The 54973-nt window shown below is 71.8% G+C and carries 58 protein-coding genes and 2 pseudogenes (2 of these 60 only partly in view); 20 read left to right on the top strand and 40 right to left on the bottom strand.

Features of this window, described 5'->3' with window-relative positions:
* Both ABZU52_RS05380 and ABZU52_RS05375 read right to left on the bottom strand, forming a co-directional pair.
* A protein-coding gene (locus ABZU52_RS05380) for a hypothetical protein (protein WP_354969874.1) crosses the window boundary here: on the bottom strand, nt 1-310 show its 5' portion. The gene continues 140 nt to the left of window position 1, outside the view; 310 of the gene's 450 nt are visible here — the first part of the coding sequence; its start codon is at nt 308-310; its stop codon lies off the left edge, out of view.
* Between the two features lie 458 nt (nt 311-768).
* Nucleotides 769-1236, bottom strand: a pseudogene (locus ABZU52_RS05375) (hypothetical protein); the annotation flags it as partial.
* A gap of 439 nt (nt 1237-1675) precedes the next feature.
* On the opposite strand from ABZU52_RS05375, the gene ABZU52_RS05370 reads away from it, so the two are divergent.
* Together ABZU52_RS05370 and ABZU52_RS05365 are read left to right on the top strand one after the other, a co-directional pair.
* Nucleotides 1676-2680, top strand: coding sequence for an EamA family transporter (locus ABZU52_RS05370; protein WP_354969847.1), 1005 nt, complete (start codon nt 1676-1678; stop codon nt 2678-2680).
* Between the two features lie 10 nt (nt 2681-2690).
* A complete protein-coding gene (locus tag ABZU52_RS05365; protein ID WP_354969846.1) occupies nt 2691-3344 on the top strand; it encodes a prepilin peptidase in 654 nt (217 codons plus the stop codon).
* Between the two features lie 40 nt (nt 3345-3384).
* Here the strand turns inward: ABZU52_RS05365 and ABZU52_RS05360 are convergent, their stop codons facing one another.
* The 5 genes from ABZU52_RS05360 to ABZU52_RS05340 form a co-directional block, all read right to left on the bottom strand.
* On the bottom strand, nt 3385-6564 hold the full coding sequence (locus tag ABZU52_RS05360) for a UvrD-helicase domain-containing protein (protein WP_354969845.1): 3180 nt from the start codon (nt 6562-6564) through the stop codon (nt 3385-3387).
* Between the two features lie 61 nt (nt 6565-6625).
* On the bottom strand, nt 6626-7870 hold the full coding sequence (locus tag ABZU52_RS05355; RefSeq protein ID WP_354969844.1) for a metallophosphoesterase: 1245 nt from the start codon (nt 7868-7870) through the stop codon (nt 6626-6628).
* Between the two features lie 13 nt (nt 7871-7883).
* Nucleotides 7884-8138 carry a MoaD/ThiS family protein gene (locus tag ABZU52_RS05350; RefSeq protein WP_354969843.1) on the bottom strand — a complete coding sequence of 85 codons (255 nt, stop codon included), beginning with the start codon at nt 8136-8138 and terminating at the stop codon, nt 7884-7886.
* Nucleotides 8139-8140: 2 nt separating this feature from the next.
* The gene (gene moaA, locus ABZU52_RS05345) at nt 8141-9154 is read right to left on the bottom strand and encodes a GTP 3',8-cyclase MoaA (RefSeq protein WP_354969842.1); all 1014 of its coding nucleotides are present in this window, start codon (nt 9152-9154) and stop codon (nt 8141-8143) included.
* Nucleotides 9151-10065 (bottom strand): fructosamine kinase family protein, encoded by a 915-nt coding sequence (locus ABZU52_RS05340; RefSeq protein WP_354969841.1) that lies wholly within the window; start codon nt 10063-10065, stop codon nt 9151-9153. Before ABZU52_RS05340 ends, moaA begins: the two co-directional genes overlap by 4 nt.
* Nucleotides 10066-10238: 173 nt before the next feature.
* Between ABZU52_RS05340 and ABZU52_RS05335 the strand changes: the two genes are divergently transcribed.
* From ABZU52_RS05335 to ABZU52_RS05325, 3 genes are all read left to right on the top strand, one after another.
* Nucleotides 10239-11285 carry a DUF4192 domain-containing protein gene (locus ABZU52_RS05335; protein WP_354969840.1) on the top strand — a complete coding sequence of 349 codons (1047 nt, stop codon included), beginning with the start codon at nt 10239-10241 and terminating at the stop codon, nt 11283-11285.
* Nucleotides 11286-11346: 61 nt separating this feature from the next.
* Complete coding sequence (locus ABZU52_RS05330; protein WP_354969839.1) at nt 11347-11598, top strand: hypothetical protein; 252 nt, start codon at nt 11347-11349, stop codon at nt 11596-11598.
* The gene (locus ABZU52_RS05325) at nt 11595-11993 is read left to right on the top strand and encodes a hypothetical protein (RefSeq protein ID WP_354969838.1); all 399 of its coding nucleotides are present in this window, start codon (nt 11595-11597) and stop codon (nt 11991-11993) included. Before ABZU52_RS05330 ends, ABZU52_RS05325 begins: the two co-directional genes overlap by 4 nt.
* 23 nt (nt 11994-12016) lie before the next feature.
* Here the strand turns inward: ABZU52_RS05325 and ABZU52_RS05320 are convergent, their stop codons facing one another.
* Complete coding sequence (locus tag ABZU52_RS05320) at nt 12017-12220, bottom strand: DUF397 domain-containing protein (RefSeq protein ID WP_354969837.1); 204 nt, start codon at nt 12218-12220, stop codon at nt 12017-12019.
* A pseudogene (locus ABZU52_RS05315) lies at nt 12208-12336 on the bottom strand (XRE family transcriptional regulator); the annotation flags it as partial. The pseudogene ABZU52_RS05315 and the gene ABZU52_RS05320, both read right to left, overlap by 13 nt.
* A gap of 99 nt (nt 12337-12435) precedes the next feature.
* On the opposite strand from ABZU52_RS05315, the gene ABZU52_RS05310 reads away from it, so the two are divergent.
* Entirely contained in the window at nt 12436-13128 is a 693-nt protein-coding gene (locus tag ABZU52_RS05310) for a GAP family protein (protein WP_354969836.1), read from the top strand.
* A 24-nt stretch (nt 13129-13152) separates the two neighbouring features.
* On the opposite strand, the gene fdhD is transcribed toward ABZU52_RS05310, so the two are convergent.
* A complete protein-coding gene (gene fdhD / locus ABZU52_RS05305; protein ID WP_354969835.1) occupies nt 13153-14019 on the bottom strand; it encodes a formate dehydrogenase accessory sulfurtransferase FdhD in 867 nt (288 codons plus the stop codon).
* Between the two features lie 289 nt (nt 14020-14308).
* Between fdhD and ABZU52_RS05300 the strand changes: the two genes are divergently transcribed.
* The 3 genes from ABZU52_RS05300 (at nt 14309) to ABZU52_RS05290 (ending at nt 16425) form a co-directional block, all read left to right on the top strand.
* Nucleotides 14309-14974: an NTP transferase domain-containing protein gene (locus ABZU52_RS05300; protein WP_354969834.1), complete on the top strand. Its 666-nt coding sequence runs from the start codon at nt 14309-14311 to the stop codon at nt 14972-14974.
* Nucleotides 14971-15237 carry a DUF6457 domain-containing protein gene (locus ABZU52_RS05295; RefSeq protein WP_354969833.1) on the top strand — a complete coding sequence of 89 codons (267 nt, stop codon included), beginning with the start codon at nt 14971-14973 and terminating at the stop codon, nt 15235-15237. The genes ABZU52_RS05300 and ABZU52_RS05295 overlap by 4 nt, the downstream gene beginning before the upstream one ends.
* An 81-nt stretch (nt 15238-15318) precedes the next feature.
* On the top strand, nt 15319-16425 hold the full coding sequence (locus ABZU52_RS05290; RefSeq protein WP_354969832.1) for a hypothetical protein: 1107 nt from the start codon (nt 15319-15321) through the stop codon (nt 16423-16425).
* Between the two features lie 6 nt (nt 16426-16431).
* On the opposite strand, the gene ABZU52_RS05285 is transcribed toward ABZU52_RS05290, so the two are convergent.
* Together ABZU52_RS05285 and ABZU52_RS05280 are read right to left on the bottom strand one after the other, a co-directional pair.
* Entirely contained in the window at nt 16432-17406 is a 975-nt protein-coding gene (locus ABZU52_RS05285; protein WP_354969831.1) for a zinc-binding dehydrogenase, read from the bottom strand.
* A 56-nt stretch (nt 17407-17462) separates the two neighbouring features.
* Nucleotides 17463-17927, bottom strand: coding sequence for an Lrp/AsnC family transcriptional regulator (locus ABZU52_RS05280; RefSeq protein ID WP_354969830.1), 465 nt, complete (start codon nt 17925-17927; stop codon nt 17463-17465).
* Between the two features lie 59 nt (nt 17928-17986).
* Here ABZU52_RS05280 and ddaH point away from each other — a divergent pair, with 59 nt between their 5' ends.
* Entirely contained in the window at nt 17987-18820 is an 834-nt protein-coding gene (gene ddaH / locus ABZU52_RS05275) for a dimethylargininase (protein WP_354969829.1), read from the top strand.
* 67 nt (nt 18821-18887) lie between these two features.
* Here ddaH and ABZU52_RS05270 read toward each other — a convergent pair whose 3' ends face one another.
* Both ABZU52_RS05270 and ABZU52_RS05265 read right to left on the bottom strand, forming a co-directional pair.
* Nucleotides 18888-20075, bottom strand: a complete 1188-nt coding sequence (locus tag ABZU52_RS05270; protein WP_354969828.1) for an ABC transporter substrate-binding protein — start codon at nt 20073-20075, stop codon at nt 18888-18890.
* An 83-nt stretch (nt 20076-20158) separates the two neighbouring features.
* Nucleotides 20159-20956: an alpha/beta hydrolase gene (locus ABZU52_RS05265; RefSeq protein ID WP_354969827.1), complete on the bottom strand. Its 798-nt coding sequence runs from the start codon at nt 20954-20956 to the stop codon at nt 20159-20161.
* A gap of 84 nt (nt 20957-21040) precedes the next feature.
* On the opposite strand from ABZU52_RS05265, the gene ABZU52_RS05260 reads away from it, so the two are divergent.
* Nucleotides 21041-21643: a bacterial proteasome activator family protein gene (locus tag ABZU52_RS05260; RefSeq protein ID WP_354969826.1), complete on the top strand. Its 603-nt coding sequence runs from the start codon at nt 21041-21043 to the stop codon at nt 21641-21643.
* Nucleotides 21644-21645: 2 nt separating this feature from the next.
* Here the strand turns inward: ABZU52_RS05260 and ABZU52_RS05255 are convergent, their stop codons facing one another.
* The 3 genes from ABZU52_RS05255 to ABZU52_RS05245 all read right to left on the bottom strand — a co-directional run bounded on the left by ABZU52_RS05255 (nt 21646) and on the right by ABZU52_RS05245 (nt 24901).
* The gene (locus ABZU52_RS05255) at nt 21646-22458 is read right to left on the bottom strand and encodes an HAD family hydrolase (RefSeq protein ID WP_354969825.1); all 813 of its coding nucleotides are present in this window, start codon (nt 22456-22458) and stop codon (nt 21646-21648) included.
* Nucleotides 22458-23279 carry an HAD hydrolase family protein gene (locus tag ABZU52_RS05250; protein WP_354969824.1) on the bottom strand — a complete coding sequence of 274 codons (822 nt, stop codon included), beginning with the start codon at nt 23277-23279 and terminating at the stop codon, nt 22458-22460. The genes ABZU52_RS05255 and ABZU52_RS05250 overlap by 1 nt, the downstream gene beginning before the upstream one ends.
* An 881-nt stretch (nt 23280-24160) precedes the next feature.
* A complete protein-coding gene (locus ABZU52_RS05245; RefSeq protein ID WP_354969823.1) occupies nt 24161-24901 on the bottom strand; it encodes a hypothetical protein in 741 nt (246 codons plus the stop codon).
* A 131-nt stretch (nt 24902-25032) separates the two neighbouring features.
* Here ABZU52_RS05245 and ABZU52_RS05240 point away from each other — a divergent pair, with 131 nt between their 5' ends.
* From ABZU52_RS05240 to ABZU52_RS05230, 3 genes are all read left to right on the top strand, one after another.
* The gene (locus ABZU52_RS05240; RefSeq protein WP_354969822.1) at nt 25033-25464 is read left to right on the top strand and encodes an OsmC family protein; all 432 of its coding nucleotides are present in this window, start codon (nt 25033-25035) and stop codon (nt 25462-25464) included.
* A gap of 150 nt (nt 25465-25614) precedes the next feature.
* Nucleotides 25615-25962: a metallopeptidase family protein gene (locus tag ABZU52_RS05235; protein ID WP_354969873.1), complete on the top strand. Its 348-nt coding sequence runs from the start codon at nt 25615-25617 to the stop codon at nt 25960-25962.
* 128 nt (nt 25963-26090) lie between these two features.
* Complete coding sequence (locus ABZU52_RS05230; protein WP_354969821.1) at nt 26091-26813, top strand: AIM24 family protein; 723 nt, start codon at nt 26091-26093, stop codon at nt 26811-26813.
* 66 nt (nt 26814-26879) lie between these two features.
* Here ABZU52_RS05230 and pheA read toward each other — a convergent pair whose 3' ends face one another.
* From pheA to ABZU52_RS05205, 5 genes are all read right to left on the bottom strand, one after another.
* Entirely contained in the window at nt 26880-27836 is a 957-nt protein-coding gene (pheA, locus tag ABZU52_RS05225; RefSeq protein WP_354969820.1) for a prephenate dehydratase, read from the bottom strand.
* A 10-nt stretch (nt 27837-27846) separates the two neighbouring features.
* Nucleotides 27847-28476 (bottom strand): hypothetical protein, encoded by a 630-nt coding sequence (locus ABZU52_RS05220; RefSeq protein ID WP_354969819.1) that lies wholly within the window; start codon nt 28474-28476, stop codon nt 27847-27849.
* Nucleotides 28477-28558: 82 nt separating this feature from the next.
* Nucleotides 28559-28948: an ACT domain-containing protein gene (locus ABZU52_RS05215; protein WP_354969818.1), complete on the bottom strand. Its 390-nt coding sequence runs from the start codon at nt 28946-28948 to the stop codon at nt 28559-28561.
* Nucleotides 28949-29023: 75 nt separating this feature from the next.
* The gene (locus tag ABZU52_RS05210) at nt 29024-29482 is read right to left on the bottom strand and encodes a hypothetical protein (protein WP_354969817.1); all 459 of its coding nucleotides are present in this window, start codon (nt 29480-29482) and stop codon (nt 29024-29026) included.
* Between the two features lie 167 nt (nt 29483-29649).
* Nucleotides 29650-30387: a hypothetical protein gene (locus tag ABZU52_RS05205; protein WP_354969816.1), complete on the bottom strand. Its 738-nt coding sequence runs from the start codon at nt 30385-30387 to the stop codon at nt 29650-29652.
* Nucleotides 30388-30550: 163 nt separating this feature from the next.
* On the opposite strand from ABZU52_RS05205, the gene ABZU52_RS05200 reads away from it, so the two are divergent.
* Nucleotides 30551-31768, top strand: a complete 1218-nt coding sequence (locus ABZU52_RS05200; RefSeq protein WP_354969815.1) for an arginine deiminase — start codon at nt 30551-30553, stop codon at nt 31766-31768.
* Nucleotides 31769-31933: 165 nt separating this feature from the next.
* On the opposite strand, the gene ABZU52_RS05195 is transcribed toward ABZU52_RS05200, so the two are convergent.
* The 12 genes from ABZU52_RS05195 to ABZU52_RS05140 all read right to left on the bottom strand — a co-directional run bounded on the left by ABZU52_RS05195 (nt 31934) and on the right by ABZU52_RS05140 (nt 43958).
* Nucleotides 31934-32821 (bottom strand): DUF5926 family protein, encoded by an 888-nt coding sequence (locus ABZU52_RS05195; protein WP_354969814.1) that lies wholly within the window; start codon nt 32819-32821, stop codon nt 31934-31936.
* 58 nt (nt 32822-32879) lie between these two features.
* Complete coding sequence (locus tag ABZU52_RS05190) at nt 32880-33299, bottom strand: ATP-binding protein (protein ID WP_354969872.1); 420 nt, start codon at nt 33297-33299, stop codon at nt 32880-32882.
* 61 nt (nt 33300-33360) lie between these two features.
* Nucleotides 33361-34815 (bottom strand): PAS domain-containing sensor histidine kinase, encoded by a 1455-nt coding sequence (locus tag ABZU52_RS05185; RefSeq protein WP_354969813.1) that lies wholly within the window; start codon nt 34813-34815, stop codon nt 33361-33363.
* Between the two features lie 59 nt (nt 34816-34874).
* The gene (locus ABZU52_RS05180; RefSeq protein ID WP_354969812.1) at nt 34875-35663 is read right to left on the bottom strand and encodes a glycerophosphodiester phosphodiesterase family protein; all 789 of its coding nucleotides are present in this window, start codon (nt 35661-35663) and stop codon (nt 34875-34877) included.
* Between the two features lie 10 nt (nt 35664-35673).
* The gene (locus ABZU52_RS05175; RefSeq protein ID WP_354969811.1) at nt 35674-36009 is read right to left on the bottom strand and encodes a rhodanese-like domain-containing protein; all 336 of its coding nucleotides are present in this window, start codon (nt 36007-36009) and stop codon (nt 35674-35676) included.
* A gap of 58 nt (nt 36010-36067) precedes the next feature.
* Nucleotides 36068-37030 carry an LCP family protein gene (locus ABZU52_RS05170; protein ID WP_354969810.1) on the bottom strand — a complete coding sequence of 321 codons (963 nt, stop codon included), beginning with the start codon at nt 37028-37030 and terminating at the stop codon, nt 36068-36070.
* 175 nt (nt 37031-37205) lie between these two features.
* Nucleotides 37206-38474, bottom strand: a complete 1269-nt coding sequence (locus tag ABZU52_RS05165; protein WP_354969809.1) for an LCP family protein — start codon at nt 38472-38474, stop codon at nt 37206-37208.
* Nucleotides 38475-38633: 159 nt separating this feature from the next.
* Nucleotides 38634-39860, bottom strand: a complete 1227-nt coding sequence (locus ABZU52_RS05160) for an LCP family protein (protein ID WP_354969808.1) — start codon at nt 39858-39860, stop codon at nt 38634-38636.
* A gap of 76 nt (nt 39861-39936) precedes the next feature.
* Nucleotides 39937-40914 carry an NAD-dependent epimerase/dehydratase family protein gene (locus ABZU52_RS05155; RefSeq protein ID WP_354969807.1) on the bottom strand — a complete coding sequence of 326 codons (978 nt, stop codon included), beginning with the start codon at nt 40912-40914 and terminating at the stop codon, nt 39937-39939.
* Between the two features lie 81 nt (nt 40915-40995).
* The gene (locus ABZU52_RS05150; RefSeq protein ID WP_354969806.1) at nt 40996-42687 is read right to left on the bottom strand and encodes a cation acetate symporter; all 1692 of its coding nucleotides are present in this window, start codon (nt 42685-42687) and stop codon (nt 40996-40998) included.
* Entirely contained in the window at nt 42665-43030 is a 366-nt protein-coding gene (locus tag ABZU52_RS05145) for a DUF485 domain-containing protein (RefSeq protein WP_354969805.1), read from the bottom strand. The genes ABZU52_RS05150 and ABZU52_RS05145 overlap by 23 nt, the downstream gene beginning before the upstream one ends.
* Nucleotides 43031-43205: 175 nt before the next feature.
* Nucleotides 43206-43958, bottom strand: coding sequence for a flavin reductase family protein (locus ABZU52_RS05140; protein WP_354969871.1), 753 nt, complete (start codon nt 43956-43958; stop codon nt 43206-43208).
* A 513-nt stretch (nt 43959-44471) separates the two neighbouring features.
* On the opposite strand from ABZU52_RS05140, the gene ABZU52_RS05135 reads away from it, so the two are divergent.
* Nucleotides 44472-45257 (top strand): helix-turn-helix transcriptional regulator, encoded by a 786-nt coding sequence (locus ABZU52_RS05135; protein WP_354969804.1) that lies wholly within the window; start codon nt 44472-44474, stop codon nt 45255-45257.
* Complete coding sequence (locus ABZU52_RS05130; RefSeq protein ID WP_354969803.1) at nt 45254-45460, top strand: DUF397 domain-containing protein; 207 nt, start codon at nt 45254-45256, stop codon at nt 45458-45460. Before ABZU52_RS05135 ends, ABZU52_RS05130 begins: the two co-directional genes overlap by 4 nt.
* Here the strand turns inward: ABZU52_RS05130 and ABZU52_RS05125 are convergent.
* Both ABZU52_RS05125 and ABZU52_RS05120 read right to left on the bottom strand, forming a co-directional pair.
* Complete coding sequence (locus ABZU52_RS05125) at nt 45457-47160, bottom strand: ABC transporter permease (protein ID WP_354969802.1); 1704 nt, start codon at nt 47158-47160, stop codon at nt 45457-45459. The genes ABZU52_RS05130 and ABZU52_RS05125 overlap by 4 nt on opposite strands.
* A complete protein-coding gene (locus ABZU52_RS05120; RefSeq protein ID WP_354969801.1) occupies nt 47145-47909 on the bottom strand; it encodes an ABC transporter ATP-binding protein in 765 nt (254 codons plus the stop codon). Before ABZU52_RS05120 ends, ABZU52_RS05125 begins: the two co-directional genes overlap by 16 nt.
* Nucleotides 47910-48018: 109 nt before the next feature.
* Between ABZU52_RS05120 and ABZU52_RS05115 the strand changes: the two genes are divergently transcribed.
* From ABZU52_RS05115 to ABZU52_RS05105, 3 genes are all read left to right on the top strand, one after another.
* Entirely contained in the window at nt 48019-48486 is a 468-nt protein-coding gene (locus tag ABZU52_RS05115; protein ID WP_030487757.1) for a hypothetical protein, read from the top strand.
* A gap of 604 nt (nt 48487-49090) precedes the next feature.
* On the top strand, nt 49091-49591 hold the full coding sequence (locus tag ABZU52_RS05110; protein WP_354969800.1) for a SigE family RNA polymerase sigma factor: 501 nt from the start codon (nt 49091-49093) through the stop codon (nt 49589-49591).
* Nucleotides 49584-50426 (top strand): hypothetical protein, encoded by an 843-nt coding sequence (locus ABZU52_RS05105; RefSeq protein ID WP_354969799.1) that lies wholly within the window; start codon nt 49584-49586, stop codon nt 50424-50426. The genes ABZU52_RS05110 and ABZU52_RS05105 overlap by 8 nt, the downstream gene beginning before the upstream one ends.
* 16 nt (nt 50427-50442) lie before the next feature.
* Here the strand turns inward: ABZU52_RS05105 and ABZU52_RS05100 are convergent, their stop codons facing one another.
* The 4 genes in view from ABZU52_RS05100 to ABZU52_RS05085 are tightly spaced (at most 44 nt apart) and all read right to left on the bottom strand, a layout consistent with a single transcriptional unit that may run on beyond the window.
* Nucleotides 50443-52083 (bottom strand): cation acetate symporter, encoded by a 1641-nt coding sequence (locus ABZU52_RS05100; protein ID WP_354969798.1) that lies wholly within the window; start codon nt 52081-52083, stop codon nt 50443-50445.
* A 1-nt stretch (nt 52084) separates the two neighbouring features.
* Nucleotides 52085-52498, bottom strand: a complete 414-nt coding sequence (locus tag ABZU52_RS05095) for a hypothetical protein (RefSeq protein WP_354969797.1) — start codon at nt 52496-52498, stop codon at nt 52085-52087.
* 44 nt (nt 52499-52542) lie between these two features.
* Nucleotides 52543-54279 (bottom strand): DUF4173 domain-containing protein, encoded by a 1737-nt coding sequence (locus ABZU52_RS05090; protein ID WP_354969796.1) that lies wholly within the window; start codon nt 54277-54279, stop codon nt 52543-52545.
* Nucleotides 54276-54973: the 3' portion of a HAMP domain-containing sensor histidine kinase gene (locus tag ABZU52_RS05085; protein WP_354969870.1), read on the bottom strand. 304 nt of this gene lie beyond the right edge of the window; only the last 698 of its 1002 coding nucleotides appear in the window; its start codon lies beyond the right edge, outside the window — the gene reads right to left on this strand; its stop codon occupies nt 54276-54278. Before ABZU52_RS05085 ends, ABZU52_RS05090 begins: the two co-directional genes overlap by 4 nt.

The raw sequence follows: 54973 nt of genomic DNA, 5'->3' as shown, positions 1-54973 counted from the left end.
TGTTCGGGCCGCAGGGCACCTTGCGAAGCTCCGCGTCGTCCTCACTGCCGTCGTTCACCACGCAGTCGCCCCGTGCGAACTCCTCGTCCGGAGTCGGCGCGACCGACGGCGGCGCGTCGCTGGGCAGCGCGGGTGGCACGACCGGGGCGGTCGTCGACGGGGTACGTGCCGCCTCGCTGCCAGCGTCGGCGACCTTCCAGACCGCCCAACCGGCCAGGCCGAGGCACGGACAGAGCACGAGCAGCACCACCACCGTGATGATGAGAGCGACCTTGCGGCCGGTCTTCTTCGCCGGCGTGACGGGAGGCATGCCGTAGCCGCCGGGAGGCTGCTGACCCCACGTTGCGGGTGGCTGACCCGGTAGCGGCCCGACCGGCTGACCGGGCGTCGGCCCGGCCGGCGGGTACGGCCCGGGTGGTGGGTACTGCCCGGCCGGCGGGTACGGCCCGGGTGGTGGGTACTGCCCGGGTGGTGGGTATCCCGCGCCCGAGGTGGGCGGTGGTGCCCACGTCGGCGCGGTGGGCGGCTCCGGATTGGTGGGCGGCGGCGCCCACATGGGTGTCGTCGGTGGCTCCGCGGCGGTCGGCGGCGGACCCCACTGCTGTCGGGTCGGGTCCTCCGCGGCTGGCGGGGTGCTCCACTGGGGCAGCGTGGGGTCGACCGGTGGTGAGCTGTCCGGCCCGGCGGGCGGGCGCTGGTACGGGTCGTCCGGCTGATCGGAACCCGTAGGTCCGTAGGTCGTCATGTCATCCCCAGGGGTGGGTGGTCTCAGCGTTGCTTGAGGCAGAGGACGAAGTCGAGAGTGTCCAGCTCGCTGTCGAAGAAGTACCAGTTGGTGTAACCCTCGACCTTGCCGCACTTGGCCTCGGCGTCCCGCTCGCCGCTGGTCGGGCCGTCGATCCGGCTCAGCACCTCGTACGACTTCGCGATACAGCCGCTGATGAGCAGCTTGGGCTTGCCGCCGGCGGTGCCGTCGTTGCGGACGCACTGGCCGACCTTCGCGAACCGGGGATCGGCCGACGACTCCGGCGCGGCGGCGCTCGGCGTGGGCGCGACCGCGTCCGCGCTGGGCTCACCGGCAACGGCCGAGCTGCTCGGCGCGGCAACCGGGGCCGGGTCGCTCTGCCCACGGCGGAGCCAGAACACGCCGGCGACGGCCACCACCAGCAGCACGACGGCCAGTACCGCGATCAGCGGCCCCCGACCGCGCCGGCCCGGTGTCGGGTCCTCGCCGTACGGGTCGCCGGACCGGTACGGCTGCTCGCCGTACGTCGGCGTCGGCGGGGTCGGCTGGTACGGGCCGCCGTAGGGCGTGCGGGGCTCGTGGCCGTACGGCGTCCCCCTGCCGCCTCCGTAGGGCGCGTCGGGCGCCGCACCGTACGGCGTCCCCGTACCGCCTCCGTGGGACGCGGTGGGCGGGCCGCCGTACGGTCCGGGTCGTCCCTGCGCTGCGGGCGGGTACGACGGGACCGCCGGCGGGTAGGGCTCCGGCGCGGGCGGGTAGGGCTGCTGCACCGGGTGGCCCGGCGCCTCGTCGGGTCGCTGCCCACGCCACGGCTCCGGGTGGCCGCCCCCCGGTTGTCCGTAGTTCGTCATGCCGCCCTCCTGCACGAGTGGTGAGGCCGGCCACCAAAGCGCGACGCGGACTCCGAGGTCACCGTAGCGTGGTCCACTGATGAGCTCACCTTCACCGAGCGCCACGGCCGTCGCCGGTCGTCGCGCCAGCGCCACGCCGACCTTGATCTGGACCGCGTTGATCGTGGTCTACCTGCTCTGGGGGTCGACCTATCTGGCCATCCGGATCGCCGTGGAGACGCTGCCTCCGCTGCTGTCGGCCGCACTCCGGTTCGCCGTGGCCGGCCTGATCCTGGCGGTGGTGCTGCGACTGCGCAGAGGCCCCGGCGCGCTGCGGGTGGACCGACGGCAACTCGGCTCGGCCGCACTGGTCGGGGTGCTCCTGCTCGCCGGTGGCAACGGCCTGGTGGTGCTCGCCGAATCGGGGCCGCCGGGCGTGGCGTTGCCGTCCGGGATTGCCGCACTGCTGGTGGCCACGGTGCCGCTGCTGGTGGTGCTGTTGCGCTCGGCCACCGGGGACCGGCCGCCGATCTGGACGTTCGCCGGGGTCACAGTGGGCTTCGTCGGCCTCATCCTGCTGGTGTTGCCGAGCGGTGGTTCGGCCGCGGTGCCGCTGCTCGGGGCGTTGACAGTGGTGACGGGGGCCATCGCCTGGTCGGTCGGGTCGTTCCTGTCCGGACGGATCCGGATGCCCGGCGACCCCTTCGTGGCCACGGTGTACGAGATGGTGGCCGGTGCGCTGGTGCTGGCCGTCATCGCCGCCGGTCGGGGCGAACTGGCCGACTTCCACCCGGCGGCGGTCAGCACCCGGTCCTGGTTGGCGCTGGGCTACCTCATGGTGGCCGGCTCGCTGGTGGCCTTCACCGCGTACGTCTGGCTGCTGCACAACGCGCCCCTCTCGTTGGTGTCGACGTACGCCTACGTGAACCCGGCGGTCGCGGTGGCGCTCGGCGCGCTGCTGGTGGCCGAGCCGATCACCCCGCAGGTGCTGCTCGGCGGCGCGGTCATCGTCGCCGGGGTCGCCCTGGTGGTGACCACCGAACGGCCGCGTCGGGCCAGCACGGGATCACGATCGGGGGACACGCTGGTGCGCGACCGCCAGTAACGTCCGGCCCATGTCGGGCGTCGCGCTGGTGTCGATCGCGCTGCTCGGCGCGCTGGTCGGCCTCGTCGTACCCCTGATGTCGCGGCGCTTCGCCACGGCGGATGCCCGGTCCCGGGGTTTTCCAGGGCTGCAGCCGGTCCGACGGCCCTGGGTCGCGCCGATGGTGGCGGCCAGCGTCTTCGGCGGCCTTGCCGTCGCCGTGGGCGACGACCCGGCGTTGCCGGTCCTCCTCGCGGTCGCGGCGGTCGGTCTGGTGCTGGCGCGGGTCGACCTGGCCTGCCTGCGGCTGCCCGACCCGTTGGTCCTCATCGCCGGGATGCTGGCCTTCGGAGGTCTGACCGCCGCGGCGCTGCTGTCCGGCACTCCCGGCCGACTGCTCGGCGCGCTGGGAGGTGCCACGGTCGCGGGCGCGGCGCACGTGCTGCTGGCCCTGCTGCCCGGCTCACGACTGGGCTTCGGGGACGTGAAACTCGCCGCGGTCCTCGGCCTGCCGCTCGGCTGGTTGGGGCGGGACGCCCTGCTGGCCGGGCTGCTCCTGCCGCACGTGCTGCACGGCGGCCTGGTGCTCGGCTTGCTCGCCACTCGGCGGGTGCACCGGAGCACCCTGCTGCCCCTCGGCCCAGCACTGCTGACCGGCGCCTGGCTCGCTGTCCTCCTCGCCTGACGCCGCCGACCGCAAGATCGCTGGGGTGGAGCGGGCGGGGTCAGATCAGGCGGAGTTGGCGGTCCTTGGGGCGGCGGGGTTCGGTCTCGCCGAAGCGTTCGAAGAGGCCGGGGTCGATGGTGCCGAGGAACGGCGAGGGGGCGCAGTCGCGCTCGGAGCCGTGGCGGGTACGTCGGGCGGCGTGACTGACGTACAGCCGGTCCTGAGCCCGGGTCAGGCCGACGAAGAAGAGCCGGCGCTCCTCGGCGACGGCGTCCTCGTCGGGCGTCGAGCCCGGCCAGCGCAGCGGCAGCAGCCCATCCTCGACGCCGACCAGGAAGACCACCGGGAACTCCAGGCCCTTCGCGGCGTGCAGGGTGAGCAGCGTGACCGCCTCGGCGCGCGGGTCGAGCGCGTCCACCTCCGCGCCGGTGGCCAACTGGGACAGGAAGGTCTCCAGGTCGTCGCCGCAGCGTCGGGCCAGCGGGGTCAGCAGGTCCACCGCCGAGCGGACGTCCTCGGGACGGACCGCGCTGGCCGCGCCGTCCAGGGTGGGCACGGCGAACCGCTCCGCGACCACCTGACCGGCCAGCCGGACCCGGGCGGCCAGCGAACCGGCCAGGCCGTCGGCGTGCCGTAGCTCGCGGGCGATGGCCGCCACCCCCGGGCGGTCCCGCAGCCGGTCGTGGGAACGCTTCTGCACCGGGATGTTGGCCCGTGCCAGGGCATCCACGATCGGGGCGGCCTGCGCGTCGGTGCGGTACAGCACGGCGATGTCGGAGAACGACAGCGAGGTGGACCGGCCGTCGATCCGGCCCGAGTCCAGCGAGCGGTGCGACAGCCCGCCGACCAGATCGTCGACGGTCCGCACCACGAAGTCGGCCTCCTCGGCCACGGACGCCGCCGGGTAGCGCCCGACCAGCGGGGCCTCCGGGTCGAGCCGCGCCGGGTCTAGCCGTCGCCCCCGGACCAGCGAGGACGGTGCGATGGCCTGGACGGCGGCGGCCAGGATCGGTGCCGACGAGCGGTAGTTGCGGTTGAGCCGGACCAGTCGGGCGTCGGTGAAGTCCTCGGAGAAGCGCAGGAAGTAGCCGACGTCGGCACCCCGAAACGAGTAGATCGCCTGGTCCGGGTCGCCGATCGCGCAGAGGTTGCCGTCGGCGGGGCTGAGCAGCCGCAGCAGCTCGTACTGCACCTCGTCGACGTCCTGGTACTCGTCGACGAAGATCCACCGCCAGCGGTCCCGATACCGCTCGACCAACTTCCGGTCGGCCCGCAGCAGTTCCACCGGCAGGGTCACCAGCTCGTCCAGGTCGACCAGGTCCTGCTTACGCAGCAGCGACGTGTAGGCGGCGGTGTCGTCGCCGGCCTCGGTGCGGGCTGCCGCCCGCTCGGCGTCGTCGGCGATCCGGAAGCCGGCCGGGAGACCCGCCGCGTCGGCGTTTTCCCGGAGGATGGTCAGCCCCAGCGCGTGGAACGTGCCCACTGTGACGTCCTCGGCGACCGGGCCGAGCAGGCCGTCGAGGCGGTGCCGCAGCTCCTCGGCGGCCCGGCGGGTGAACGTGATCGCCAGGCAGTGCTCGGGAAAGACGTTCAGCTCCGCGCAGAGGTACGCGATCCGGTGGGTGAGCGTCCTGGTCTTGCCGGTGCCCGGACCAGCCACGATGAGCAGCGGGCCGCCGGGTGCGGAGGCGGCCACCCGCTGCATGGCGTCCAGTCGGTCCAGCAGGCCGGTGCCGACCTCCTCCATTCCGGAGAGCATCGGCTCGAACGGCTCGTGCGGAGACGGCGGCGACGCGATCGGCGGCGCGGGCGCCGGGACCGGCTTCCGCTTCGGCTCCACCTTCGCCGCCGCCGGGCGCTTGGCCGCGACCCGGGGAGCAGGCTCCGTGGGCCGTCGCTGCGCCGGCACGGGTACGTCGAACAGCGTCTCCTGCGCGCCCAGCTCGGCCGGGTCGAAGAGCGTGATCACGCCGTACTCGCCGTCGTAACCGGGCACCCGGCGGACGTCGCCGCGGCGCAGCCGCCCGATGCCCTCGGCGAGCAGCTCGCCACCGGCCTGCGCGATGTCGGTCAGCGGCGTCGTGGTCAGGATCTCCAGCTCGGGGCCGAGCGCGGCCAACAGCTCGTTGAACCGCCCCTCGACCTTCTTCGACCGGGCACCCACCTTGTTGATCTCGCCGAGGATCTCGGCCAGCGGCACCAGGTGGGTGACGTCCCGGGCGTGCGCCGGCCGGTGCCCGTCCGGGCGGTCGGCCAGCTCCTCGATCCGGCTGAGGACACCCACGGTGAGGGGTTTGCCGCACTCCGGGCAGCGCCCGTCAGCGGCCCGGGTGCGTTCCGGAGACCAGTTGACCCCACACAACCGGTGCCCGTCCGCGTGGTACTTGCCCTCCTCCGGGAAGAACTCGATCGTGCCGGCCAGCCCGTCACCGGTACGCAGCGCCTCCCGAACGGCGAAGTAGTCCCGCTCGGCGGTCAGTACGGTCGCCTCCCGGCCCAGCGCCGGCGGCGAGTGCGCGTCCGAGTTGGACACCAACTGGTAGCCGTCCAGGCTGCCGACCCGCCAGTTCATCGCCGGATCGGAGGAGAGGCCGGTCTCCACCGCGAAGATGTGCTCGGCCAGGTCGGCGTAGCAGTCCGCGATCGCGTCGAAGCCGGACTTCGAGCCCAGCGCGGAGAACCAGGGCGTCCAGATGTGCGCTGGCACCAGGTAGCCGTCCGGGCTGGCCTCCAGGGTGATCTCCAGCAGGTCGCGGGAGTCCAGTCCGAGGATCGGCCGGCCGTCGGAGCCGAGATTGCCGATCCGGCCCAGGGCCGTGTTGAACCGGGCCACCGCGTCCAGATCCGGTAGGTAGATCAGGTGGTGCACCTTGCGGGTCCGGTCGTCCCGCTTGTAGATGGTGGAGATCTCCACGCTCAGCATGAACCGGACCGGGTCCGCCTCCGCCGTTCCGGCGAGCCGGGGTGGCAGCCGACGGGCGACGTCCCGTTCCGCCTCCGGGTCGAGCCGGTAGAGCCCTGGCTCGGCCGGGCGCAGCGTCTCCCGCAGGTGGTCGTACCAGGCGGGGTGGGTGAAGTCGCCGGTGCCGAGCAGGCCGATGCCCTTACGCCGGGCCCACCACGCGAGGTTCGGCAGGGTGAGGTCGCGGCTGCACGCGCGCGAGTATTTCGAGTGGATGTGCAGGTCCGCGACGAATGGCGGGAGGCCACCGGGGGGTACGGCGCTGAACGGGGGCACGCCGCATCCTGTCACGCCCGCCGCGCCGGCCGCCCGCCGCCACGCGCGGACGTGACCTCCGCTATGCCGAGCGCAGCTCGACCAGACTGATCTGCGGCTCCGCGCCGACCCGGACCGGTGGCCCCCAGAAGCCGGCGCCGTTGGTCACGTAGACCTTGGTGCCGTCGACCTCGCCGAGCCCGCTGACCACCGGCTGCTCCAGCTTGACGGCCAGGTTGAACGGCACCATCTGCCCGCCGTGGGTGTGCCCGGACAGTTGCAGGTCGACGCCGTACCGGGCCGCCTCCTTGGCCGCCAGCGGCTGGTGCGCGAGCAGGACCACCGGGCGGCTCGGGTCGCGGTCGCCGAGGGCGGCGGCGAAGTCCGGCCCGGCGGCGAGGCCGGTACCCGCCCCGGTGAGGTCGTTCACGCCAGCCAGGTCGAGCACACCGCCGCGGGCCTGAATCTCCTGCCGCCGGTTCTGCAGCACCCGTAGGCCGAGCCGATCGACCTCCTGGACCCACTCCTCCACGCCGGAGTAGTACTCGTGGTTGCCGGTGACGAAGAAGCTGCCGTAGCGGGAGCGCAGGTCGCGCAGGGGTGCGGCGGCCGAGCCGAGCTCGGCCACCGAGCCGTCGACCAGGTCACCGACGACCGCGACGATGTCCGCGTCGAGCCGGTTGATCGCCGCGACGATCCGCTCGGTGTGTGCCCGGCCGCGCAGCGGGCCGAGGTGGATGTCGGAGACGGTGGCGATGCGCAGACCGTCCATGCTGCGGGGGAGTTTGGCGAGCGGGATCCGCACCCGGTCGAGCTGGGGCGGGCCGAGCGCCGTGCGGATGCCGTACCCCGTGACGCCGGTGGCGGTGAAGCCGGCGAAGATGGCCGCCCCACGGGCCAGCAGCAACCGGCGGGACGGGTCGTGGTCCGGTGCCGCGACGGCGCCGGCGGCCGGCGGGTCGGTCGGCCCGGCGGCACCGACCAGCACCGGCTCGGGCGCGGAGGTGGTCGGCTCCGCGGCAACCACCCGGCGGCGCAGCGCCAGCCGGGCGACCAGCATCGGAACTTCCAGTACGAGCAGGACGACCAGCAGGTAGAACATCAGCGCGAGCCACAGGTACCCCGGCCAGGCGAGCCAGTAGAGCCCAGCCTGCGTCCCGGCGAGGGTGACCGGCACGAGCAGGGCCAGCACCAGGGCGGCGATCCCGCCGACCCGTCGCCAGCGACCCGGCGTGGTGGTGTCCCGAACGAGCCGCTTCCACAGGTAGAGGTGGATGAGACCGGTGACCAGCGCCAGGACAGCCACGAACCCCAGAACCGCCATCATGTGTGCGCCTCCCTCAGCCGCCCGCGAACGGGGGCAGGACATCGATCGTGGCCCCGGCCGGTAGGGGTGCCTGACGATCATGACAGGCGACGCCGTTCACCAGGAAACTCGCCACCCGCAGCACCCCGGCGAGGCGGTCGCCGTGGCGCTGGGTCAGCTCGGCGGTGAGGTCGTCGAGTGACCGCCCTGCGGGGATGGCCTCCTCGGTGCGGCCGGCGGCGGCGCGGGCACCCGCGAAGTAGCGGACGGTCAGCGGTGTCTCCGCCATGCTCACCCTCCGATCGCGGACATCGGGCGGGTCGGCTGGAGGAAGGTCGGGTCGTCGATGCCGTGCCCGGCGCGCTTGCCCCACATCGCGGTACGCCAGCGCCGGGCCAACTCGTCGTCGTCCGCGCCGGTGCGGAGCGCGGCGCGCAGATCCGACTCCTCGGTGGCGAAGAGGCAGGCGCGGACCTGGCCATCGGCGGTCAGCCGGGTGCGGTCGCAGTCCCCGCAGAAGGGGCGGGTGACGCTGGCGATCACACCGACCCGGGCGGGGCCTCCGTCGACCAACCAGGTCTCCGCCGGTGCCGCGCCGCGTTCGGCCGGATCGGGGCTGAGATCGAACACGGTACGCAGAGACGCCAGGATCTCCTCGGCGGTGACCATGGTGTCGCGGGCCCACCCGTGCTGGGCGTCCAACGGCATCTGCTCGATGATCCGCAACTGGTAGTTGTGATCGAGGGCGAAGCGGAGCAGCGCTGGCGCCTCGTCCTCGTTGACACCACGCATGAGCACAGAATTGATCTTCACAGGGCTGAGCCCGGCGGCCGACGCCCCGGCCAGCCCGGCCAGCACCGCGTCGAGGCGGGGGCGGCGGGTGAGCTTGGTGAATCGGCCCGGGTCCAGGGTGTCCAGTGAGACGTTCACCCGATCGAGGCCAGCCGCCCGCAACGCCGGGGCCAGCCGGTCCAGGCCGATGCCGTTGGTGGTCAGCGAGACCCGGGGGCGGGGTTCGAGGGCGGCGACCGCCGCCACGATGTCGACCAGCCCGGGTCGGATCAGCGGCTCACCGCCGGTGAACCGCACCTCGGTCACGCCGAGCAGCTCGACAGCCACCCGGACCAGCCGGACGATCTCCTCGTCGGTCAGCAGCTCGGGGCCGGCCAACCAGGGCAGCCCCTCCGCCGGCATGCAGTAGGTGCAGCGCAGGTTGCACTTGTCGGTGAGGGACACGCGCAGGTCCCGGGCGACACGGCCGTACCGGTCGACGAGGACGCCGTCGGTCCCCGGGGCGGCGCTCACCAGTCGACCGTAGCGCGCGCGGCCCGGTTCAGGACGGCACGGGCGCTCTGGACGACCACATCTCGGAAGCTGGCACCGAAGAGTGCGGTGTGCACGAGCAACAGATGCAACTGGTGCACTGGCACCCGGTCACGCCAGCCGTCCGGTAGTGGCCAACTCTCCTGGTAGGAGGCCAGCACCCGATCCAGGTGGGGAATGCCGCCGAAGAGGGCGAGCTGGGCGAGATCCGTTTCCCGGTGCCCACCGTGCGCCGCCGGGTCGACCAGCCAGGCCCGGTCGTCGGCCCCCCACAGCACGTTGCCCGGCCACAGGTCGCCGTGGATGCGCGCGGGCGGCTCGTCGCCGCCGAGCTCGTCGAGGCGGCCGATCACCTGCTCGACCAGGGCGGCATCGGCGCTGGTCAGCGCGCCACCGTCGACCGAGCGTCGCAGGTAGGGGGCGAGGCGCCGCTCAGCGAACCACGTCGACCAGCGCCCGTCGGTGGGGGTGTTGTCCTGTGCAAGCGAGCCGATGAAACCGGGCCAGGTCGCACCGAACGCGGCTGCGCCCGCCCGGTGCAGCCCGGCCAACTCCCGGCCGAAGCGCTCCGCGGCCTCCGGCGTCGGCTCGCCGGGCTCCACCCAGTCGAGCGCCAGCAGCTCCGGCAACACCACGATCACCTCGGGTACGCCGACCGCGCCCGCCTCCCGCAGCCAGCGCAGGCCGGCGGCCTCGGCGGCGAAGAAGCCCTCCGGCGCCGGTCGGTCGGCGCCCTCCGGCCAGGACTTGGCAAAGACGGAGTGGCCGTCGTCGAGGGTGAGCCGGGCGGCGGCGCAGATGTTTCCACCGGCCACCGGCGTCTCCCGGAGCCGCTGATGGGTCCGGAAGGTCGGGAGGTGTGCCGGATGCGCGCGCAGGTACGCCAGGTCCATCAGCGCACGGTAACCGCTCCTTACGACAGGCAGGTGTCGCCCGACCACATCGGCGCTCTCCACGCACTCGCAGGTGTGGCGTGAGCAGCGAAAACACGCTGAGTAACTGTGGATAAGCCGCGTGTCGTCCACAGGGGTAGCAGGGCCCGGTGGCCCCGCCGCAGGCTTTCGACATGACCTCGACCGAACGCCCTCAGCTCGCCGTCCGCTCACCCGCCGACCTGATCGCCGCTGTGCCGTACCTGCTCGGGTTTCATCCCACCGACAGCGTGGTCGCCGTGGCGCTGGTCGGCCGACAGATCGTCTTCGCCGCCCGGGCGGACCTGCCCGACCCGACCGATCCTCCGGGCGGGCTGGCCGGGCACCTGGCCGGTGTGATCCGCCGGCAGGGCGCGGAGGCCGCCACCGTGGTGGGTTACGGGCAACCGGAGCGGGTCACTCCGGCGGTGGACGCGGTGCGCGACGCACTGAACGACAGCGGCCTGGACGTGCTCGACGCGCTGCGGGTGACCGACGGCCGCTGGTGGTCCTATCTCTGCACCGAGCCCGACTGCTGCCCGCCCGAGGGCCGCCGCTACGACCCGACCGTCAACCGGGTGACCGCCTCGGCCGTCTTCGCCGGTCAGGTCGCGCTCCCCGACCGGGCCGCCCTGGTGGCACAGGTGGCACCGGTGGACGGCCCGGCCCGGGACGCGGCCCGCGCGGCCACCGCCCGCGCCGAGCTGAGACTGGCCGAGCTGATCGAGCAGGCGCCCGAGAGCGACCTGCTCGGCGCTCGGGCGCTGCGCTCCGCCGGGGTGGCGGCGGTCCGCGAGGCCCAGCGCCGGCAGCGGCGGGGCGAGCGGCTCGACGACGACGAGGTGGCGTGGCTGAGCCTGCTGATGACCCACCTGCCGGTGCGCGACCACGCCTGGGAACGCACCGACGGCCGGGACCGGGACATCGCCCTCTGGACCGACGTGCTGCGCCGCGCCGAGCCGGAGGTGGCCGCCGCTCCGGGAGCGCTGCTGGCGTTCGCCGCCTGGCGTGCCGGGCAGGGCGCGTTGGCGGCGGTCGCGCTCGAACGCACGCTCGACCTGCACCCCGACTACTCGCTCGCCCTGCTGCTGGACGACCTGCTCCGGCGCGGCGTGCCCCCGGCCGAGCTGGATGGCTGGCCGTCGGTCGGGATGCCCGGGGTCATCCGCCCCCGCAAACGGAGCCGACGTGGCCGCCGCTGACCGATCTCGCCATCCGCGTGGTAATACCGCTGGTGCTACCGGAATTGATACGCTGGAGGACATGACAGTGAAGCGCTCCGTGAGCCTCCCCGACGACGTCGCGGAATGGCTCGACCAGCAGCCCAACGTCTCGGCCGCCATCACCGCGGCGGTGCGGGCCCAGATGGGCGGCACGCACCTCGGCGAGGTGCTGCGGCGGGCCGGCATCGAGGTGACCGAGGCGGGCAGGGCGCGGTGGCGGGAGCGGCTGGCGACACCCATTCCGGCGGACGCCCTGGCCGAGGGGCGCCGGATGCTGGGGCGCGCCGAATGACCGATCAGATCGCGGTCGTGTTCGACGCGTCGGCGTTGACGGCCTACCTCGAGGGCAACGTCTCGGTGGGGGAGTTGATGCTGGAGGTCGCCGACGAGGGCCGGCAGGTGGCCGTTCCGGCGACCTGTTTGGCGGTCGCCATCGCGGGCGCGGGCGACGAGGTGGGCACCGCGCTACTGGGTCTGATGATGAGCGCTCCGATGATCTGCCTGCTGCCGCTCGACGCCGAGGACGTGCGGGACACCGGCAGGCTGGCCCGCGCCGTGGACGGAGACATCTCGTTCGGCCATGCCGCCCTTGCGGCCCTCACTCACGAGGCGCACTACGCGACAGTGCAACCCAAGGCGGCGGCGAAGGTGCTCCCCACCAACTGGAGCATCCTGGAGCTGGCCTGACTGATGTCTGCTGGGACAACGCGTCAGCCGACGGGGCCGATCTTCTTCGCCAGCCCGACGAAGCCCGCCCAGGCAGCCGGCTCGACTGTCAACGTGCCGCCGTCCCGGTCCTTGGTGTCGCGTACGAGCACGACACCCGGCAGGTTGTCGGCCACCTCGACGCACGCGCCACCGTTCGAGCTGCTGCGGGTGCTCTTGCGCCAACGGGCGCCGGTCAGGTCATCCATGCTCGCGCTCTCATCAGGTCGATGGTCAGGTCTCGCGGTAGCGCTAACGACCTCACGCTATCCCAGACCGCCCAGAGTGGAGCAACGTCATTACTGAGGCGTCCGGCCGACGCCCTCCGTCGAACGATGTACGCGTTGCTCCTGTCCACGGCCGACGCGGCAGGGCAACCACCGCCGGAGAATGATCTCGTGGCTGTTCTCCCTGGTGGTACGAATTGACCCCCGAGTTGCTGCTGTCGCTGGCCGGGCTGGCGTTGGTCGACAGCACCAGCATCGGCACCCTCTTCATCCCGGTCTGGCTGCTCCTCGCCCCCGGGCCGGTCAACGTCCGGCGGATCCTGGGCTACCTCGCCACCATCGCGGCGTTCTACCTCGCGGTGGGGCTGCTGCTGGTCTGGGGCGGCAGCACGCTGGGCGAGGCCCTGGGCGGTGCCCTGGACAACCCGGGCGTCCTCTGGGCGCAACTCGTCCTGGGCGTGGGAATGCTGGTGCTCAGCTTCCGCTACGACGGCAAGCGGCGTCCCCGTACCGGTGGTGTGCTGCGCTGGCGGGACCGGGCCACCGCCGGAGATTCCTCGGCCCGCTGGTTGGTCGGGCTCGCGCTGCTCGCGGCGCTCGCCGAGGTGGCGACCATGCTCCCGTACCTTGGTGCGGTGGGTCTGTTGGCCACCTCGGGAGTGGGCGCGGCGAGCGTGCTGGGGCTGCTCACCGGGTACTGCGTGGTCATGGTGCTGCCGGCAGTGGTGTTGCTGGGTGCCAGGGTGGCCCGCCCGCGACTGGTCGAGCCGGTGCTGGCCCGCCTGAACACCTGGATCGTCACGAAGGCGGGCAGCGCGTTGGGCTGGATCCTCGGCATCGCCGGTTTCCTGATCGCCCGCGATGCCGCCGCGCGGCTGAATCTGTTCTGATCGGCCGGTGACGGGCTGCTCGGGTCAGGCGGGCTGCTCCACGGTGATCCGGTGCGGCCCGGTGTAGATGTTCATCGTCCGGCCGCGCAGGAAGCCGACCAGTGTCATCCCCGCCTCGTCGGCCAGGTCGGCGGCGAGGGTGCTCGGCGCGGACACCGCGGCCAGCAGCGGCAACCCGGCCATCCACGCCTTCTGGGTCAGCTCGAAGCTGGCCCGCCCGGAGACCAGCAACAGGTGCCCGGTGAGCGGCAGCCGTCGTTCCCGCACCGCCCAGCCGATCACCTTGTCCACGGCGTTGTGCCGGCCCACGTCCTCCCTGAGCACCACCAGCTCACCGGCGGGGGTGAACAGCCCCGCCGCGTGCAGCCCGCCGGTCCGATCGAAGCCCCGCTGGGCGGCGCGCAACCGGTCGGGCAGTTCGGCGAGCAGCGTGGCCGGCACGCTGAGCGGATCCGCCGCGACCGGGAAGAGCGATCGGGTGCGGACCGCGTCGATGCTGGCCTTACCGCAGACCCCGCAGGAACTGGTGGTGTAGAAGTTCCGGGACGGGTCGGTGGTCGGTTCCGGTACGCCGGGGGCGAGCACCACGTCCACCACGTTGTACGTGTTCGGCGTCTCCGCGCCGGCGCAGAGTTGCGCGGTCAACACGTCGTCGGTCGACCGGATCAGCCCCTCCGTCAGCAGGAACCCGATGGCCAGGTCCAGGTCGTCGCCGGGGGTCCGCATGGTGACGGCGAGCGGCCGACGTCGGCCGGGGCCGGCCGCACCGACCCGGATTTCCAGCGGCTCCTCCACGGCGAGCGTGTCCGGTCGGCGCACCGACCCGCGCCCGGCGGTCACCGCGTCCAGGTCGATCCGGAGTACGCCCCGTCGATCAGTTGCCCGTCCCATCCCGCCATCCTCCACCCCCGGCCGGCACACCCGCACACCACCGGCCTGCACCAGCCCCGTCCGGACCCGAACCCCGTTCAGACCCGAACCCCGTCCAGACCGAGCGCCCCCTGGCGCGTTGATCATGAAGTTGTCCGCGCGTGTCGTCGGCGTGTCGAGCGATGACTCCATGATCACCGGGGCGAGGGCGAGGGCGAGGGCGAGGGCGGGGGCGGGGGCGAGGGCGAGGGGGCGGGGGCCTGGCCGGGCGGCGGCCTGGCCCGGGGGGCGGTACGGCTACCGTGGCCGGGTGGGGACGTACGCCGCCGTGGTGCTCGCGGGTGGGGCCGCCCGACGGATGGGCGGGGTCGACAAGCCGGCGCTTCCGGTCGGTGGCCGGCCGATGCGTGACCGGGTGCTGGCCGCCGTCACCGACGCGACGGTTCGGGTGGTCGTCGGTGCGACCCACGCCGTGCCGGCGGGGGTGCGGATCGTCCGGGAGGATCCGCCCGGCGGAGGCCCGGTGGCCGCAGCCGCTGCCGGCTTGGCGTTGCTGCCTCCCGACACCGCCCTGGTCGCGCTGCTCGCCGCCGATCTGCCGCTGCTCACCCGGGCCGCGATCGGCGATCTGCTGGACCACCTCGACCGGGACTCCCCGCCCACCGAACCGGGGGACGGCCGGGCTGCGCTGGCCCGCAGCCCTGGCGGCGGCGAGCGGGGCCCTGACGGTGCGTGTTTCGTGGACGGGGACGGGCGGCGGCAGTCGCTCTGCGGTGTCTGGCGGGTCGCTGCGCTGCGGGCAGCGTTGGCCCGGCTGACGGCCGAGCGGGGCGGCAGTCTGTCCGGAGCGCCGGTCCGGGCGCTGCTGGCGGGTCTCGTCGTGCGGGAGGTGGCCTGGTCCGGCGAGGGCCCGCCGCCGTGGTTCGACTGCGACACTGACGAGGACGTACGCCGGGCGGAGGAGTGGGCGCGATGACGGTGATGGACGACTGGGTCACGGCGGTCTGCGCCGAGTTGGAGCTGGACCCGGCCGGGGTGCCGGTGCCGGCGGTGCTGGATCTGGCCCGGGACGTCGCCCACCAGGTGCTGCGTCCGGGTGCGCCGGTCACGGCGTACCTCTTCGGGGTGGCGGTTGGCCGGGGCGCGGACCCGGCGGACGCTGCGGCCCGGCTCAGCGCGCTGGCGGGCACCTGGCCGGTCGAGCTGGGCGCCGACCCCGCGGACCCGACGGCCCCCTGACCGTCGCTGTCCGATCCCGGTCCGGGCTGACTCCACCCAGGGGCGGCGTGGGTAGGGTGATCGTGACGGACGGAGGCGATCATGACGGCTGACCACCCCTCGGCGCCGCACGGTGAGCTGCCCGGTGCTTCGACTGAGCCGGCGGAATCGATCCTGCTCGACGAGCCCAGCACCACCGACCTGCGGGCGAAGGTGACCGAGGCGTGGCGGGAGTTCGCCCGCGCGCTCGCCGTACGGCTGCGGGAACTTCCCGTCGGCACGCACCTCGACGTGACCCTGGACCCCACCGCCTCCGGCACCGGGGACGCCGTCTACTCGATCAGCGTCGACGTGGACGCGGACCGGGTGTTGTCGGCCCGCGCGGTCGGGAACGCCGCCCTGCCGGCGGGCTACCGACTGGACCGGGGCGCGGTGGCGGACATGGTCGCGCTCGGTTGGTCCCCGCCCGGGGTGGTCGCCGGCTCCGGCGGCTCCTTCGGGCTGAACGCCACGACGGCCGAGTCGACCCAGGTCGCCACGCTGCTGTCCCGCACGCTGCGGGACGTGTACGGCGCTCCGCACCCGGCCTTCCTCGTCTATCTGGTGCACGACGCCGAGGGCGAACCGCTGGCCGTGGACCCGCTGGGCACCGCGCGCAGCGAGTTCGGCCCGGACGCCGATGTCGAGGCGGACCTGGAGGAGGCGTTGGCCGAGGCGGCCGCCGCGCAGGTCGAGCGGGACGACGTGCTCGACCTGGCCGACCGGGTGCGCACGGTGGTCTCCACGATGCTCAAGTCGGACACCGACCAGTTGCAGATCGACTCGGACGGCGACATCACCATTCGCGCCGGCTCGGCGATGGTCTTCGTGCGGGTGCGGGACAACCCGCCCCTGGTGGACGTCTTCTCCCCGGTGCTCACCGAGGTGGAGCCGACCGAGCGGCTCTACGTCAAGCTCTCCGAGCTGACGAACCGGATGCCGATCGGCCGCCTCTACTGCGCCGACGACACGGTCTGGGCGTCCATTCCGGTGTTCGGCCGCAACTTCCAGGCCACCCATCTGATGCTGGCGGTGCAGGTGATGACCGGTCTCGCCGATGAGTTGGACGACCGTCTGCACGGCGAGTTCGGCGGCAAGCGGTTCTTCGGTGAGGGTGACAAGCCGGTCCGACGCGAGGACTCGGAGCACCGTACCGGCATGTACCTCTGAGCCCGATCAGGTCACGTCCAGCAGGGTCTTGCCGACCGTCGCGCGCGCCTCGATGGCGGCGTGCGCGTCGGCGGCGTGTTCCAGCGGGAATCGCTGGCCGATGAGCGGCCGTAGCTGGCCGGCCGCCGCGCCCGTCAGGGCCTGTTCGGTGTACGCCCGCATCCGCGCGGGCGGCACGTCCGGCCGGATCAGCGTGATGTGCCGCGCTGCGGCGTCCTCCGCCGGCACCGGGGACCACTCGCCGCTGGCCAACCCGAAGCTGACCATCCGGCCACCCGGGTCCAGCAACTCGAACGCCGTCCGGGCGATTGGGCCGCCGACGCCGTCGAACACCACGTCGACTCCGCCCACCGCGTCCCGGACCTGGTCGGCCCAGCCCGGCAGGCGGTAGTCGGCCGTCAGGTCGGCACCGAGGTCGGGCAGCAGGTCCACCTTGCGCGCGCCGCCGGCCACACCGATCACCCGTGCGCCGGCGCGTGCCGCGAGCTGCACGAGCAGGCTGCCCACGCCGCCCGCTGCCGCCTCCACCAGCACCCGGTCACCGGGGCGGACGCCGGCCGCCTCGAGCAGCATGGTGGCGGTGCGCCCGTCGGCCAGCAGGGCCGCCGCGTCGTCCAGTGCCAGCCCGGCCGGCACCTCGAAGGGTGCGGACGCGTCCACCACCGCCCGTTCGGCGTACCCGCCGGAGCCGCCGGTGGCGCTGACGACCCGGCGCCCGGTCAGCGCCGGGTCGACGTCCGACCCGACGGCGGCGATCACCCCGCCGACGCCGTTGCCCGGGATCAGCGGTGGGGTGAGCCGGAACGGGCCGGGGCGACCGGAGCGTAGCTGCGTCTCGATGAAGGTGATGTTCGCGTGCGCGACGTCGATCAGCACCTGGCCGGGGCCGGGCACCGGGTCGGGCGCCGGGCCGGGCACCAGCACCTCGGGTCCGCCGAACTCGCGTAACCAGATCGCCCGCATGCGGTCCTCCTCGGTCACGGCGGGCGTCGTGCCCGCGCGTAACGGCCAGTCAACTGCCTCAACCGGGGTTGAGGTCAAGGTCGGCCGGGGGACGGGCCCACGCCTGGCGATTCGACCAGCCGGGAGAGCACGATGGTGCTGCGGGTGGAGGTCACGAAGGACTCGGCCCGCAGCCGCTCCAGCGCTGCCTCCAGATGGGCGATGTCGGCGGCGCGCAGGTGCACGAGCGCGTCCGCCTCCCCGGAGACGGTGTACGCGCCGACCACCTCGGGGTGTCGGCGGGCGGCCACGCCGATCTGCGCCGGGGTGGTCCGGCCGGCGCAGAACAGCTCGACGAAGGCCTCAGTGGTCCAGCCGACCGCGGCCGGATCAACGACAGCGGTGAATCCCCTGATCACGCCGGTGGCGCGCAGTCGGTCGACGCGACGCTTGACCGCTGGGGCGGAGAGTGACACCCGAGCGCCGATGTCGGCGAAGGACGCGCGGGCGTCCGCGACGAGTAACGCAATGATTCGCTGATCTACCGCGTCTATCTGCAACGTTCCGCCTCTGGGAAGCAATGCTTGTGGCTGTTTTCAAAGTCCCACGGTACCTACTCTTGGTGACCGTGAACCAGCAGCGTTTCCCGCGAAAGCGGACATATCTCATGTGCTCGCCGGACTATTTCGCGGTCGAGTACGCCATCAACCCGTGGATGGACGTGACCACCCCGGTCGACCGGGACCTGGCCGTCAAACAGTGGGACCGGCTGCGCGAGACGCTTGTCGGCCTCGGCCACGAGGTGCACCTGCTCACCCCCGAGCAGGGCCTGCCCGACATGGTCTACGCCGCCAACGGTGGCTTCGTGGTGGACGGCAGCGTCTACGGCGCCCGGTTCAAGCACGAGCAGCGGGCCGCCGAAGCCGCCGCCCACCACGCCTTCTACGAGGCGCAGGGCTGGCGGTTCATCGCACCCAGCGAGACCAACGAGGGTGAGGGCGACTTCGCGTACGTGCCGGAGGCGCACGGTGGGCTGATCCTGGCCGGGCACGGCTTCCGCACCGAGATTCCGGCGCACGCCGAGGCGCAGGAGGCGCTGGGCCGTCCGGTGGTGTCGCTGCGCCTGATCGACCCCCGCTTCTACCACCTGGACGTGGCGCTCGCGGCCATCGACGACGCGAACATCGTCTACTTCCCGGGCGCGTTCTCCGCGGCCAGCCAGCGGGTGCTCACCCAACTCTTCCCGGACGCGGTGATCGCCGACGACGAGGACGCGATGGCCTTCGGGCTCAACCTGGTCAGCGACGGCGCGAACGTGGTGCTCAACAGCGAGGCCACTCGCCTGGCCGGCAAGCTCAAGGCGGCCGGGTACACCCCGGTCCCCGTCGAGCTGGCCGAGCTGAAGAAGGGCGGCGGCAGCGTGAAGTGCTGCATCGCCGAACTGCGGCACTGACCCGCGAACGTCTCGGGGCCGGCCTCCCACTGGGAGACCGGCCCCGAATCGTGTTGCGGGTGGGCGTTCAGCCCAGGGTGGCCAGCTCGTTGATCAGCACGTTCGACATGACCTGACCGTCGCGCTGCACCTCGCGCAGGTACCACTTCTGCTGCGGGGTACGCGGCTGGTTGAACTGCCAGATGCCGCGCGGGCTGTCGATCTGGCCGATCTTGCCCAGCGCCAGGTTGACCTGCTGCGGCGTGGGCTTCCCACCGGCCAGCTGGATGGCCTGGTCGAGCACCTGCGCCGCGTCGTACGACGCCATCGCGTACGTGGTGGGGGTGGCCTGGTACTTCTTGCGGTACGCCGAGGCGAAGACCCGGTTCGACGTGTTGTTCAGGTCGGCCGAGTAGTTCAACGCGGTCTGGATGCCCAGCGCGTTGTCCTTCAGGTTCTCCAGCACCGTGCCCTCGGTGAGGAAGCCGGGTGCGTAGATCGGCCCGGCGAACTTCTCGCGCAGCTGCTTGATGAACTCCACCGCCGCCGCTCCGGCAAAGAAGCAGAAGACCGCAGTGGGATTCTTGGACAGCGCCTTGTTGATGTCCGAGGCGTACGTCGTCTTGCCGGGGTTGGGGGCGGCGCTGGTGTAGGTCACCGCGTCGCGGATCCGCGGGTCGCTCGTGCCGAACTCCTGCCGGAAGCCGCGGACCACGTCCGGGCTGCCGACGTTCTCCGGCATGACGATCGCGACGCGGGCGTTCGCCGGCAGTTGGTCGCGCAGGTAGCGGCCCAGCGCCCGGCCGGCCTCGTCGAGCACGTACGAGGTCCGCCAGATGTAGAAGACGCTCTGCAGGCTGCTCGGTGAGGCGTTGGAGCCGATCAGCGGGACCCGGGCCTGCTCCACGGTGTCCCGGATGCCGACCATCACCGCCGAGTTGACCACGCCGGTGAGCGCCAGCACGCCCTGCTTGAGCAGGCCCTCGACGGCGGCCTTGCCGGTCTTTGCGGTCTCGCCCTCGTCGGCGGTCAGCAGCTCCACCGGGTGACCACCCAGCCGCTGGTCGTGCAGGTCGAGGAAGAGCTGGAAGCCATTGGTGATGTCGTCGCCGATGCTCTTGAAACCGCCGGCCTGCGGCGTGATCAAACCGATCTTGACCGGGCTGCGGTCGGCAGCCGATTCGGCGTCACTGTCTGAGCCACACGCGGCGACGAACCCGGTGGTACCGAGCGCGGCCAACAGTTGGAGCGCCCGCCTGCGATTCATCTGCGACACCGAGTTCCTTCCACGGAAGCGTTACAGGGGCCGAACACCGCCCCCTCCGGCGTTCTACCTGGTCCGCGACGCTGCGTCAATGGCTAGTGATCATCGTGCAGGGACCGCAACACAGCAGGGACCTGAGGCCAGGCGACGGACTCCGGGTCGATCAGCCCGAAATGCTCGCATCCAGGCAGTTCAACAAGGGAGATATCGGAACCTGCGGCACGAGCCGCCGCGACGAAATCGCGGCTCATCTCCACCGGAACCTGATGATCGTCCGAGCCATGCACGACTACTGTCCGTGCCCGTATCGGTACCAACATCCGTGGATCCGCTGCCGCATACCGGTCCGGGACCTGCTCCGGGCCGCCGCCGAGCAGCGCGGCAACCGCGCCAGAGTCCAGATCTCGCCGGTACGCCTCGCCCAGGTCCGCCACCGGGGCCAGGGCGAGCACCCCGCCCACCGTCGCCGGGGCGGTGGCCGCCACGTACAGCGCCAGGTGGCCGCCTGCGGAGTGCCCGACCAGGATCGGCGCGGCCAGGCTCACCCGACCGGGCAGCGCCTCGGCCGCCAGCGCGGGCAGCTCGGCCACCCCGGTCAGTACATCGGTCAGGGTGCCCGGCCAGCCGCCCCCCGGCTGCCCCGTGCGGCGGTACTCCAGCTGCGCCACCAGGTAGCCGTCAGCGGCGAGGGCAGCGGCCAGCGGGCCGGTGTGCCGCCGGTCGTACTCGGCCCGCCAGAACCCGCCGTGCAGGACGACGACCAGCGGCCGCGCCGGCCCGGCTCCCGCCGGGAGGCGCAGATCGGCCACCTGGTTCGGGTCGTCCCCGTACGCCACGGTCCGGTCCGGCTCCGGTGCGGGCCGGGTCAGCACGGCGCGCGGGTCCACAGACATGGCGCGACGGTAGCGCGCCCCGCCCGGGTGGTTCGGCCCCGGGAGTCGGTCCCGGGCGGAATGGCTCGCGCCCGCTGGGTAAAGATGGACCCCATGACCGAAGCGCGCTCCGCTGGACAGAACGACGAGCCCGGCCCCGACGACTCCGGCCACCCCGGCACCGTTGTGGTGGTCGGCCCGGACGGTCGGCCGATCGGCACGATGCAGACCGACGAGGGCCACGGCGAGGACCCGACCCGCCTGGTCGAACAGCCGGCCAAGGTCATGCGGATCGGCAGCATGATCAAGCAGTTGCTGGAGGAGGTGAAGGCGGCACCGCTCGACGACGCCAGCCGCAACCGGATGCGGGAGATCCACGAGCGGTCGATCGTCGAGCTCAAGGAGGGCCTCGCCCCCGAGCTGCGCGACGAGCTGGAGCGCATCTCGCTGCCCTTCGCCGAGGACAAGGCCCCCAGCGAGGGCGAGTTGCGGATCGCGCACGCCCAGCTCGTCGGCTGGCTGGAGGGTCTGTTCCACGGCATCCAGGCGGCCCTGGTGGCCCAGCAGATGGCCGCCCGGGTGCAGCTGGAGCAGATGCGCGGTGGCCGGCAGGCGCTGCCCAGTGGCCCCGGCGGGGTCGTCCCCGGGATGCCGGGCATGGGCCAGCCGGGCGGCGGCGAGGGTCACAACACCGGCCAGTACCTCTGACCTCAGTCCAACCCGAAGATCTTTTCCAGGTACGCCGCCACGCCGTCCTCGGTGTTCGCTGTCGTCACGTCGTCGGCGACCGCCAGGACGGCGCGGTGCGCGTTGGCCACCGCCACGCCACGCCCGGCCCAGGTCAGCATCGGTACGTCGTTCGGCATGTCGCCGAAGGCCAGCACGTCCTCCGCCGCCACCCCGATCTGGTCGCAGTACCAGGCCAGACCCGCCGCCTTGGTCACGCCGGTCGCGGAAATCTCCACCAGCCCGGAGGACGACGAGTGCGTGGCCTCGGCCAGGCCCGCCACCGCCCTGGCGATCAACTCGGCGAAGGCGTCCGGGTCCTGCTCGCCGGCTCGGGCGAGAAGCTTCACCGCCGGAACCGACAGCAACTCCTCCGGCGTCTCGATCGGCCGGATGCCGTCGGCGTCGGCGTCCCAGCGCAGCGGATAGTGCGCCTCGTGTCGCATCTCCCGGCTGTTCAGGATCTCCACGGCGAAGCTGATTCCCGGCACCTCGGCCCGTAGCCTCCGGGCCACCTCGGCCAGATGATGCGGCGCGAGCGGGTCAGCCCGCACCACCTCGTCGGAGAACGGGTCGTAGACCACGGCGCCGTTGGCACAGATCGCCGGCAGCGGCTTGACCAGCTGGTCGTACACCATCTTGAGCCAGCGGACCGGACGGCCGGTGACCAGGACGACCGGCGTGCCTCGCGCGGAGATCCGCGCGAGCAGGTCGGCGGTGCGTGGGCTGACGGTGTGGTCGTCGCGGATCAGCGTGCCGTCGATGTCGGTGGCGATCAGGCGGGGCGTGTCTCCCATTACCGGGACAGTAGCCGGTCCAGATACACCGCCACCCCGTCGTCGTCGTTGCGCAATGTCACCTCGTCGGCGACGGCGCGCAGAGCGGGGTGCGCGTTGGCCACCGCCACCCGCGACCAGCCGGCCCACTCGAACATCGGCAGGTCGTTGGGCATGTCACCGAAGACCAGCACATCGGCCGGGTCGACCCCGAGGGTCTGCGCCACCACGGTCAGCCCGGTCGCCTTGTCCACCCCGGGCGGGCAGATCTCGATGAACCCGAGCCCGGCCTGGGTGAGCGTGGCGACCTGCGGCGGCACGATCCGGCGGGCCACCGCCAGCAACTCGTCCACGTGGTGGTCGGCGGTCCGGGCAAAGGCCTTGATCACATCGCAGGCGAGGCACTCGTCGCGCGTGCGCTCCTCGAAGCGGTCCTGGTAGGGCCAGCTCTCGTGATAGTCGCCCCAGAGCGGGGCGTCATGCTCGTCGGACGCCTCGACCATCACGGTCAGCGGGCCGACCTCCGCCTCCAGGTCGGCGAGCAGCCGGGCGAGCACCTCGGCGGGCAACCGCTCGTCGCGGAGCACCACCGGGCCGCTCGGGTCGCTCTGGTCGACCACCCGCCCACCGCCGGCCATCACCAGGAAGTCGGCGGCGCGGATGTCGTTGCGGGTCAACTCGGTCAACCGAGGGCCGCGTCCGGTCGCGCCGACCACCGGAATTCCGGCGGCGCGCACCCGGTCGAGCACCCCATGGGTGTACGCGGAGACGGTGTCATCGCTGCGGACCAGCGTCCCGTCGAGGTCGGTCGCGATCAACTTGGGCAGTCCCGGGCGGGTCATCGTTCCTCCTTCGCCCGCCGCCGTCGCACCTGCCATGGCCAGGGAGTGCGAGGCCCGGCGTGACGGCGGGCAGCAACCGTACCTCGCGGAACGGGTCGCATCCATGGCTTCCAGGCGAATCGGACGCCAACCCGCAGCGCCCGTGCGGTGTCCCCTTGTGTCCCCGCACGCCCTTCGTTTCCCCGCAGGCCCTTCGTTTTCCCGCACGCCCTTCGTTTTCCCGCACGCCCTTCGTTTCCCCGCACGCCCTTCGTTCCCCGCGCGCCCTTCGTTCCCCGCGCGCCTTCGTTCCTCCGCGCGCCTTTGTTGCCCCGCGCACCCTTGTTTCCCGCGACCTTGCACTTCCGGTCGCCGTGCTGCCCTTGTGGGCGTTATGCCGCATCAGAAGCGAGGCCCGTCCGCCAGATCGACGCTCACGCCAAGATCGTGCTCAATCAAGGAAGTCAACGCTATTGCGTTAGGCGGAACGGCTGTTCGTCAACCGGCGCCACCTCGCCGATCATGCAGTTGTGGTGGGCAACAAAACGCCCGTAAACCACTAAGCCGGGCACCATAACTGCATGATCGCCGCGCGCGCACTGCCCCTGCTCCGCGATCTTGCGCTTTGTGTCGCGACATAAGGTGCATTACACCCCATGTCGACAGCCGCAGCCGCAAGATCGGCGCGAACTTCTCGCTCCACCTACGGTGATCGACCAGGAGCCCCTTCTTCAGCACGGGTTGACCCGCCGGCCACAGCGCTAACGCAATGGTGTTGACATCCATGTTCAAGCATGATCTTGGCGTGGGCGTGGGCGTGGGCGTGGGCGTGGGCGTGGGCGTGGGCGTGGGCGTGGGTGTGGGCGTGGGTTGAGGTGGGGTGGTGTGACGGTGGGGGTGGGTTAGGGCTGGGGGTCGGGGCGGGCGAAGGGGGCGGCGGGGGTGACGGTCAGGTCGGCGGGGGCGGGGAGGCCGTCCTCGATCGGGTCGCGGTCTCGACGGCGGCGCCAGGGGCGCGGTGCTGGCGCGTCGGCGGGCCGGTCGTCGTCCGGTGGCCCGGCGAACGCGCCGGGGGGTGCGGCGGGCGCCAGCCGCAGCGCCGCCGCGAACAGCACACAGGCGGCGAACGCCATCACCAACCCACGGCCGTACTCGGCCTGGAAGCCGTCCTGGGGCGAGTAGAAGAAGTTTCGCTGACCGGGGTCGTTGAGGGTGGCCGTGGCGGCCACCAGCAGCACCAGCAGGGCGCCGGCCAGGGTGAGACCGGCCAGCCGGGCGTTCGGTCGCACGGCCGCTGTGCCGCGCAACGCCAGCGTCACGGTGCAGACGAGGGCGAGAAGCCCGACCAGGTAGCCGACTCCGAAGCCACCGACCTCGGACACCCCGGCGGGCACCTCGATCGTCGCGTTTCCCTCGGGCCCGCCGTTCGGCAGGCTCATCACCACCCACTCGCCAATGAGCGAGGCGATCGCGGCCACCGCGCCCAGGCCGGCGAGCAGCAGAGGTAGCCGGGGATCCTGCGCGAAGTAGGCCAGGGACCAGGCGAACCGGCGTCGCGCGGGCGGGTCGACGGCACCCCACTCGATCACGGCCGGGGACTCGGAGCGGTCGCCCTGCCGCGGGATTGGAAGCTCCTCGGACATCGGCCACCCTTCCGCCGGTCACGGACCTGGGTCGCATCATGGCACAGCAAGCTGGTGGTGACAGGGATCGCAGGGCTGGCGAGCGCGCCGGTCTGTCGCTCGGCGGTCGCCTTTCCGCTAGCGTTTGCCCCATGCCAATCCGTACCGCTTCAGCACAGTGGCAGGGCAATCTCACCGAGGGCGCGGGCACGGTCCGCACCGGTAAGGGCGGCCTGTCCGGCAACTACTCCTTCAAGTCGCGCTTCGAGGAGGGTGAGGGCACCAACCCCGAGGAGCTGATCGCCGCCGCGCACGCCGCCTGCTTCTCGATGGCGTTCTCCAAGGCGCTTGCCGACGCGGGCTCGACGGCCACCTCGGTCGAGACCACCGCCAAGGTGCACCTGGACAAGACCGACGCCGGCATGACCGTGACCCGGATCGACCTGGAGACGGTCGGGCAGGTCCCGGGCATCGACGACGCGGAGTTCCAGAAGCTCGCCGAGGCCGCCAAGGCCAACTGCCCGATCTCCCGCCTGCTCTCGCCGGGTGCCGAGATCACCCTCAGCGCCCGCCTGGCTGCCTGAGCGAGCCGACCCACACCGTACGTCCACGGAAGGAGCCTCCGCCCGGTCCCGGGTGGTCGCTTCTTCCGTGCATGTGCGGATGACGGCCCACTGTCGTCCAGCAGGACCGGGTCGGGTGCCCCCGCGTCGGGCACAATGGGCGAGGTGCCGGTGGAGATGAGCCGTGAGCGCTTCGAGGAGTTGGTCGGCGAAGCCCTCGACGAGGTGCCCGAAGAACTGCTCGGCCTGATGAACAACGTGGTGATCCTGGTCGAGGACGACCCACCACCGGGAGAGGTCGACCTGCTCGGCCTCTACGAGGGGCATGCGCTCACCGAGCGCGGCTGGAACTACTCCGGTGTGCTGCCGGACCGGATCTTCATCTACCGCCATCCGATTTTGCGGATCTGCGACAACGATGAGGACGTCATCGACGAGGTGGCGGTGACCGTGGTGCACGAGATCGCCCACCACTTCGGCATCGACGACGCGCGGTTGCACGCGCTCGGCTGGGGCTGAGCCCCGCCGCTCGACGTCCGCCCGCTCGCGTCGTACGACCACGCCGCGCCGCCCGGCTGATGGCCGGTGCTTGCCGAGGTCGCCTACCGTCGGTGCAGCGAACGTGACCCTATTCAGGAGGCCCTTTCATGCGCAGCGAGCTGTTCTCCGCGGAAAATCTGGAGAAGGAGTCCGCGCAGCCCGGCATGCGGTTGCAGAACTCCAAGATGTTGAAGATCGAGCTCAACGGCGAGGCGATGGCCCGGGTCGGGTCAATGGTCGCCTACCAGGGGAATGTGCAGTTCCAGGCGCTGGGCTCGGGCGGGCTCGGCAAGTTCCTCAAGCAGAAGCTCACCGGCGAAGGCGTCCCGCTGATGAAGGTCACCGGCCAGGGTGACGTGTTCCTCGCCGAGCTGGCCAAGGACGTGCACATCATCGACCTGGAGCCGGGCGACGCCCTCTCCATCAACGGGTCCAGCGTGCTCGCCTTCGACTCCACCCTCCAGTACGACATCAGGATGGTCGGCGGCGCCGGGATGGCGTCCTCGTCCGGCCTCTTCAACTGCGTGTTCAGCGGCTACGGGCGGATCGCCATCACCACCAAGGGCACCCCGGTCGTGCTCAACGTGGACGCCCCGACGTACGTCGACCCGCAGGCTGCGGTCTGCTGGTCAGCCAACCTCCAGACCGGCTACCACCGGGCCGAGCAGCTCGGCCTCGGCACACTGCTCGGCCGCCGCACCGGTGAGTCGTTCACCATGAGCTTCGCCGGTCAGGGCTTCGTCGTGGTGCAGCCGTCCGAGGAGCCGCCGGTGATGGGCAGCGGCCAGCAGCAGCAGGAGGGCGGCCTGCTCGGCGGCCTGCTGAGCTGACCACAGCGGCCCGGGGGCGTTCCCGATCTGTTGAGGCGATCGGTCGTGGCGTCGGGGCGCCCCCGGTCAGGTCAACTCGCCGGTTCGCAGTCGGGCCAGCCAGGCCGCCGCGTCGGCGTAGTCGACGTCGGAGAGGCCGGCCGGCGCAGGCACCGGGCGTTCGCCCGCAGCCTCGGCCCACCGGTGCCGGGGATAGGAGCCGAGGAAGCGGACGTCGGCACAGACCCGGCGGAGCCCCTGCAACGCCTCACCCAGGCGTACGTCGGCCACGTGGCCGGTGCAGTCCAGGAAGAAGACGTAGCGGCCCAGCGCCTCGCCGGTCGGACGGGACTCGATCCGAGTGAGGTTGACCCCCCGGACGGCCAACTCCATCAGTACGGACAGCAGCGCGCCGACCCGGTCGTGGGCGATGTAGACCGCGAGCGAGGTGAGGTCGTCACCGGTCGGCGGCGGGGGCGGCCCGGGGCGGGACACCAGCGCGAACCGGGTCACCGCGTCCGGGTGGTCGGCGATCTTGTCGGCGAGGATCGTGAGTCGGTGCCGGGAGGCGCCGATCGGTGCGCAGATCGCCGCGTCGTACTCACCCGCGCCGGCACCGGCGGCGGCCGCGCCGTTGGAGAGCACGTCGACCACCACCGCGTCGGGCAGGTGGTCGCGCAGCCAGCCCCGGCACTGGGTGGACGCCTGTGGATGGGCCGCCACGGTGCGGATCGAGGACAGCGAGGTGCCGGGCCGGGCGGCGAGCACGAACTCCACCGGCAGGATCACCTCCCGGGTGATCACCAACGGCTCGCCCTCGGCCATCTCGTCCAGCGTGACGCCCACCGCGCCGCCGATCGAGTTTTCCAGCGGCACCAGCGCGGCGTCGGCGTCGCCGGCGCGGACGCTGTCCAGCGCCTCTCCGACGCTGCGGGCGGGCGTACGGGTGCCGCGCTCGGCGGCAGGTATGGAACGCAGGGCCTGCTCGGCGAAGGTGCCCTCCGGCCCGAGGAAGACGAAACGTGTCGGCGGTGTTCCCGGCATGACGATCAGCCTACGCACCCGGTCCCTCGGCCGGGCCGGCGTCGCAGGCGAGGGTGCGGATCCCGGCCGGGCTGGTGGCGCGTACCTCGATGGTGCAGACGTCCGTGCCGGCGGTGACCAGGACCGGGGAGTTGGGCTCGCCGCGGGTGATCACCTGGAGTTCCTCGTGCCCGGTCACCGCCAGCACGGTGAACTGCCAGTCGGCGGCGCAGAGCGGCCCGGTGCGGACCTGGACCCGGACGTTCGCCGGCAGCACTCCGGCCCGGCCGCGCAGCAGTTGCAGCACCCGCTGCCCGGTCGGCCCGTTGCGGCAGGGGGTCGCGACCAGCCCGGCGTCCGGGGTGGGCGTGACCGTACCGAGAGACGGTGTGGTGGTCGGCGGGGTGGCCGGTGTGGTGCTCGGGTTGGACGGCGTCGGGGCCGCGGTGTGGGTGGGCACGCTGGTCGGCTCCTCCAGCCCGGGTGGGGCGCCACAGCCGGCCAGTGCCGCGACGGCGAGCGAGGTGAGCACCATCGGCAGGGCTACGGCGATACCCCGGGCAGGAACGCGTTCGGCGGCCCGGCCAGGAGCCGCCGCCGGTGGGGTGGGCATCGTCGCCCGCGGTGCGGGGGGCGCGGGGTGGGGCGGGGTGAACGGCACGGGCCGATCCTCGGGACATCGGAGAATTCGCGGCCGGGGGTGGCCGAGCCCATCGTAGGGTGAGCGGCCGATCGGGTGAAGGTCAGCCGGTGACCCGGTGCCCGGCGCGCTGGAGCGCCGTCGTGCCCTCGGTCAGCCGGACGGTCGGCACCAGCAGATAGTCGGTATCGAACGTGGAGAACGTGACGGCGCTGACCCGTGCCTCGGCGAGCGGGTCGACGAGCGCGGCCAGGCTGCCGGTGCCGGCCAGCGCTACCGGGGCGGTGACCCGCAGGCAGCGCCAGGTGGTCTCCATCACGGCCTGGGCTGGCGCCCGCTCGGCCGGGCAGATCACGGAGATCCCGTCGGAGGTCCAGCTCACCGTCACCACGTCCGCGCCGCGTAGCCCGCTCGACAGCGCGTACGGCAGGGTGGTGCCGGCGGCCAGCCGACACACAGCGTATTCCCCCGGCAGCAGAGCGATATCGAGCATGAGGGCACCCTACGGCCTTCGTGCGGGCCCACCCCGGCAACGCCGCGTGCGGCGCATGACACACTCCGCCGCAGGTCAGACCTCGGAGAAGAAGGTGAGTGAGCCGGCCACGGTGCCGTCGGTGAGCACCGGTGTGGAGATCGCGTCGACTGTCGCGTCGGAGCTGTTCGCCGAGGCGGCCTGAACCCGGAGCAGCCCACGGGCGAGTCGGCCGGAGGAGAGCGCCAACAGGGGCGGGATCTTGTCGATCTCGGCTTCGGTCAGCTCACCCCGGTTGGCCGTGAAATCGAGCAGGCGTAGCCCGCCGTCGAGCAGCGGTCGCCCGATCAGCCCGGCCGGCTCACCGAGGCAGAGCAACTCGCAGCCGGCCGCGGAGATCGCCACCACTCGGGTGTCGGCGTCGATCAGCAGACACGGCTCGTCGGCCCGGGACACTGTCGACGACCATTGGCCGACGTTGTCGCACTCCGGCTCTGTTGAGGCCCGCACCGCCGGCACGAACGCTTCCGAGAGCGAAAGTTCGACGTGGGCCACCGCGCCTCCTATGTGCACCGATCGACTGTCCACGCTAGCGGGTCGCCGACGGTATCACCGAGCGCACCGGGTCGCCGGGCGCGCAACGTGAACCGAGGCGACCGGAGACGGCGCGGAGACCGGTGAGGTGGAGGGGGGACCGGAGCCGCGTGGCGTCGCCGGTGACGTTACCGGCGGTGGGCCGGCTTGTCAGCGGCCGTTCGGCCCTCGTCGTACCACCGGTAGTCGGCCGTTGGACGGTACGTGCCGTTCAGCCAGGTGCCGGGGTGCTGTGCGACCCGGGAAAGCTTCTCGGCGGTGGCGGGGCTGATCCGGCTGCCGCCGGCGACCAGCAGCCGGTCCAGTTCCCGGTGGGTGGCCATCAGACAGTCCTTCGGAAGGCCGTAGACGCTGATCACGCCGGAGCCGACGAAGGTCAGCACCGGTGTCACCGGAACGGGCAGCCCGACAGCGTCGGAGAGTGCCTTGCTGGCCCGTTTGGCGTCCCGCCGGCACTCCGCCACGTACGGGGGGCGCTTGCCGTTGATCTGCACCACGTCTCCGGCGACGAGCACGCGGGCCCGGCCGTGGTCGGCGATGGTCACGGCGAAGAGGCCACTCGGCCCGATGGCGAGGAACCCGGCCCGGTCGTCCTGGCCGCGGTCGAGGATGTCTGTCGCGTCGGTGCGCGGCCACTCGATCACGTGCCAGGCAGGCCCGAGATGGTCGAGTTGGCCCAACGCCCGTGCCCCGGCCGCCTCCAGGCGGCGTGCACCCCGCTCGGCCCGACGTCGGCGGGCCCATTCGAGCGGTGTCGGACGGACCGGTTCGAGAACCCCCGGCGCCTCGACGCGGGGGTGTGGCACCGCGACGGGCGGCAGTGCCCGAGCGGACGGTACGGCTCGTCGTGCGGGAAAGACAGTCATCGCGACCTCCGGCAAAAGGTCCCTCGAAGTTATGTCCTCACTACCCTACGTTGCCACTACCGGTGTTCGGCAAGCCGGAGCGCCGGAGTGACTGTGGATGAATGCCATATTCATCCACAGTTCTTTTCTCGGATGCCGCTAAACCCTGCCCTACGCTGCGGGAGTGACCCACTACGTCGACAGTGAAGTCGGGCGGCTCGGCACCGTACTGCTGCACCGGCCCGGCCCCGAACTGGCCCGGCTCACCCCTCGCAACAACGATTCGCTCCTGTTCGACGCGATCCCCTGGGTGGGGCGCGCCCAGGAGGAGCACGACGCGTTCGCCGCCGCGCTGCGCGAGCGCGGCGTGGAGGTGCTCTATCTGGCCACCCTGCTGGCCGAGACACTCGCCGTCGCGGACGCCCGGGCCGAACTCACCGAGCAGGTGCTGCGCTCCCGACGGCTCGGCGACGCCCTGCGCGCCCGCGTCGCCGACCACCTCTCCTACCTGGACCCGGCCGCCCTGGCCGACGTGCTCACCGCCGGGCTGGCCCACGAGGAGTTGCGGATCAGCTCGGAGCGACCGGGTGGGCTGGTCTACACGCTGATGGACCGACACGACTTCATCATCGATCCGCTGCCCAATCTGCTGTTCACCCGCGACTCGTCGCTCTGGATCGGCGACCGGGTCGGTGTCACCAGCCTGGCCATGCCGGCCCGCCGCCGCGAGACCACCCTGACCGACGCCATCTACCGCCACCACCCCCGGTTCGCCGGCACCGAGTTCGTCTACCGCCCCGGCCTGGAGCACCTGGAGGGCGGGGACGTGCTGCTGCTCGCACCCGGGGTGCTGGCGGTCGGGGTGGGCGAGCGGACGACCCCGGCCGGTGCCGAACGCCTCAGCCGGCAGGTCTTCGCCGCCGGCCTGGCCCACACCATCCTGGTGGTGCCGATCGCCCAGAAGCGCGCCACCATGCACCTGGACACCGTGTGCACGATGGTCGACGTGGACGCCGTCCTGATGTATCCCAACATCGCCAGCACGCTGTCCGCGTACACGGTGATCGCCGGCGGGGACGGCGAGGACCCGCGGGTGGACGGGCCGGCGCCGTTCCTGCGGGCCGCCGCCGACGCGATGGACCTCGACCTGCTCCGGGTCATCGACACCGGGCTGGACCCGGTCACCGCGGAACGCGAGCAGTGGGATGACGGCAACAACACCCTCGCGCTGGCCCCCCGGCTCTGCGTCGGCTACGAGCGCAACACCGAGACCAACGCCCAACTGGAGCGGGCCGGCATCGAGGTGATCCCGATCGCCGGATCCGAGTTGGGCTCCGGTCGGGGCGGACCGCGCTGCATGTCCTGCCCGATCACCCGCGACCCGCTACCCGTCGCCGGCTGAACGCGCGACGACCGGGCCGTCACCCGGGCTGAGCGGAGGACCGGGCCGTCACCCGGGCTGAGCGGACGACCGGGCGTCACCCGGGCTGAGCGGACGACCGGGCCGTCACCCGGGCTGAGCGGACGACCGCACCCACCGCCCGGCTGGGCGCGACGACGGCTCGGCTCAGCGCAGGGTGAGCTGGCGGCCGAGCAGCCCCTGGCGGGCCCGGCGGCCGGCGGCGTCGAGGGGCTCGGTGACGGCGAGCGCCTCGGCGTACCGCTTGGCGAACTGCGCCACCGGCTCCTCCCACTCGGCGGCCGGGGTGTCCTCCGGCAGATCCCAGACCGGCACGAGCCGACCGTGCGCGCGGAACATGCCAGCGAACTTGGTCTGCTCGCCGAGCGTCAGCGTGCCGGCCGCGCCGAGTCGGGCCAGCGCGTCCAGGGCGGCGTCCTCGTCGTCCGGCAGCACCCAGCGCACGTGGGCCTTCTCCGGCACCTGACACCAGTACGCGGCCTTCGCCGCGGTCAGCCGCACCGTCGGGTAGATGGCCGCGTTCGCCCGCTCCAGCGACGCCTGGACGGTCGGATCGTCGGCGGCCCCGGGGTCGAGCCAGAAGTCGAAACCGTCGTGCATGGTGATGTCCAGCGGGCCGTCCACGAGGATGTCCTGGAGGCGGGGCCCGGGGCCGGGCAGCGGCGCCACGGTCACCTGGCCACCCGGCTCGGCACGCAGCGCGCTCAGCAACGCGTCGGCCAGATCCCGGGAGACGTCGCCGGACTGCTGGTGGCGCTGGAGACCGATGAGCACCCGGCCGTCCGGCTTGGTGATCGCCGGGGCGGCCATCGGCAGCACCGTGGCGAGCGTCGCGGCCCGGTCACCGAACTCCTCGACCAGCGCGGGCGCGAGCCGCAGCGGGGCGGAGGCGGCGGGCACCAGTTCGCGCAGCGCGATCCATTCTGACTCGTCCACCAGCCCGTCGAACGGACGCGGCACGAAGACGTCCCGCACCTTGTCGCGACGGGGGGTGCTGTCGGCGGCGGTGCGCTGGCTCTTTCGACGCTTACTCACGGCGTCACAGCCTAGAGCCCCGAGCGGCTCGCCGTGGCCGGGACCCGCCCGAGCCGACTCAGCCCGCCGGCACCAGGTCGGGTCGGGGTGCCGGCACCGGGTCGAACTCCGCCCAGACGCGCTGGCCCATGCCGTCCTGCTCGACGCCCCAGCGGGTGGCCAAGCCGGCCACGATGTGCAGCCCGCGCCCGTCCGCCGCGTCCGGGCTGGCCGTCCGGAGTCGTGGCCCGGTGCTCGCGCCGCCGCCGTCGGTGACCCGCAGCTGGATCTGTGCGCCCTGCGCCGAGGGCCGCAGCCGCCAGGCAACCCGGATCACGCCGCCGGGCAGAGGTCGGGCGTGCCGCACCGCGTTGCCCACCAGCTCCGCGAGCACCGCGATCAGGTCCGCGAGGAGCCTCGGGGGTACGGCGTCCGCCAGCTCGGCGGCGAGCCGGTGTCGGGCCAGCCGTGCCCCGGCCGGGTGGTGGGGAACCACCACGCACCAGGCTCGATCCCTCACTGCCGCTGCCACCGTCGCCTCCACGTCGCGCCACCCTCGGTCAACCGCGTGGTAGCCGCACCTCTGCGACCGTACCGCCGCCGGTCCTCGGACGTAGGGATACCCATCCATTCTGCTGTTCAACGATCCGGCGGACGAGATAGAGGCCGAGTCCGGCCCCCGGATAGCCGCGACGGTCGCCGGACTCGCCCTGCCAGAACCGGTCGAAGGCCCGTTCCACGTGCTCGGGTCGGATGCCGATGCCCTGGTCGCTGACCCGGAACGCGACCAGTTGACCGTCGACCGAGGCAGTGATCTCGATGGGCGAATCCGGGGCCGAGTACTTACCGGCGTTCGTCGTCAACTCGGTCAGCACGGTGGCGAGGCTGGGCCGGTGACCGAGCGCCTTGGGCAGATCGCTGGGGAGGCGGAGCACCAGCCGGCGGCGCAGCTCGGCTGGCAGGTCCACGACGGCGGAGCGCAGCGCCTCGCCGAGGTCGAACGGGGTGGGCGGGTCGTCGCCCGGCCCCACCTCGGCCGCCGAGGTGAGCAGCCGGTCGACCAACCGGGCCAGTTCGTTGGCGCGTTGCCCGATGACCCGGGCCGCCTGCCGTCGGTCGACCTCGGTCAACGACTCCCAGTGGTCGGTGAGGGTGTCCGCGTACCCCTTGATGACGGTGACCGGGGTCCGCAACTCGTGGCTGGTCACCGCGACGAACAGCTCCCGGTCGTGGTCGCGGCGCTGCTGGTCGGTGATGTCGCGGAAGGTGACCACCCGCAACGTGCCCGGGCCGGGCAGCTCGCCGGAGGTGATCCGCAGCCAGCGGCCGTCCGGCATCCGGTGGTCCCGAACCTGCCCGGAGGGCGGCAGCGGGAACGGCAACGGGCGGCTCAACGCCTGCTCGACCGTCCGGCCGGTGACCTGGGCGGCGGCCGGGTTCCAGAGCCGGACGTACCCGTCCCGGTCGACCACGGCGAGCCCGTCGGCGAGGGCCGCCACCACCGGGCCGTCGCCGTGCACCGGCAGGCCACTCTGGTCGCCGTACATGTGCCCGACGCAGGACGCGAGGTAAGCCACCACTCCCTGCTGCTCGGCGCCCGGCTCGTCATCGCCCGGATAGAACGCGTGCAGGCTGCCGACGGTGTGACCGCCGATCTCGGCCCGGGAGACCACCATCCGGCGCAGGCCGCTGCCGGCCAGTTCGCCGGCCAGCTTGCCGTTGAGGTCACCCACCCGCACCTGGATCACCCGTGGCCCGGCGAGCAGGCAGACGGTGTCCGGGTCGTCGACCGCCAGTGGTCGGCCGAGGGTCCACTCCGCCGCGCCGGTCGCGGCGATCACGCGACCGCCGGTCGGACCGAACTCGACGAACGCCATCCCGGTCGCGCCGAGCGCCGGCTGGGCCACCCGGAGCAGCTGGGTGAGGACCGGCAGGCCCGCGTCCCCAGAGTTGATCATCTCGATCACGACGGTGTGGCCGGCGATGAGAGCGGGGAAATCGATACGCTCCGGCATGTGCCGAGTCTGCCCCGCCGGCCCGGTTTTGGGCACCCCCGCCCGGCTCCCGGTCGGGGTCAACGGTCCAGCCGGGCGAGGGCGTACGCCGGCCGGTCGGTGATGATCCCGTCCACCCCGGCGGCCAGCACCAACTCCAGGTCGGTCGGTTCGTTGACCGTCCAGACGTACACCTGGTTGCCGGCCGCGCGCAGCGCGGGCAGCAGCTGCGGGCGGGCCCGGACCAGGCCGATGCCCGGCCCGGCGATCCGAGTGCCGAACGGCAGCCGCCCCAGCCGCAGCCAGCGCGGCAACACCTCCAGCAACAGCACGGTGGGCAGCGTCGGGGCCAGCTCGCGGACCCGACGGACCGCCAGTGGGGAGAACGACATGACGGTGACCTGCACCGGGTCGTCCGGTGCCGGATCGGCCAGCCCGTACTGGCGCAGCAGGCTGACCAGTCGCCGTTCCACGTTCGAGCCGTAGCGGGACGGGTGCTTCGTCTCGACCAGCAGCCGGACCGGCCGGCCGGCGGCGAGCACCGCGTCCAGGAGTCGGGCCAGGGTCAGCAGCCGGGTGTGCGACTCGTCCGGCGGCAGGTCGCCGTCCGGCGCGCCGCCCGGGTGCCACGAGCCGAAGTCCAGGGCGTCCAGCTCGGCGAGCGTACGCGCGCTGACCAGACCGCGACCGTTGCTGGTGCGGTCAAGTCGTCGGTCGTGTACGCAGACCAGGTGCCCGTCCCGGGTCAGCCGGACGTCACACTCCAGGCCGTCGGCGCCCTCGTCGAGCGCGCGCAGGTACGCGGCGAGGGTGTGCTCGGGTAGGTCGAACGAGGCGCCGCGGTGCGCGAAGACCAGTGGCCCGCCCATTGCGCCGGCCTCAGATGACCTGGCCGGGCTGCCCGTTCGCGTCGACCACCGGTCGGCCGACCGCGGCCCACTGGCGCATCCCGCCGTCGGCGTTGCGCACCTGCTCCCAGCCGTTGTTCATCAGGTAGGCGACGACCTGGGCGGAGCGCCCGCCGGATCGGCAGACGACCGCCACCTCCCGGTCGGTGGGCACCTCGGCCAGCCGGGCCGGCAGCTCCATCATCGGCAGGTGGTGGGCATTGGGCGCGTGGCCGGCCGCCCACTCGTCGTTCTCCCGCACATCCAGCAGGTACGTCTCGTCGGCGATCTCGGTCACGGGCACTGTGGGAACCTGGGGTCCGAACACAGGAAGCAACACTAGATCCTCGTGGCCCGGTTCGGCACCGACCGGGCCGTCGACACCGTCACAACCGGGTCACCCAGTGGGGGTTGGCCTGCGCCCAGGCCGGCACCCGGGTGTCGCGGACCGCCTCGAAGAGCCCGTTGCCCCCGTTGTCCAGCACCACGTACGAGACCTCGTCGATGATCTGCGGCGAGGAGGGCACCTGGACACCGCGCATCCCGTCGGGCGGCAGCGCGCGCAGCGCGAGGAGCAGATCCTCCAGGGGTACGCCGTTGGTGTCGACGGTCAACGAGCTGCCGACCGCCCGGAGCACCTGATCAAGTTTGACGGGGTCACTCCGCAGATTCGCCCGGCCGGCGCTGTCCAGCATCGCCCGGAGCAACTGCTGCTGGTGGTGCTGCCGGTCGTAGTCACCGCCGGGCAGGTCGTAGCGCTGTCGCACGTAGTCCAGTGCCTGAGCCCCGTCCATCTGGTGGCAGCCGGTGGTGAAGACACGGTTGGTGTGGATCGAGCGGACCTCGGTGTCCACGCACATCTGCACCCCGCCGAGCAGGTCGATGACCTTCCGGAAGCCGGAGAAGTCGATCAACGCGGCGCCGTCGAACTGGATTCCGGTGAGCCGGTGCAGGGTGGCGGAGAGCAGCTGGGCGCCGGCCTGCCCGCCGCCGCCGTGCTCGTACGCCGCATTGATCTTGTCTTGACCGCCGCCGAAGCCGTTCCCGGGCGGAATGGCGACCAGCAGGTCACGCGGGATGGAGACCAGGTACGCCTCCCGCTGCCCGGCGGGGACGTGCACGATGAGGATGGTGTCCGAGCGTTGGTCCGGGCCGCTCTCGCCGGGGCGTCGGTCGGAGCCGACCAGGAGATAGTTGAGCGGCCCGTTCAGGTCGGTGCGGGCGGTGCGGGCGTCGGGGTCGAGCAGTTGCTCCTTGGTCACCGTGCGGTCGTACCGGTGGCTGAGCATCTTGATCCCGGCCGCGGCGAGCCCGGCCAGCAGGACGAGCGCCAGGCCGACGCCGAGCATGATCCGCGACCCGCGGGCGCGTGGTGACCGGGCGGACGGGGTCGCTCCGGCCCGGCCTGCTGCGTTCCGTCCCCACCTGGACGTGACCGCCTCCCCGCAGCCGATACGTGAAACCTGCTCACGTCAGGCTACGGGCGGTGACGAGGTCGTCGCTGGCTTTCCGCGACTACCGGCCCTACTTGCGGGTGGAGATCACCTCGGGGTGAGTGAAGACGAACTCGGCGAGTTTGTCCTGCTTGACGGCCCGGAACATGGCCATCGTCTCTTCGTTCAAGCCCTCGGTGTTGTTGCCGTTGGCGTTGAAGGTGCCGTTGTTGGTCTTGAGCATGGTCAGCTCGTTGCCGGTGACCCCACGCATGGTGAAGATGAAGTCCTCGATCGGCACGCCGCCGGTGTCCAGCACGAACGCCTTGCCCGCCGCCTTGATCAGGTTGTTCATCTTGGCCGGGTTGGACAACATCCCGCCCTCGGTGGCCTTCTTGGCCATCGCCTTGATCAGCTGCTGCTGGTTCGCCTGCCGGTCGTAGTCACCGTTCTTCAGGGTCTTGCGCTGCCGGGAGTAGTCGAGCGCGGCCCAACCCTCCATCTCCTGGCAGCCCTTCTTGTGCACCACCGGGGTCCGCGGCTTGCCGGTCTTCTTGGCGTCCGCGTTCCACATCGGCTTGCCGTCGACGTACGACATGTGCAGCGACTTGACCTCCTGGCTGACGCAGATCCGCACCGTGCCCAGGGTGTCGATGACGTTCTTGAAGCCACCGAAGTTGATGATCGCCGCGCCGTCGAAGCTGATGCCGGTGAGCTGCTTGATCGTCTGGGCCATCAGCTGGGCGCCACCCTCCCAGCCGCCGCCGTTGGCGGCACCAGCCTGGAACGCGGCATTGATCTTCCCGGAGCCGCCGCCGTAGCCGCTCTTCTTGAACGCCGGAATCTGCGCCTCGGTGTCCCGGGGGATCGAGATCAGGTACGCCTGGTCGTGGGTGGCCGGGATGTGCAGGATGATGATGCTGTCCGAGCGGACGTCGTCGGCGGCCCAGCGCTCCCGTGCGTCCACGCCCAGCAGCAGCATGTCGATCGGGCCGTCCAGGCTCGCCCCGCCCTCGGCGTCGGACTTGCCCGCGTCACCCAGCAGGTTGCCCTTCGCGATGCCGCCGGTCGCCTGCCCGATCAGCGCCTTGCTGCCGACGATGGCCACGCCGCTGCTCAGCATCAGCACGGCACCGAAGACCACTGTCAATCTGGCCCAGAGCGGGTCCTTGCGCTTGGTCCGCTTCTTCGACCCACCGCCACCCGGGCGGTCGCCACCGCCACCACCGCCACCGCCGGGAGGGCGCGAGCCCGGCCCACCGCCAGCGGGGCGCGCCTGCACGGGTATGGCCGCAGCGACTCGACCGCTGGGGGCGGCGGACCCGGGGGAAGAAGGGCGACGACTGGCCTGAACCGGCATGCGTGCTCCAGCTCGTGATCAGGAGGGGGCGGCACCACTGTACGTACATCAAATCGACTTGGCGAGTTCATCCCGGGTCAATTCGGACGTTGAATTTCGCAGACTCAGACGATCGTCGCCGCTCGATGACCCGAACGGCTGGTGCCCCTCGGGCCGCGATCAGCCGCCGTCGTTGCTCTTCGGCGGATTGGCCTTGACCCAGTCGGCCATGGTGTCCGCCGACATGGCCTGGTACATCGCGAGCGCCTTCTCCCGGTCCGACACCACCACCGACTCGCCGTTGATGGTGTCGCTGCCCGAGTTCGGGCTGGTCACGAAGGTGAGGTTCTGGCCGCGCAGGTTACGGAACTGCAGCGCCATGTCAGTAACCGAGAAAGTCTGGTCGACGGTTACGGCCGCGGTCACCGACTTGAGGAAATCGTTGAGCTTCTTCGGGTTCGCCAGAGTGCCGGTGCTGGCCGCCTTGTCCATCAGTGCCCGAAGGAACTCCTGCTGGTGCCGCATCCGGGCGAAGTCACCGTCCGGGAACTGCTTGCGCTGCCGGACCCAGTCCAGCGCCTCCGCGCCGTCCATGTGGTTGGTGCCCTTGGTGAACGTCCGGTACGGCTTGTGGATCGAGGTGATGGTCCGCTCCACCTTCAGGTCCACCCCGCCGAGGGCGTCGGTGACCTCCTTGAAACCGCCGAAGTCGATCGCCATCACGTGGTCGATCCGAACGTCGGTGAAGCACTCCACGGTGCGTACCGCCAGCGGCAGCCCGCCGAACGCGAACGCTGCGTTGATCTTCGCGCGGGAGCCGGAGCCGCAGTCAGCGCCGGCGCTCTCCGGGATCGGCACGTACAGGTCCCGGGGGATGGAGACCAGGTAGGCCTCCTGGTGGTCGGCCGGGATGTGCATGACGATGATCGTGTCGGCGCGCCACTGGCTCTTGGTGTCGACCGGTGCGTCCGGGTCCCGCGAGTCGCTGCCGACCAGCAGGATGTTCAGCGCGCCATCGACGGTCTTGGCCGGCCGGCCGCCGGTGATCTCCGCGAACGGGTCGGTGCGGGCCAGGTCACTGTTGAGGTTGCGGGCGTACAGCCAGGCCCCGACGCTGCCGAGCAGCGCCAACACCAGCACCGCGACCCCCGCCACCAGGGCGATCCGACCCCAGCGCGGTCGCGGGCCACGCCGCGCCGGCCCACCGGCGCCACCCGGGCCACCGGGCCCCGTGGGCCCCGCCGGCCCGCCGGAGCGAGGCTGCTCCTCGTCGTACGACGGGTAGAAGCGCGCCTCGGTCGGACGGGCACGCCCGGAGGCGCCCCGGTCGGGGCCGGGCACCGACGCGCGCCCGGCGCTGCGGTGCAGGTACGGATGCGGGACGCCGGCAGACGAGGTCGCTGACATGTAAATCAGGGTACGTAGCGATAGCCACCGCCGCCTTCAGGCGACACTCAGCGGCCGGCGGTACGCGAAGGTGTGGTTACCCTAGCCGCGTCCGGAAGTACTCGATCGTGCGTCGCAGGCCGTCTTCGGGCGCAACCGACGGCTCGTATCCGAGCAGTTCACGAGCGAGCGTGAGATCCGGCCGGCGCATCTCCGGGTCATCCGAGCTGCGGGTGACATAGGTCACCTTCGAGGTACTGTCGGAGAGCGACACGATCAACTCGGCGAGTTGCCGCATGGTCAGCTCGTGCTCGGTGCCGCAGTTGACCGGGCCCGTCTCGGTCGAGTCGAGCAGCAGCAGGATGCCGCGCACCAGGTCCTCGACGAAGCAGATGGACCGGGTCTGGTTGCCCGTGCCGTGCACGGTGATCGGCTCGCCGCGCAGTGCCTGGGAGATGAAGGTGGGGATGGCGCGGCCGTCGTCCGGGCGCATCCGCGGGCCGTACGTGTTGAAGATCCGGACGATCGCCGCGTCGAGCCCGCGGTAGCGGTGGTACGCCATCGTCGCGGCCTCGGAGAAGCGCTTGGCCTCGTCGTAGACGCTGCGGACCCCGATCGGGTTGACGTTGCCCCAGTAGGTCTCCCGCTGCGGGTGCTCCTTCGGGTCCCCGTACGCCTCGGAGGTGGAGGCCATCAGGAACCGGGCGCCGTCGGCGACCGCGCGCTCCAGCAGGTGCAGGGTGCCGACCGAGCCGACCCGGAGGATCTCCACCGGCAACTGGGCGAAGTCGGTGGGGCTGGCCGGAGAGGCCATGTGCAGGATCGCGTCGAACCGCTCGGCCAGCGCCGGGTGGTGGGTCGGCAGGCCGTCGGAGATGTCCGCTTCGACGAGGGTGAAGGTCGGTCGGTCCAGCAGGTGGGCGACGTTCTCCTTGGAGCCGGTCACGAAGTTGTCCAGCGCCACCACCGTGCAACCTCGGGCGATCAGGGCGTCCACCAGGTGCGACGGGACGAAGCCAGCTCCGCCGGTGACGAGGACGCGGTGACCGGAACCAAAGCGCTCAGCAACCTTCATGGCGGTCAGCCTACCGACCCGCCCCGGACGTGGTCGGGCCCCCGCTGACGCCAGGCGTCGGCGGGGGCCCGGGTGTCGCGGTCAGTGGGCGCCGGCGCCGGTGAGGGCGCGCACCTCCAGCTCCGCGTACTTGTCCTCGTCGTGCTCCTTGGAGATGACGGTGCCGATCCACCCGCAGAGGAAACCGAACGGGATGGAGAGGATGCCCGGGTTGGACAGCGGGAACCACTGCCAGTCGTGGTCCGGGAACATCGAGGTCGCCGCGCCGGAGACCACTGGCGAGAAGAACACCAGCAGTACGGCCGAGAGCAGCCCGCCGTAGATCGCCCACACCGCGCCGGAGGTGTTGAACCGCCGCCAGAAGAGGCTGTAGAGGATCGCCGGCAGGTTGCCCGAGGCGGCGACCGCGAAGGCCAGCGCCACCAGGAACGCCACGTTGAGGTTCTGCGCGTAGATCGACAGGAGGATCGACACCGCGCCGATCACCAGGGCGGAGATCCGGGCGACCCGCACCTCCTGCCGCTCCGACGTCTCACCCTTCTTCAGCACGTTCGCGTAGAAGTCGTGCGCCAGGCTGGACGACGAGGCCAGCGTCAACCCGGCGACCACCGCGAGGATGGTGGCGAAGGCGACCGCCGCGATGATCGCCAGCAGTGCGGCTCCACCGAGTTCGCCGCCGAAGAAGTCGATGCCGAGCGCTTCGGCCAGCTGCGGTGCCGCGGTGTTGCCGGCCTTGTCCTGTGCCGTGATCGCCTGGCTGCCGACCAGCGCCGCCGCACCGAAGCCGAGGGCCAGGGTGAGCAGGTAGAAGGTGCCGATGATGCCGATCGCCCAGAGCACGCTCTTGCGGGCCGCCTTCGCGGTCGGCACCGTGTAGAAGCGGATCAGGATGTGCGGCAGACCGGCGGTGCCGAGCACCAGGGCGATACCCAGCGACAGCAGATCCACCTTGTTGTAGAAGGTCTGCGTCGAGTTGCCGGCGACCTCGACGCCGTACCTCAAGCCGGGTTCGAGGAACGCGCTGCCCTTGCCGGATGCCTCGGCCGCCTGGCCCAGCAGCGCCGACAGGTTGAAGTTGAACTTCGCCAGCACCAGGATGGTCATCAGCAGCGCGCCGCTCATCAGCAGGAACGCCTTGACGATCTGCACGTAGGTGGTGCCCTTCATGCCACCCACGGTCACGTAGATGATCATCAGTGCGCCGACCATGATGATGGTGGCCACCTTCGCGGTGGCCGCGTCCATGCCGAGGAAGGTCGTCCCCGGCCGGATGCCGAGCAGCAGCGCGACAAGCGCGCCGGCACCCACCATCTGGGCGAGCAGGTAGAAGATCGACACCGTGATGGTGGAGACCGCCGCCGCCGTACGCACCGGACGCTGACGCATCCGGAAGGCCAGCACGTCCGCCATCGTGTACCGGCCCGAGTTCCGCAGCAGCTCCGCGACCAGCAGCAGGGCCACCAACCAGGCGACCAGGAAGCCGATCGAGTAGAGGAAGCCGTCGTAGCCGTACAGCGCGATGATGCCGGCGATACCGAGGAACGACGCGGCCGACATGTAGTCGCCGCCGATCGCCATGCCGTTCTGGAAGCCGGAGAAGGACCGGCCGCCCGCGTAGAAGTCGGTAGCCGTCTTGGTCTGCCGGCTGGCCCAGATGGTGATGCCCAGGGTCACCGCCACGAAGACCAGGAAGAGCGTGATGGTCAGGTTGCGGGCGGTGTGATTGCCCGCCTCGGCCGCGAGGAACGTCTCAACCGCGAGGACCTTGCTCATGGGTCACCTCCCCGATCTCCGCGCGGATCCGGTCCGCGATGGGGTCGATCTTCCGGTCCGCGTACCGGGAGTAGAGCCAGGCGATCAGGAACGTGGAGACGAACTGGAGCAGGCCGAAGACCAGCGCGACGTTGATGTTGCTGCCGAACAGCTTCGTGCCCATGAAGTCCCGGGCGTACGCGGAGAGAATGACGTAGAGCGCATACCACAGGAAGAACGCGACGGTCATCGGGAAGACGAAGCCGCGCAGCGAACGCCGCAGCCCGGCGAACTCGTCCGACCGTTGTACGGCCAGGTACTTGTCCGACTGGGAATCGGCCGGAGCGGGTGTGTCCGTGGACATCTGTGGATCACCACCTTCACAGGCGTCAGAGGAGTTTCGCGCACGGTAAAGAGCGCACTCCCCGGCAGGGAAGGCTGAGATCGACGCCGGTCGGCGAGTGCGCCGAGCGGTTGGCTGGGTGCGCCAAGTGACTCAGGTCACTGCGGTGATCGGTCGCCCGGGGCGAGGTGTCCGTTCAGGCCGGCAGTTCGTGATAGCGACCGCGGTAGTGCAGTAGCGGAGTGGCCTCCTCGGCCAGGTCGACCGCCTCGATGGTGGCCTCGACCAGCAGGCCCCAGCCGTACTCCCGGGCGGTGTCCAGCCGGCACCCGGCCCAGCCGGCGGCGTCCGCCGGGACCGGCCCGTACGGCGTCTCGATCCACCCGCCGACGGCGAAGAGCCCGCCCGGGGCGGGGAAGAGGCCGGCGAACCGGTCGGCGAGTTGCCGGTGCGGTGGGCCGAGCGGCGTGACCGCGAACCGACCCGACTCCTCGACGGCCGCCCAGAGGTCGGACTCCGGGTCGATCAGCCCGAGCAGCCGGTCCGGTTCGCCCTCGGCGACCAGGGTGGAGGAGACGGTCAGCCCGGCCGGGCCGGGCGCCGTCCAGAGGGTCACCGGTGCGGCGAGGCGACCACGCAGCCGGCGTACCGGCGACCGTTGCCCGGCCGGCACCGCGAACGGATCGGTGTGGTGGATCTCGGCACCCGGCTCATGATTCACGTGAAACATTGTGCCGCCCCGGCCCCGCGCCCAACTCAGGAAGCGCTCGTGCAGGTCGGCGGGTCGTCCGTTGAGGCGGGCCAGTTGATCGCCGGCCTCCGCCATCAGGGCACCCAGGTAGACCAGCAGCCCCACCCGGTCATCCCGGTACTCGGCGAGCAGCGCCAGCCGCGCCGGCTGACACGGCCAGAGCGCGCCGCAGCCACGGCACCGCCAGAGCGGCCGCATCGGCAGGTGCGGCCGACTCACCGTGGCTCTCCGGCTGTCCGGGGCGGTGGAGTCGCCCGGCTGCGGCGCGGTCCGATCCACGGAAGGCAATGCCCGAGTGACAGTGATGCCTCTGGGTCATATTGATGCCTCACCGGCATCACGCTCGCGGCGACTCGCCGGTCCCTGGCGCGATGCGCCGCGCGGTCGCTTGCCTGGTCTGAGGTCCGATCCGCTGGCCGGGTGGTCGCGCCCGGCACCGCCGCCGGGGCCGCAGGCTTCTTTTTCCGGTACGACCACCGCGCCCCATTCCTGCCACTGATGAATCGGAACATGGCTCATCTCCTCCCGGTCGACGAGGGCCGCCCCGGCCGGGGGAATGACCGGGGCGGCCCGAACGCGGGACCCAGTCGCCGGGACGTCGCCTCCACCGGCCGGGCCGCGTGCTCTCCACCCTGGACGGAAAGGCGCGGACAGGGGAGGATGCCAGGGCTTACTACACAGCGCGGTCACGTACTTACCGGAGAGGTAAGGATGAACGTCGAAATGTGGGTACGGGCGCTGAAGGCCGCCCGAGCCGGTGCCGAGGTGTCCCAGGAGGCGTTGGCGACATTCACCAAGTGGAGTCCGTCCACCGTCGCGGCCATCGAAACCGGCCGACGCCGGCCGACCATGGAATTCGCGGTGGCGGCAGACGAAGCCCTCGCCACCGGCGGCCTCCTCGCCGAACTGTTGCGGGCCGCCGATCAGGAACGAGGCCCGTCCTGGTTCGCGCAGTGGCGCGAATACGAGCAGCGCGCGCTGCGCTTGCGGGCCTTCGAGGCGTGTCTGGTCCCCGGGCTGCTTCAGACCGAGGCGTATGCCCGTGCCGTCATCTCGGCGGGCGGCCTACATCCGCCGAGCATGGTCGACGAACTTGTTGCGGTCCGGTTGGAACGTCAGAAGCTGCTGGCACGCGACGTGCCGCCCCATTGCGTGTTCCTGGTGGACGAGGCGGGCCTTCGTCGCCCCGTTGGTGGTCCTGCGGTGCTCGACGCTCAGCTCGGTCGACTGCAAGAAGTGGCAGACCTGCCATTCGTCCGGCTGCACGTCATTCCGCTAGCGGTGGGCGAGCATGTCGGCCTCGGTGGCGGCTTTGTGCTCGCCGATCTGGCGGACAGGGAGAGAGCCCTCTACCTGGAGAATGCCGTTCGGGGACACGTCATGGACGACCCTGAAATGGTCGCCTTGATCGATCGCAAGTGGGATAGCCTGCTCGGCGAAGCACTCTCCACCGGCGCCTCGCTGGATTTGATCCGGAAGCTGAAGGTGACGCAATGACGATGAGCGAGCCACGCTGGCGCACGGCGACCCGGTCGACCGACTCTGGCGGCAACTGCGTCGAGGTGGCGGACAATCTGCCCGGCGTCGTGCTGGTCCGGGACAGCAAGGACCGCTCCGGCCCAACCCTCACCTTCGCTCCGGCCGTCTGGCGTGACTTCGTCGCCGACGCTGCCCGGGCCCCTGGCCGCCGCGCCGGTTAACGGCGTGGGGTGACAGTGGCCAGCAGCTCCGGCTGACGTCGGTCCAGCACGTCGCCGGCCAGGTACGCGCCGAGCAACGCCGCGCCCAGCCCGTACGCTGCGCCGACCGGCAGGGCCAGCCAGAGCCACGCATCGCCGAGCAGCGCGGCGGCCACCACCATCGGCACCGCGGCGACCGCCGAGGCGAGCATGGCCAGCAGGGTGAGCAGCCCCTTCGTCAGGCCCGCACCGCTGTTCATCGCGAACGGGTTGCTCGTCTCCGGCAGCGAGTACGCCCCGAGCACCGAGACCAGGCTGTTCACCGCGAGCCCAGCCCCGTAGGTGGCGACCAGGCTGCCGATCGTGAGCCCGACCCAACCCGGGTGACCGATCAGCACCGACAGCACCACCCCGACGACCGCCAGCATCGGCAGCACGTACAGCGAGAAAGCCGTCATCCGGGCCCGCAGCTCGACCCGGCCGGGCACCCCGGCCACCACGTTCGCGGCGTACGCGCTGCCGTCGAAGCCGAACTGGTTGGCCAGGGTGACGGCGGCGAGCACGCCCACGAAAAGCATGGAGATGGTGACCACCACCGGTGAGCTGTCGTTGGCAGCCGCCGTCATCCCCTCCTCGCCCACGGCCGTGAAGTCCCCGCCGGTAACGTTGATCATCACTGGTACGAAGATGCCGACCACCGCGATCGTGATCAGGTTGGCCCGGCGGCGCGCGTCCCGCCACCAGTACCGGGCCTCCCGGGCGACCAGGGCACCGAACTGGTCCCGGCGGGCCCAGCCGGCGACCCGGGGAAACAGTTGGGCCACCGCGCCACCGGCAACTCCGCGTCGCACCGGAGCCTTACCGCCGCTCGCCGCACCCACCATCGCCGATTCGAGCGACCGGGACCACCAGGCCAGCAGGGCGCCCAGCGTCGCCACCGTGATCAGCAACTTGACCGGTGCCGCCCACACCCGCCCCTGGGCCACGTCGATGCCGGCGGTCCACGGGGCGCCCAACGGCGTCCAACCGATCACGGTCGCCAGCCCGGCCAGTCGGGCCCAGTCCGCCCCGCGCAGCGCGGCGAGGCCGAAGACCTGCAACGGGCCGAGCAGCGCGGCGGTCACCGCCAGCAGCACGGCCGCCAGGTCGCGGACCCGCCGGGACCGCAACATGGTGGCGAACGCGCTGGTCACCGCCCGGCTGGCGGCCACGCAGAGCAGCAATCCGGCGAGCACACCCAGGACGGCGGTCAACCCCGCCGCCCAGCCGCCCAACGACCAGGCGGTCAGCACCAGCCCGGACGTCGCGAGAAGCACCGCAAGCACCGGCACGCTGATCAGAGCCGCGACGAACAGGCCGGTCACCAACGTGCGCCGGGGCAGCGGCAGCAACGCGAAGCGGGCCGGATCCAGCGTCTCGTCCACACCGAAGAAGACAAGTGGCAGCAGCAGCCAACCGAGCACCAGCAGCCCGCCACCGGCCGCCGCGATTAGCACCGCGTACCGGCCGTTGCCGGCCAGGCCCGGCGCGGCAAAGAGGAAGAAACCGCTGGCGGCGAACCAGAGCCCGAGCAACGCGCCGCCGATGAACAGGGCGATCCGCCAGCCCTGGCCCCGAAAGTTGTTGCCCATCACCCGCAGCTTGAGCCGCACGAAGTGGCGAGCGGAGACCGCGCGCACGGGGGCGCCGGGGGTGGCGTCCGCGTTCACCGGGACAGCCACGACAACTCCTCGCCGGTCGCGGTGCGCCCGCCGACCACCTCGACGAAGACCTGCTCCAGGGAGCGACCGCCACGGACCTCGTCGATGGTCCCGACCCGCTTGATGACGCCCTGGGCGAGGATCGCCACGTGCGAGCAGAGCCGCTCGACGACCTCCATCACGTGACTGGAGAACACCACCGTGCCGCCGCCGGCCGCGTACCGGGTGAGGATGTCCCGGATCAGCGCGGCGGAGACCGGGTCGACCGCCTCGAACGGCTCGTCCAACACCAGCACCCGAGGGCCGTGCAGCAGCGCGCAGGCCAGGCCGATCTTCTTCTTCATGCCCGCCGAGTAGTCCACCACCAGCGTCCGGCCGGCGTCGCCGAGCGCCAGCACGTCCAGCAGCTCGGCGGCCCGCTGGTCGACCACCGTCGGGTCCATCCCCCGCAACAATCCGTTGTACGCCAGCAGTTCCGCCCCGGTCAGCCGGTCGAACAACCGGACCCCGTCGGGCATCACGCCGAGCAGCCGCTTGGCGGTGACCGGGTCCTGCCAGACGTCGTGCCCGAGCACCTGGGCCGAGCCGGCGTCCGGTCGCAACAGCCCGACCGCCATCGACAGGGTGGTGGTCTTGCCGGCGCCGTTCGGCCCGAGCAGGCCATAGAAGGAGCCGGCGGGGACGTCCAGGTCGACGCCGGCCACCGCGATCGTGCCGTCGAACCGCTTGGCCAGGCCACGCAGTGCGAGCGCGGGGTGCTCAACAGTCATGCGCCGACGTTATCCGTCGATCGCCAGTTACGCCCTCCGGCGGCAGGCGGACCAACGATCATCCTGGAGTCGTACCGTCAACACCTACTTCTGAAGTAGTGTTGAAGTCATGTCCATGCCCTTGGAGTCCGTGCCATTCTCGGAGCTGCTGCGCCAGCCGACCGAGACGGCGGATCGGCTCTCCCGCGCTCGCGCGGTACGGCTGCGCCGACGGGACGCAGCTGACCTGGTGCTGATGTCCGCTGATCGGGCGGCGGCGGAGGGCGAGGTGGTGGATCTGACCACCCGGCTGCTCGCCAGCGTCGCCCGCCGGGACCCCACCCTGGTGCGTGAGTCCCTGCCCACCGTGTTGCCGTGGGTGCGTTTCCTCCCAGCGGAGGATCTTGAGCAGATGGCCAGCGAGTTTGTCGCGACGGCGGAGGCGGCCGCAGCGATGGGTAACACTGCGGCGGTCTCGCAGCTGCTCACCGAGTGGCGGCACACCGCCGAAATTCATGCGGACCCTGACCTGCACCGGGTCCTGGCTGCGCCGAGCTCCGACGACTTCGGGCCGGTGGCACGCCCGGCTGGCGAATGAACGCCAAGCGAGGCGACCGAGCGGCACCACCGCCCCGCCCGGACGGTTACAGCCTGCGATTCGCGACGAACGACGCAGCCAAAGGCTGGGAAGAGCTGTGCCGACAGGCGGCCGCCAATACTCGTGCCGCGTTCGACGCCATCGAATCCAACCCCTGCCCATCCCCGCCGACCAGCCGGCAACATCCACTCAAGGGCTCTCTCGCCACCGCCGGGCACAACGGGAAGACGCTGCCGCAGTGGCAGTACGAGGTTACCGCCGGCGGTCGCATCTGGTATCTACCCGACCACGACACTCGCACCTGTTGGATCAAGCACGCAGGCACGGGCCACCCCAAGATCTCCGACTGACAGGCGGACGCCAACGGTCGCACCGCCCCGCGTGCCGTCGAACCGCTTGGCCAGGCCACGCAGTGCGAGCGCGGGGTGCTCAACAGTCATGCGCCGACGTTGTCCGCCGACCGCCAGTTACGCCGTCCAGCGACGGGCGGACCCGCGATCACCCCGATTGCGCCCTGCCAACGTGCCACTCTCCTCGCGGCACCTGATGCAACCGGACGCCGTGCTCGCGGGTGACAGAGGCAGGAGCGACACGGGGTGGGGCATTGGACAGAGACGAGGGGTTCGAGGATTTCTATCGAGCCACAAGACACCGGGTCGTCACCGTGCTGTACGCGCTCGGTGGCGACATCCACGAGGCGCAGGACGCCGCGCATGAGGCGTACGTCCGGGCCTGGCAGCGCTGGCAGCGCATCGGTGAGTACGGCGATCCGGAGGCGTGGGTGCGCGGCGTGGGGCACCGCCTCCTGATGAACCGATGGCGCAAGATCCGCAACGGCATCCGCGCAAACCGGCGGCACGGTCCGGCCACTGCCATGGGACCACCCTCGGAGAACACCGTCGCGCTGGTAGCGGCGTTACGTCGATTGCCGCTGGAACAACGTGAGGCGATCGTCCTGCACTACCTGGCGGACCTATCGGTCGCTGACATCGCGACTCAGGTCGGGGTGCCGGTCGGCACCGTCAAGGCCCGGCTCTCCCGGGGCCGCCAGGCCATGGCCCCCATGCTCGGCACCACCCTCCCTGAGGAGGTCTCCAATGCCTGATCAGTTCTTCACCGACATCTACCGCGACACCGAGCACCTGACCTGGGCACCGACCGAGCAGGTGCGGAAGCGCGGCAGGAGCCGGACCCGTCGGACGAGGATCGCGGCGACGCTCGCCGGCGTGGTGGCGGTGGCCGTGGTGGCCACCGGGGCGGTGGCCCTGGCCGGCGGCCAGGACGCGGCACCGACACCAGTGCTGCCGGCCACCGGATCACTTACCCCCACACCCGCGCCGTCGGCCACCCCGACGCCGTCCCCACCGAAGGCCACCCGAACTCCCGTCGCGCCGCCGTCGAGCCCATCAAGTTCCAGCGACCGATCGCCGGCCGGTTCCACCGACCCGGCCATCCCCGAGTCGGCGATGTTGCAGGCGTCCGACGTGCCGTCCGACTGGCGCAGGCAGGCGGCGGGCAGAGACGGAGACTCCAGCTTCGCCTTCAGCGCCGGCGCGTGCGAACCTGCGAATCACCCGCTGTACCTGCTGAAGTCCCGGGCGGAACGCGGGATCGTCTTCGTCCAGGGCCACATTGCGCCGTTGACCGAGACGGTGACCCGGTACTCGGCGAGGGATGCCGCCCGCTACCTCGGCGCGGTGCGGGACCGGGCCGGGTCGTGCGGTGGGACGGAGGTGAAAATCACCGTGCTCGCCGAGGATCTCGCAGGCACGGACTCTGCGCTGGTCCGGGTTGAGCACCACGACAATGCCGTTTCCCACTACCTGTTCGTCCGGGTCGGCGATCTGACTGCCGAACTCTGGGTGGCCGACCGCGCCGCCGCTACGGAATACGCCCCCAAGGTTGCCGAACGGCTCTGCGCCGGCACCGACACCTGCTGAGTTTGACGTCCCGGACTCACATGCGGAGGGCTTCCGGGGTGTGCAGGCGGAGCATGGTGGCGGCGACGTCGGCCGGGGCCCGCCGGCGGGTTGCCATCGACACGGCGACCATCACGGTGAAGGCCAGCGGCACCGTCCAGGCGGCCGGCTGCGCGATGAGCGTGGCCGGCCAGCCGGACAGCGGTGGGCCGAGCACGGTGATCAGCACCGCGCCGATCGCCGCACCGCCGCCGACCACCACGCCGGCGGTGGCGCCCACGTCGGTCAGCCCGCGCCACCAGATGCCGAGCACCAGCAGCGGGCAGAAGCTCGACGCGGCCACCGCGAAGGCCAGCCCGACGACCTGCGACACGTCCAGCCCGGAGACGTGCAGCGCCAGCACCGCGGGCACCCCGCCGGCGATCACGGTGGCCAGCCGGAACCCGCGCACCGAGCCGCGACCGAGCACGTCCGTCGAGATCACCCCGGCGACGCTGGTCAGCAGGCCGGACGAGGTGGAGAGGAACGCCGCGAACGCGCCCGCGGCGACCAGCGCCGCGAGAAGCCGCCCGACCAGCCCGTCGCCCAGCGTCGCGCCGGGCAGCAGCACCACCACCGCGTCGGTCTGGCCGCTGAGCAGCAGTTGCGGGGTGTAGATCCGGCCCAGCACCCCGTACAGGGTGGGCAGCAGGTAGAACGCGCCGACCAGTGCGAGCACGACCAGGGTGGTCCGGCGGGCCGCCGCGCCGTCCGGGTTGGTGTAGAAGCGCACCAGCACGTGCGGCAGGCCCATGGTGCCCAGGAAGGTGGCCAGGATCAGCGAGTACGTGGCGAACAGGCCGCGGTCGTCGTCACCGGCGGCGCTGGGCAGCAACCAGTCGTTGGCGTCGGTGGCCACCCCGGACACGGCCGGCACCGGGTCACCGGCGGCGAAGGTCAACTCGTCGCCGGGGCGTACCTCCCGGATGTCACCGTCGGGCAGGGTGAGGGTCGCCCGGTGCTCGACCACGACGGTGGTCGCGGCCCGGAACGTCGGCCCGTCGGGTGGGGTCACCGCCGGGCGGCCGTCGGCCTGCCACTGCAGGGCCAGAAAGATCACCGGTACGGCGAGAGCGGTCAGCTTGAGCCAGTACTGGAACGCCTGCACGAAGGTGATCGCGCGCATCCCGCCCAGCGCCACGTTCGCGGTGACCACGGCCGCCACCAGCAGGGCTCCGAGGGGGTACGGGGAGCCGGCCACCGTGGCCAGGGTCAGCCCGGCGCCCTGGAGCTGCGGCACCAGGTACAGCCAACCGATGAAGATGACGAAGGCGGTGGCCAGGATGCGGAGTCGACGCGACCCCAGCCGCAGCTCGCAGAAGTCGGGCAGGGTGAACGCCCCGGAGCGGCGCAGCGGCGCGGCCACGAAGAGCAGCAGAGCCAGGTAGCCGGCGGCGAACCCGACCGGGTACCAGAGCACGTCCACGCCGTACTTGAGCACCAGCCCGGCGATGCCGAGGAAGCTCGCCGCCGACAGGTACTCCCCGCCGATGGCGGCCGCGTTCCAGGTCGGGCTGATGGCCCGGGACGCCACCAGGAAGTCGGACGTGGTCCGGGCCAACCGCAGCCCGTAGAAGCCGATCCCGACGGTGACCAGGGTGACCGCGACGATGGCCGGGACCACGAAGTCGTTGCCCACCTCAGCGCTCCGGCCGTTGCACCAGGTCGGTGAAGTCCTGTTCGTTGCGCTCGGCCAACCGCACGTACGCCCAGCCCACAGCGATCAGGAACGGGAAGGAGGCCACCCCGAGCAGCAGCCACGGCAGGTTGACGCCAGCGATGGTGGTCCGGCCGAGCGAGGGCGCGATCGCGAACAGCCAGGGCAACCCGCCCAACCCGATGGCCACCACCAGGGACAGCCGCAGCGCCAGCGCGAGTTGGGCCCGAACCAGGCCGCGGACCAGCGCCTCACCCACCTGGGTCTGCTGGGCCAACTCGGCGCGGGTCCGCTCGGCGCGGGTGTCCTGCCGGGTGATCTCGGCCAGCACGATCCGGGACCGCCGGGGCGGCGGTACCGCACCGCCAGACCCCACGTCAGGGAGTTGCTTGGCCACCCCGGCAGTCTCGCCCGCCGTACGCGATTGTCAAGCGTTCACGCTCACCAGCGGTGCAGATAGCTGCAGTCCAGCAGAGCGGCGGCCCCCTGGACCGCCTCGAGGTCCCGCCGCGCCCGCTCGCGGCCGAGGTTCGTCGCCCAGAGCCCGTCCCGGGGCAGCTCGGCGGCGAGCTGCCGCAGGGAGCAGCCGCGCATCGGCTCGGGCAACCGGGCCAGCGCCGGCACGGCATCGGCCGACAACCCGGACACGTAGTCGACGTCCAACCGGCCGGTCTTCAGATACCGGTCGACGTTTCGGTCGGCGATCAGGCGATCCGGGTTGAGCACTGCCAACCCGAGCAGCGCCAGCACCGCCGTGCCGACCACCAACCGGGGGAGCCAGTCGGCCCGCAGCAGCACCACGGCCACCCCGACCAGGACGAAGAGCAGCCCGAGCCAGAGCTCGACGGTCGACACGACGAGTCGGAGCCGGGTCGCGCCGTACGCGTCGGTGTAGACCTGCATCCGGTAGAGCGCCGAAGCGACGATCACCAGACTGAGCGCGGTGAGCGTGCCGAGCAGGACGCGGACCAGCAGCCGGTCCACCCGGGTGGCCTTCGGTGCCCGGCGGGCGGCGATGGCGATCACCAGCAGGGTGAGCGCGGTGACGGCGAGCAGCTGCCAGAACCCGCCGCGGGCGTACTGGGCGTAGGTGAGCCCGGCCGTACGCAGCACGTGCCCCGCGCCGCCGAACAACACCGTCAGCTGGACCAGCACGAACACGGCGAACAGGGCGTCGAGCAACACCAGCGGGAGGGTCCACTCCAGTCGGTGGACCGGTCGTGACGGCGTCGGTCGCAGACCCTCCAGGTCCGGTGGGCGGCTGATCAGGTACGCGCCGCCGAGCAGACCACCGCCGATCAGGAGCAGCCGGATCACCCAGCCGATCACACCGGTCGGCGAGATGGTGGGCAGCAGACCGCCGACCAGGTTGGCGAAGACCGCGTCGGCGGAGGAGAAGAGCAGCCCGAACAACGTCAGCAGGACGGCGGACACCGCCAGGCTGGTGAGGATGCGTCCGAAGCCGATCCCGGACCCGGTCGGGCGGGTGTCGCGTATTCCGCGTGCCGCCCACGGCAGCGCCCGTACCGTCGCGGCCGGCGGCAGCGTCGCGGCGACCAGCATGCCGAGCGGGCTTCGCGCGCCGGTCACCGCGAGAGTCCCGGTCACCGCCGCCGCGAGCAGGCAGAGCACGAAGAGCCAGCCGGCGGCCCGGACCGTGCCGACGGCTGTCAACGCGACCGTCGCGGCGGCCCAGATGGCCTGCGCCGCCCGCCCCGGTGCCCCCGTGGCACCGGGACGGGCGGTGGCCGCCTGGACGGTCGGCTCGGGCGCAGCGGTCGGCCCCGGCGGAGCCGTTGGTGCCGCCTCGCCGGCCGGTGTGATGGGGTTCGCCGCCGGGGACGACATCCCGGAACGGACGACGCTGGCGTTGACGAGGGCGGCGGTGACGGCCAGCGCGGCCACCAGCCAGCCGAGGCCCGGACGAACCATGGTGAGCACCGAGGCGCCGACCGCTGCCGCCACCGTCAACGCCGCCAGCACCATCGGACGGGCGGCGTCGGAGGGTCCCGGCCAGCGCCGCGCGATCATCGATGGTGGCCGAGGCGCTACCGGTGCGGCCGGAGCCGCCGGGGGCCGACCGGTCGTCGGCGCCGGGCCGGGCTTGACGGTCGGCGCGACCTGCACAGGCCCGGTCGGCCCGGTGGCCGGGAGGGGGGTGCTGCCAGGGCTGGTCATGCGGCCTCTTCTCGGTATCGCCCGTCGCACGGGATGGTGACCTGGATGCGGCAGCCGGGCCGCTCGCCCCGGTGTGGTCCGGCTGGGTCGAGGACACCGATCCGACCGCCGTGCAGTTCGACGACCCACCGGGCGATGGCCAGGCCGAGCCCGGTCCCGCCGCCGACCGACCGGTCGCCGCGGGTGAACCGTTCGAACACCCGGGAACGCTCGGCCGGCGGGATGCCCTGGCCCTCGTCGCTCACCTCGAAGCGGAGCTGGTCGCCGTACTCCTCGGCGCTCACCCGCACCGTGCCACCGGGTGGGCTGTGTCGCGCCGCGTTGTCGAGCAGGTTCGCGAAGACCTGGTGCATCCGCCACGGATCCGCGTGCACCGTCAACGGTGCCGGCAGGTCACGGAGCTCGAAGCGCACGTCCAGGCCGGCGCCGGACGCGCTGGCCGTGGCGTGCTCCACCGCCTCGTCGAGGAAGTCCCCCACGTCGATGCGTACCCGCCGCAGCGGCACCACCCCGGCGTCGAGTCGGGACAGGTCGAGCAGGTCGGCGACGAGATGCCCGAGCCGTTCGGTCTGGGCCAACGCCGAACGCAGCGCCGCGGGTTCGGGGTCGGCCACCCCGTCCACCATGTTCTCCAGCACGCCCTGCAACGCCGTGATCGGCGTACGCAGCTCGTGCGAGACGTTCGCGATCAGCT

The sequence above is a fragment of the Micromonospora sp. NPDC005220 genome, from assembly GCF_040607895.1.
Classification (GTDB): Bacteria; Actinomycetota; Actinomycetes; order Mycobacteriales; family Micromonosporaceae; genus Micromonospora.
Note: the sequence above shows the minus strand (reverse complement) of the source record. Positions and strands in the feature narration are given on the sequence as shown.

Coding starts and splice junctions, on each gene's coding strand:
- pheA (WP_354969820.1), bottom strand. CDS start 27,836: ATGCCGGGAACACCGCCGACACGTTTCGTCTTCCTCGGGCCGGAGGGC.
- ABZU52_RS05135 (WP_354969804.1), top strand. CDS start 44,472: ATGAACGTCGAAATGTGGGTACGGGCGCTGAAGGCCGCCCGAGCCGGT.
- ABZU52_RS05160 (WP_354969808.1), bottom strand. CDS start 39,860: ATGTCAGCGACCTCGTCTGCCGGCGTCCCGCATCCGTACCTGCACCGC.
- ABZU52_RS05155 (WP_354969807.1), bottom strand. CDS start 40,914: ATGAAGGTTGCTGAGCGCTTTGGTTCCGGTCACCGCGTCCTCGTCACC.
- ABZU52_RS05330 (WP_354969839.1), top strand. CDS start 11,347: ATGACAGTGAAGCGCTCCGTGAGCCTCCCCGACGACGTCGCGGAATGG.
- fdhD (WP_354969835.1), bottom strand. CDS start 14,019: ATGGGACGGGCAACTGATCGACGGGGCGTACTCCGGATCGACCTGGAC.
- ABZU52_RS05295 (WP_354969833.1), top strand. CDS start 14,971: ATGACGGTGATGGACGACTGGGTCACGGCGGTCTGCGCCGAGTTGGAG.
- ABZU52_RS05290 (WP_354969832.1), top strand. CDS start 15,319: ATGACGGCTGACCACCCCTCGGCGCCGCACGGTGAGCTGCCCGGTGCT.
- ABZU52_RS05150 (WP_354969806.1), bottom strand. CDS start 42,687: ATGAGCAAGGTCCTCGCGGTTGAGACGTTCCTCGCGGCCGAGGCGGGC.
- ABZU52_RS05185 (WP_354969813.1), bottom strand. CDS start 34,815: ATGCCGGAGCGTATCGATTTCCCCGCTCTCATCGCCGGCCACACCGTC.
- ABZU52_RS05230 (WP_354969821.1), top strand. CDS start 26,091: ATGCGCAGCGAGCTGTTCTCCGCGGAAAATCTGGAGAAGGAGTCCGCG.
- ABZU52_RS05255 (WP_354969825.1), bottom strand. CDS start 22,458: ATGGGAGACACGCCCCGCCTGATCGCCACCGACATCGACGGCACGCTG.
- ABZU52_RS05215 (WP_354969818.1), bottom strand. CDS start 28,948: ATGCTCGATATCGCTCTGCTGCCGGGGGAATACGCTGTGTGTCGGCTG.
- ABZU52_RS05355 (WP_354969844.1), bottom strand. CDS start 7,870: ATGATGGCGGTTCTGGGGTTCGTGGCTGTCCTGGCGCTGGTCACCGGT.
- ABZU52_RS05365 (WP_354969846.1), top strand. CDS start 2,691: ATGTCGGGCGTCGCGCTGGTGTCGATCGCGCTGCTCGGCGCGCTGGTC.
- ABZU52_RS05115 (WP_030487757.1), top strand. CDS start 48,019: ATGTCCATGCCCTTGGAGTCCGTGCCATTCTCGGAGCTGCTGCGCCAG.
- ABZU52_RS05165 (WP_354969809.1), bottom strand. CDS start 38,474: ATGCCGGTTCAGGCCAGTCGTCGCCCTTCTTCCCCCGGGTCCGCCGCC.
- ABZU52_RS05260 (WP_354969826.1), top strand. CDS start 21,041: ATGGACCCCATGACCGAAGCGCGCTCCGCTGGACAGAACGACGAGCCC.
- ABZU52_RS05090 (WP_354969796.1), bottom strand. CDS start 54,279: ATGACCAGCCCTGGCAGCACCCCCCTCCCGGCCACCGGGCCGACCGGG.
- ABZU52_RS05340 (WP_354969841.1), bottom strand. CDS start 10,065: ATGGACCTGGCGTACCTGCGCGCGCATCCGGCACACCTCCCGACCTTC.
- ABZU52_RS05130 (WP_354969803.1), top strand. CDS start 45,254: ATGACGATGAGCGAGCCACGCTGGCGCACGGCGACCCGGTCGACCGAC.
- ABZU52_RS05245 (WP_354969823.1), bottom strand. CDS start 24,901: ATGTCCGAGGAGCTTCCAATCCCGCGGCAGGGCGACCGCTCCGAGTCC.
- ABZU52_RS05105 (WP_354969799.1), top strand. CDS start 49,584: ATGCCTGATCAGTTCTTCACCGACATCTACCGCGACACCGAGCACCTG.
- ABZU52_RS05325 (WP_354969838.1), top strand. CDS start 11,595: ATGACCGATCAGATCGCGGTCGTGTTCGACGCGTCGGCGTTGACGGCC.
- ABZU52_RS05250 (WP_354969824.1), bottom strand. CDS start 23,279: ATGACCCGCCCGGGACTGCCCAAGTTGATCGCGACCGACCTCGACGGG.
- ABZU52_RS05120 (WP_354969801.1), bottom strand. CDS start 47,909: ATGACTGTTGAGCACCCCGCGCTCGCACTGCGTGGCCTGGCCAAGCGG.
- ABZU52_RS05170 (WP_354969810.1), bottom strand. CDS start 37,030: ATGCTCGGCGTCGGCCTGGCGCTCGTCCTGCTGGCCGGGCTCGCCGCG.
- ABZU52_RS05350 (WP_354969843.1), bottom strand. CDS start 8,138: ATGGCGGAGACACCGCTGACCGTCCGCTACTTCGCGGGTGCCCGCGCC.
- ABZU52_RS05370 (WP_354969847.1), top strand. CDS start 1,676: ATGAGCTCACCTTCACCGAGCGCCACGGCCGTCGCCGGTCGTCGCGCC.
- ABZU52_RS05335 (WP_354969840.1), top strand. CDS start 10,239: ATGACCTCGACCGAACGCCCTCAGCTCGCCGTCCGCTCACCCGCCGAC.
- ABZU52_RS05265 (WP_354969827.1), bottom strand. CDS start 20,956: ATGTCTGTGGACCCGCGCGCCGTGCTGACCCGGCCCGCACCGGAGCCG.
- ABZU52_RS05240 (WP_354969822.1), top strand. CDS start 25,033: ATGCCAATCCGTACCGCTTCAGCACAGTGGCAGGGCAATCTCACCGAG.
- ABZU52_RS05180 (WP_354969812.1), bottom strand. CDS start 35,663: ATGGGCGGGCCACTGGTCTTCGCGCACCGCGGCGCCTCGTTCGACCTA.
- ABZU52_RS05145 (WP_354969805.1), bottom strand. CDS start 43,030: ATGTCCACGGACACACCCGCTCCGGCCGATTCCCAGTCGGACAAGTAC.
- ABZU52_RS05320 (WP_354969837.1), bottom strand. CDS start 12,220: ATGGATGACCTGACCGGCGCCCGTTGGCGCAAGAGCACCCGCAGCAGC.
- ABZU52_RS05140 (WP_354969871.1), bottom strand. CDS start 43,958: ATGCGGCCGCTCTGGCGGTGCCGTGGCTGCGGCGCGCTCTGGCCGTGT.
- ABZU52_RS05205 (WP_354969816.1), bottom strand. CDS start 30,387: ATGACTGTCTTTCCCGCACGACGAGCCGTACCGTCCGCTCGGGCACTG.